Annotated in this window: 38 protein-coding genes and 1 tRNA gene (1 of these 39 only partly in view); 18 read left to right on the top strand and 21 right to left on the bottom strand. The window is 66.3% G+C overall.

The window, feature by feature from the left end; translation table 11 throughout:
- Window positions 1-727, top strand: the 3' end of a protein-coding gene (locus MFF22_RS14965; protein ID WP_238249754.1) for a sodium:solute symporter family protein. The gene continues 731 nt to the left of window position 1, outside the view; the window shows 727 of its 1,458 coding nt (coding positions 732-1,458); its start codon lies off the left edge, out of view; it ends in the stop codon at window positions 725-727.
- A gap of 46 nt (window positions 728-773) precedes the next feature.
- On the opposite strand, the gene MFF22_RS14970 is transcribed toward MFF22_RS14965, so the two are convergent.
- From MFF22_RS14970 to MFF22_RS14985, 4 genes are read right to left on the bottom strand one after another with little or no spacing between them, the layout of a single operon-like run.
- Window positions 774-1,544: an ABC transporter permease gene (locus tag MFF22_RS14970; protein ID WP_238249755.1), complete on the bottom strand. Its 771-nt coding sequence runs from the start codon at window positions 1,542-1,544 to the stop codon at window positions 774-776.
- The gene (locus MFF22_RS14975; protein ID WP_238249756.1) at window positions 1,541-2,452 is read right to left on the bottom strand and encodes an ABC transporter permease; all 912 of its coding nucleotides are present in this window, start codon (window positions 2,450-2,452) and stop codon (window positions 1,541-1,543) included. The genes MFF22_RS14970 and MFF22_RS14975 overlap by 4 nt, the downstream gene beginning before the upstream one ends.
- A gap of 7 nt (window positions 2,453-2,459) precedes the next feature.
- Complete coding sequence (locus MFF22_RS14980) at window positions 2,460-3,515, bottom strand: ABC transporter ATP-binding protein (protein ID WP_238249757.1); 1,056 nt, start codon at window positions 3,513-3,515, stop codon at window positions 2,460-2,462.
- A gap of 4 nt (window positions 3,516-3,519) precedes the next feature.
- Window positions 3,520-4,206 carry a Crp/Fnr family transcriptional regulator gene (locus MFF22_RS14985; protein ID WP_238249758.1) on the bottom strand — a complete coding sequence of 229 codons (687 nt, stop codon included), beginning with the start codon at window positions 4,204-4,206 and terminating at the stop codon, window positions 3,520-3,522.
- 246 nt (window positions 4,207-4,452) lie between these two features.
- Here MFF22_RS14985 and MFF22_RS14990 point away from each other — a divergent pair, with 246 nt between their 5' ends.
- Window positions 4,453-5,358 carry a UDP-3-O-acyl-N-acetylglucosamine deacetylase gene (locus MFF22_RS14990; RefSeq protein ID WP_238249759.1) on the top strand — a complete coding sequence of 302 codons (906 nt, stop codon included), beginning with the start codon at window positions 4,453-4,455 and terminating at the stop codon, window positions 5,356-5,358.
- Window positions 5,359-5,370: 12 nt separating this feature from the next.
- Here the strand turns inward: MFF22_RS14990 and MFF22_RS14995 are convergent, their stop codons facing one another.
- The gene (locus tag MFF22_RS14995; RefSeq protein WP_238249760.1) at window positions 5,371-6,426 is read right to left on the bottom strand and encodes an HD-GYP domain-containing protein; all 1,056 of its coding nucleotides are present in this window, start codon (window positions 6,424-6,426) and stop codon (window positions 5,371-5,373) included.
- 168 nt (window positions 6,427-6,594) lie between these two features.
- On the opposite strand from MFF22_RS14995, the gene MFF22_RS15000 reads away from it, so the two are divergent.
- From MFF22_RS15000 to MFF22_RS15010, 3 genes are all read left to right on the top strand, one after another.
- Window positions 6,595-8,466 carry an ABC-F family ATP-binding cassette domain-containing protein gene (locus tag MFF22_RS15000; RefSeq protein WP_238249761.1) on the top strand — a complete coding sequence of 624 codons (1,872 nt, stop codon included), beginning with the start codon at window positions 6,595-6,597 and terminating at the stop codon, window positions 8,464-8,466.
- 380 nt (window positions 8,467-8,846) lie between these two features.
- Window positions 8,847-9,914, top strand: coding sequence for a WcbI family polysaccharide biosynthesis putative acetyltransferase (locus MFF22_RS15005; RefSeq protein ID WP_238249762.1), 1,068 nt, complete (start codon window positions 8,847-8,849; stop codon window positions 9,912-9,914).
- Between the two features lie 193 nt (window positions 9,915-10,107).
- Window positions 10,108-11,115 (top strand): alpha/beta fold hydrolase, encoded by a 1,008-nt coding sequence (locus MFF22_RS15010; protein WP_370877519.1) that lies wholly within the window; start codon window positions 10,108-10,110, stop codon window positions 11,113-11,115.
- Here MFF22_RS15010 and MFF22_RS15015 read toward each other — a convergent pair.
- Window positions 11,090-11,827 carry a dihydrofolate reductase family protein gene (locus tag MFF22_RS15015; RefSeq protein WP_238249763.1) on the bottom strand — a complete coding sequence of 246 codons (738 nt, stop codon included), beginning with the start codon at window positions 11,825-11,827 and terminating at the stop codon, window positions 11,090-11,092. The two genes, MFF22_RS15010 and MFF22_RS15015, sit on opposite strands and share 26 nt — an antisense overlap.
- Before the next feature lie 180 nt (window positions 11,828-12,007).
- On the opposite strand from MFF22_RS15015, the gene kce reads away from it, so the two are divergent.
- A complete protein-coding gene (gene kce, locus MFF22_RS15020; protein ID WP_238249764.1) occupies window positions 12,008-12,937 on the top strand; it encodes a 3,5-dioxohexanoate:acetyl-CoA acetone transferase in 930 nt (309 codons plus the stop codon).
- A gap of 184 nt (window positions 12,938-13,121) precedes the next feature.
- Here the strand turns inward: kce and MFF22_RS15025 are convergent, their stop codons facing one another.
- From MFF22_RS15025 to MFF22_RS15035, 3 genes are all read right to left on the bottom strand, one after another.
- Window positions 13,122-13,427, bottom strand: a complete 306-nt coding sequence (locus MFF22_RS15025) for a DUF167 domain-containing protein (protein ID WP_238249765.1) — start codon at window positions 13,425-13,427, stop codon at window positions 13,122-13,124.
- Between the two features lie 11 nt (window positions 13,428-13,438).
- On the bottom strand, window positions 13,439-14,815 hold the full coding sequence (locus MFF22_RS15030) for an FAD-binding oxidoreductase (RefSeq protein ID WP_238249766.1): 1,377 nt from the start codon (window positions 14,813-14,815) through the stop codon (window positions 13,439-13,441).
- A 63-nt stretch (window positions 14,816-14,878) separates the two neighbouring features.
- Window positions 14,879-15,895 carry a TRAP transporter substrate-binding protein gene (locus MFF22_RS15035; RefSeq protein WP_238249767.1) on the bottom strand — a complete coding sequence of 339 codons (1,017 nt, stop codon included), beginning with the start codon at window positions 15,893-15,895 and terminating at the stop codon, window positions 14,879-14,881.
- Window positions 15,896-16,117: 222 nt separating this feature from the next.
- Here MFF22_RS15035 and MFF22_RS15040 point away from each other — a divergent pair, with 222 nt between their 5' ends.
- On the top strand, window positions 16,118-17,074 hold the full coding sequence (locus tag MFF22_RS15040) for a D-2-hydroxyacid dehydrogenase family protein (protein ID WP_238249768.1): 957 nt from the start codon (window positions 16,118-16,120) through the stop codon (window positions 17,072-17,074).
- A 6-nt stretch (window positions 17,075-17,080) separates the two neighbouring features.
- Here the strand turns inward: MFF22_RS15040 and MFF22_RS15045 are convergent, their stop codons facing one another.
- The 6 genes from MFF22_RS15045 to MFF22_RS15070 form a co-directional block, all read right to left on the bottom strand.
- Window positions 17,081-18,175 (bottom strand): ABC transporter permease, encoded by a 1,095-nt coding sequence (locus MFF22_RS15045; protein ID WP_238249769.1) that lies wholly within the window; start codon window positions 18,173-18,175, stop codon window positions 17,081-17,083.
- Window positions 18,172-19,095 (bottom strand): ABC transporter permease, encoded by a 924-nt coding sequence (locus MFF22_RS15050; protein ID WP_238249770.1) that lies wholly within the window; start codon window positions 19,093-19,095, stop codon window positions 18,172-18,174. Before MFF22_RS15050 ends, MFF22_RS15045 begins: the two co-directional genes overlap by 4 nt.
- Window positions 19,092-20,684, bottom strand: a complete 1,593-nt coding sequence (locus MFF22_RS15055) for a peptide ABC transporter substrate-binding protein (RefSeq protein WP_238249771.1) — start codon at window positions 20,682-20,684, stop codon at window positions 19,092-19,094. Before MFF22_RS15055 ends, MFF22_RS15050 begins: the two co-directional genes overlap by 4 nt.
- A complete protein-coding gene (locus tag MFF22_RS15060) occupies window positions 20,684-21,121 on the bottom strand; it encodes a GlcG/HbpS family heme-binding protein (RefSeq protein WP_238249772.1) in 438 nt (145 codons plus the stop codon). Before MFF22_RS15060 ends, MFF22_RS15055 begins: the two co-directional genes overlap by 1 nt.
- A gap of 18 nt (window positions 21,122-21,139) precedes the next feature.
- The gene (locus MFF22_RS15065) at window positions 21,140-21,601 is read right to left on the bottom strand and encodes a GAF domain-containing protein (RefSeq protein WP_238249773.1); all 462 of its coding nucleotides are present in this window, start codon (window positions 21,599-21,601) and stop codon (window positions 21,140-21,142) included.
- Between the two features lie 235 nt (window positions 21,602-21,836).
- On the bottom strand, window positions 21,837-21,998 hold the full coding sequence (locus MFF22_RS15070; RefSeq protein WP_238249774.1) for a hypothetical protein: 162 nt from the start codon (window positions 21,996-21,998) through the stop codon (window positions 21,837-21,839).
- Between the two features lie 47 nt (window positions 21,999-22,045).
- On the opposite strand from MFF22_RS15070, the gene MFF22_RS15075 reads away from it, so the two are divergent.
- The 4 genes from MFF22_RS15075 (at window position 22,046) to MFF22_RS15090 (ending at window position 25,475) form a co-directional block, all read left to right on the top strand.
- Complete coding sequence (locus tag MFF22_RS15075) at window positions 22,046-22,765, top strand: cytochrome c biogenesis CcdA family protein (protein WP_238249775.1); 720 nt, start codon at window positions 22,046-22,048, stop codon at window positions 22,763-22,765.
- 187 nt (window positions 22,766-22,952) lie between these two features.
- On the top strand, window positions 22,953-24,356 hold the full coding sequence (locus MFF22_RS15080) for a cytochrome ubiquinol oxidase subunit I (protein ID WP_238249776.1): 1,404 nt from the start codon (window positions 22,953-22,955) through the stop codon (window positions 24,354-24,356).
- Between the two features lie 10 nt (window positions 24,357-24,366).
- A complete protein-coding gene (cydB, locus tag MFF22_RS15085) occupies window positions 24,367-25,377 on the top strand; it encodes a cytochrome d ubiquinol oxidase subunit II (RefSeq protein WP_238249777.1) in 1,011 nt (336 codons plus the stop codon).
- On the top strand, window positions 25,377-25,475 hold the full coding sequence (locus MFF22_RS15090) for a DUF2474 family protein (RefSeq protein ID WP_238249778.1): 99 nt from the start codon (window positions 25,377-25,379) through the stop codon (window positions 25,473-25,475). Before cydB ends, MFF22_RS15090 begins: the two co-directional genes overlap by 1 nt.
- Window positions 25,476-25,564: 89 nt before the next feature.
- Here MFF22_RS15090 and MFF22_RS15095 read toward each other — a convergent pair whose 3' ends face one another.
- A complete protein-coding gene (locus MFF22_RS15095) occupies window positions 25,565-27,199 on the bottom strand; it encodes an aminotransferase class I/II-fold pyridoxal phosphate-dependent enzyme (protein WP_238249779.1) in 1,635 nt (544 codons plus the stop codon).
- A 492-nt stretch (window positions 27,200-27,691) separates the two neighbouring features.
- Between MFF22_RS15095 and MFF22_RS15100 the strand changes: the two genes are divergently transcribed.
- The 3 genes from MFF22_RS15100 to MFF22_RS15110 all read left to right on the top strand — a co-directional run bounded on the left by MFF22_RS15100 (window position 27,692) and on the right by MFF22_RS15110 (window position 33,646).
- Window positions 27,692-29,779, top strand: a complete 2,088-nt coding sequence (locus tag MFF22_RS15100; protein ID WP_238249810.1) for a catalase — start codon at window positions 27,692-27,694, stop codon at window positions 29,777-29,779.
- Between the two features lie 307 nt (window positions 29,780-30,086).
- Window positions 30,087-31,604: a DUF7125 family protein gene (locus tag MFF22_RS15105; RefSeq protein ID WP_238249780.1), complete on the top strand. Its 1,518-nt coding sequence runs from the start codon at window positions 30,087-30,089 to the stop codon at window positions 31,602-31,604.
- Window positions 31,601-33,646: a hybrid sensor histidine kinase/response regulator gene (locus MFF22_RS15110; RefSeq protein WP_238249781.1), complete on the top strand. Its 2,046-nt coding sequence runs from the start codon at window positions 31,601-31,603 to the stop codon at window positions 33,644-33,646. Before MFF22_RS15105 ends, MFF22_RS15110 begins: the two co-directional genes overlap by 4 nt.
- Before the next feature lie 305 nt (window positions 33,647-33,951).
- Here MFF22_RS15110 and MFF22_RS15115 read toward each other — a convergent pair whose 3' ends face one another.
- The gene (locus MFF22_RS15115; RefSeq protein ID WP_238249782.1) at window positions 33,952-34,635 is read right to left on the bottom strand and encodes a sigma-70 family RNA polymerase sigma factor; all 684 of its coding nucleotides are present in this window, start codon (window positions 34,633-34,635) and stop codon (window positions 33,952-33,954) included.
- A 76-nt stretch (window positions 34,636-34,711) separates the two neighbouring features.
- Between MFF22_RS15115 and MFF22_RS15120 the strand changes: the two genes are divergently transcribed.
- Window positions 34,712-35,092: an ArsR/SmtB family transcription factor gene (locus MFF22_RS15120; RefSeq protein ID WP_370877518.1), complete on the top strand. Its 381-nt coding sequence runs from the start codon at window positions 34,712-34,714 to the stop codon at window positions 35,090-35,092.
- Window positions 35,093-35,242: 150 nt separating this feature from the next.
- Window positions 35,243-35,380 (top strand): hypothetical protein, encoded by a 138-nt coding sequence (locus tag MFF22_RS15125; protein ID WP_238249783.1) that lies wholly within the window; start codon window positions 35,243-35,245, stop codon window positions 35,378-35,380.
- 375 nt (window positions 35,381-35,755) lie between these two features.
- On the opposite strand, the gene MFF22_RS15130 is transcribed toward MFF22_RS15125, so the two are convergent.
- From MFF22_RS15130 to MFF22_RS15145, 4 genes are all read right to left on the bottom strand, one after another.
- The gene (locus tag MFF22_RS15130; RefSeq protein ID WP_238249784.1) at window positions 35,756-36,013 is read right to left on the bottom strand and encodes a hypothetical protein; all 258 of its coding nucleotides are present in this window, start codon (window positions 36,011-36,013) and stop codon (window positions 35,756-35,758) included.
- Window positions 36,014-36,484: 471 nt separating this feature from the next.
- On the bottom strand, window positions 36,485-37,138 hold the full coding sequence (locus MFF22_RS15135; protein ID WP_238249785.1) for a peptidase inhibitor family I36 protein: 654 nt from the start codon (window positions 37,136-37,138) through the stop codon (window positions 36,485-36,487).
- A gap of 428 nt (window positions 37,139-37,566) precedes the next feature.
- Window positions 37,567-37,642, bottom strand: a tRNA-Lys gene (locus MFF22_RS15140).
- 103 nt (window positions 37,643-37,745) lie between these two features.
- Window positions 37,746-39,314 (bottom strand): 2-isopropylmalate synthase, encoded by a 1,569-nt coding sequence (locus MFF22_RS15145; RefSeq protein ID WP_238249786.1) that lies wholly within the window; start codon window positions 39,312-39,314, stop codon window positions 37,746-37,748.
- A 569-nt stretch (window positions 39,315-39,883) separates the two neighbouring features.
- Here MFF22_RS15145 and leuB point away from each other — a divergent pair.
- A complete protein-coding gene (leuB, locus tag MFF22_RS15150; RefSeq protein ID WP_238249787.1) occupies window positions 39,884-40,993 on the top strand; it encodes a 3-isopropylmalate dehydrogenase in 1,110 nt (369 codons plus the stop codon).
- A 218-nt stretch (window positions 40,994-41,211) separates the two neighbouring features.
- A complete protein-coding gene (gene ubiE, locus MFF22_RS15155; RefSeq protein WP_238249788.1) occupies window positions 41,212-41,985 on the top strand; it encodes a bifunctional demethylmenaquinone methyltransferase/2-methoxy-6-polyprenyl-1,4-benzoquinol methylase UbiE in 774 nt (257 codons plus the stop codon).
- Window positions 41,986-42,026 lie beyond the last annotated feature (41 nt).

Raw genomic sequence — 42,026 nt, forward strand, 5'->3', positions numbered from 1 at the left:
GCTCGGCGCTTACATGTGGCCGCATACGTTCGGATCGCTCTACACCGCGAAGGAGCCGCGATCCTTCCGGCGCAACGCTGCCATCCTGCCCCTGTACCAACTCATCAACCTGTTCGTATTCGTCGTCGGGTTCGCCGCCGTGCTGCAAGTGCCGGGGCTCACGGGGCCGAACGTCGACCTGGCCCTGTTCAAGATATCGCTGCAGACATTTCCGCCGTGGTTCATCGGTGTCATCGGCGCCACCGGCGTGCTCACCGCTTTGGTCCCGGGATCGATGATCCTGATCGCCGCATCGACGCTCCTGGCCAACAACATCGTGCGGCCCCTTCGGCCGGGCATGGGTGATGCGGCCACCGCAGCGCTGTCGAAGGCGTTCGTCCCGGTGATGGCCCTGGTGTGCGTCGGCTTCACCTTGTCGGGCGGCGACACCATCGTGCAGCTGCTTCTCATGGGCTACAACTTTGTCACGCAGCTCTTCCCATGCTTCATTACCAGCCTCATGGCGCGCAATCCCCTCGACCGGCGGGCGGCGGCGGCCGGGATCCTTGCGGGCGTCGCCACGGTGGCGTTGACCAGCCTCGGCGGGTTCAGCCTCGCCCGCTATCCGCAACTCGGACCGCTTCGCGATGTGAATATCGGCGTGCTGGCACTGGTCGTGAATCTGGCTGTTACAGCCGCCGTCGCGCTGGTAACCCGGCCATCGCTTCGCGCGCAGGCGGCGGAGTAAGCACGGCACCCTCCCGCCGCGTCCGTTACAAGCAGGGCTGGGGTGTTCATTCGCCCCGCTGGGCGGTGAGCCATGACGCACCAAGGACCGCCACGCTGACCAGTGCGACGAGGAGCGTCGAGGCAGCGTTGATCTCCGGGTTCACCCCGAGACGGACCTGACTGTAGAGCCGCATCGGCAGGGTGGTGGCGCCCGGACCCGACACGAAGCTCGCGATCACAAGGTCATCGAGGGACAGGGTAAAGGCCAGGAGGGCGCCGGCGGCAATGGCTGGCGCAAGGAGTGGCAGGGTGATCGTCGCGAGAACCCGCAGCGGGCCTGCGCCGAGATCGGCTGCCGCCTCTTCCAGCGAGCGGTCGAGCCCGCGCAACCGGGCGGAGACGACGACGGCGACGAAGCCCGTGCAGAAGGTCGCGTGGGCGATGGCGATGGTGAGAAGACCGCGGTCCAAGCCGATGCCGATGAACAGCAGGAGCAGGGACAAACCGATCATCACCTCGGGCATGACCATCGGCCCGTAGACCAAGCCGGTGAACAGCGAGCGGCCCCGGAAACGCCCGTGCCGTTCGAGGGCGAGGGCAGCAAGCGTGCCGAGCGCTGTGGCGATCACGCTCGCAAGAAGGGCGACCCGCAGGGAAACCCAGGCGGCGGCGATCAGCGGCGCATCGGCGAACAGTGCGGCATACCACTTCGTCGAGAAGCCTCCCCAGACGGTCACGAGGCTCGAGGCGTTGAACGAGTAGGCCACCAGGACGAGGATCGGCGCGTAAAGGAACCCGAGCCCGAGCACGAGGGCCGCACGCGTGACGCCGCTCATGCCCCCTCCCCGTCCGCGCGCAGGCTGTCGCGGAACAGCACGACGGGGCCGATGACGATGGCGAGAAGGACCACCGCCACGGCGGCCGCGAGGGGCCAATCGCGGTTCGAGAAGAACTCGCTCCACAGGACCCGCCCGAGCATGAGCGTCTCGGATCCGCCAAGAAGGTCGGGGATGACGAATTCCCCCACCATCGGAATGAAGCACAGCCCCGCCCCCGCCGCGATCCCGGGCAGGCTGAGCGGCAGCGTGACGCTCCAGAATACCCGCACCGGGCCTGCGCCGAGATCCGCCGCAGCCTCCCGCAGTGTCGGATCAAGCCGGTTCATCACCGCGTAGAGGGGCAACACCATGAAGGGCAGGTAGGCGTAGACGAGGCCGATCATCACCGCGGCATCGGTGTTCAGGATCACCAGCGGATGGGTGATGATGCCGAGCTTGAACAGGATGAGGTTGAGCAGGCCCTCCTGTTTCAAGATGGCGATCCAGGCGTAGATGCGGATGAGGAAGCTCGTCCAGAACGGGACCACGACCAGGGCGACCATCACCGGCTGCCAGCGGCGTGGGGCGCGGGCCAGGGCATAGGCGATGGGCATGCCGATGGTAACGAGGACGACCGTGGCCGCGCCGGCATAGGCGAGGGAGCCGAGGATCGCCGCCTGATAGAGGTCATCCCGGGCCAGGGTGAGGTAGTTGTCGAAGTCCAGGGCCTCGAAGAAGCTCGACCACCCGTCGAGGCCACCCTGCCAATCAAGCAGCGGGAGGTAGGGCGGGATCGCCGTCGCCGGCTCCGACAGGCTGATCTTCAGCGTGACGAGGAACGGCAAAAGGAAGAAGAGGCCAAGCCATACGAACGGAGGCAGCCGAAGAAAGCGGGCGACGATCCGGTCCTGTTTCGGTGCGCCCATGATGGCTTCAATCCGGGAGGATCACGGCGTCTGCCGGGTCGAAACCGACCGTGGTCCCGGTTCCACGCTCCGGCCCGGAACCCGGCGGCCCGCTGGCGCGCAGGGGCGTGCCGTCCGCCAGATGCAGCAGCCGACGGACCCGGTCGCCGAGGAAGGTCGTCTCCTCGACCGTCGCCGGCAATCCGTCCCCGCCGAGGATCAGGCTTTCCGGGCGGATCGCCACGACGACGGCCGTTCCCTCGGCCGCTGTGTCGACCCCATTGGCGGCAGCGCGGACGGCACCGTGCGCGGTGACCACTTCGCGCGTATCTTCGGCACCGGGCGGGCCGAGATGACCGGAGATGAGATTCACGTCCCCGAGCAGGCCGGCGACATAGCGGCTCACCGGGCGCCGGTAGAGTTCGGCCGGCGGCCCGACCTGAACGAGGCGCCCCCGTTCCATCACCCCGATCCGGTCTGCCAGCATCATGGCCTCTTCGGGATCGTGGGTGACCACGACGAAGCTCGTGCCCAGGCGCCGCTGCAGCCCTCGCAATTCCCCCTGGGTCTCCTCGCGCAGGCCCCGGTCGAGGGCGCCGAGTGGCTCGTCCAGCAGAAGCAGGGCGGGTTCCCGGGCGATGGCCCTGGCCAGGGCCACCCGCTGACGTTGGCCACCCGACAGTGTGTCGGGACGCCGATCCTGAAATCCCTCAAGCCTCACGAGTCGCAGCAACTCGGCGACCCGGGCTTCGGTCTTTGCCTTCGGCAGTCCCTTCAGGCCGTATCCAATATTGGCCACCACGCTCATATGCGGAAATAGGGCGTAGGACTGGAACATCATGTTGACCGGGCGCCTGTGCGGCGGAAGTCCGGTGACGTCGGCCCCGGCAACCTCGATGGTGCCTTCGGTCGGCGTCTCGAACCCGGCAACCATGCGCAGCAGAGTGCTCTTCCCGCAGCCGGACGGGCCGAGCAGACAAAAGAACTCTCCCGGCGTCAGCGCGAGGTCGAGGCCATCGACCGCGACGAAACTGCCGAACCGTTTGACGAGGCCTCGGACCCTCAGGGACGGCGCGGGCGCCAAGGGATCAGGAATCCTCGCGCAGGGCCTCGGCGACCCGCGCTTCCAGCAGGTCCGGGCGTCGCAGGACCAGTGCACCCCGGGTCCGGTCCACGAGCCCTTCGGCCGCCATCGCCGTGAATTCCCGTGTCACCTGCTCCCGGCGGCAACCGATCCGCGCCGCGAGGACATGGTGATACGGCGGCGGCGTCACGACCCGTTCGCCCCCCGCCCCGGCCCGCGGCACAGAAAGGCGCAGCAACTCCGCGTAGAGCCGATGCCGCAGGTCGAGGAGCGCGTGCTCCATGAGCCGTGTGTTCAACTCCCGCACCCGCTTGGCGAGGAGACGCATCAGCCGGTCCGCAATGGCTTCGGACGCGAACACGATCTGGCGGAACACACTCGCCGGCACGACGCAGACTTCGCCCCGGGTCAAGGCGGTCACGTTAGCCGATCGTCCGATCCCGTCGATGGCAGCGAGTTCGCCGAAGAATGCCCCGCCGCGCATCTCACCAAGGATCACCTCCTTGCCCGACTGCGTGCGGTTGAGGATGCGCACTTCGCCGGTGGCGATGAAATAGACGTCCGTGGAGATGTCGTCGAAGTCGACCAGGGTTTCGTTCTCATCGAACCGCCGCCAATGGCAGCGGTTTTCGAAGGTTGCGAGTTCGATCCCCGCATCCTTGAAAAACGGTATGGTCCCCAGGCGCGCCATCACCGATACACCTCGCCGTACCCCGCCGCTTCGGCTGCCGGCCGGCGTCCCCGGGAAAGACACTCACCGCCCGATCCCCCTTAAAATTGCGGGACCACGATGCGCGGGCGGCCGTCCGGCCAGTCAGCCGGGCTCCATTCGATGGTGGCCGCGGCTGTGCGCAGGGTCAAGCCATGACGACAGTGTGATTACGCCTTTGGGGTGGATCACGGCATACGGGTTGACACGACTCCACGACTCCGACCGATGCCGCACGTCTGCCACCTTTCTCCTCCCTCGCTCGCCGTGGCGACGGGGCGGCATCAGGCAACCCTCGGTGGCGCTTTCGAGCGATCGGGCCGGGGGCTGCACACGGGAAAACGCGCGACGGTGCGGGTCTCACCGGCACCGCCCGACCACGGGATCGTCTTCCGCAGGCGCTTCCGGAATGGAAGCAGCGTGGATATCCCGGCCCAGTGGCATCACCAGCACAGGCAGCCGGCCTGCACGGCCCTGCGGGCGGAGGGCGTGTTGGTCCGCACCGTCGAGCATTTGCTGGCTTCCCTTTACGCCCTCGGGATCGACAACGCCGTCGCCGAGATCGACGCCGAGGAACTGCCGATCTTCGACGGCAGTGCCGTCCCGTGGTGTGAGGGCATCGTAGGGGTCGGACGCAACGTTCAAGAAAGGCCGGTGCGGACCCTTCGCGTGATGCGGCCGGTGAGCGTGGTCGACCGGCATCGCCGCCTGTCGATCGGGCCCGGTCGCGGACTGACCGTGTCGGCGCATATCGCCCTCGCCCATCTCGGGCCGTTCGACTGGCACGGGCGGATCGATGCCGACGATTTCGCCGAGTCGATCGCGCCGGCGCGCAGCTTCGGGCGCTTCATCCGGGTGATGGCAGGTCGATCCTACGGTTTCATCACCCGCCGGCCCCTGCTGCAGGGCTGCGGAACCGGCTCAGCTGCTCTGTTGCTGGGGAAGCGTGTGATCGGTGGCCTGCGCATGTCTGACGAACTCGTCCGTCACCGGGTTCTCGACATCGTCGGCGATCTCGCCCTGGCGGGATACCCCGTCGAGGGGCACGTCATCGCCGAGCATACGTGCCACGACCTCAACCACGCCCTCGTCGCCGTGCTCATGCGCGACCGGGAGGCTTGGGAACTCGTGTGATGGCAGGACGCCTCAGGCCGACAGCGGGGCCGGTTCGAGATCGCTCGCGTACGCCACGGGCGCGAAGGCTCGCACCAGAGGCTGATCGAGCTTACCCCCCATCTCGTACATGATCTTGTAGGCCTCCCTTGCGGATAGGGGTGCCTTATAGGGACGCCGCTCGATCAGGGCTGCGAAGATATCGCAGATCGTCACCAGACGGACGAGGTCGGGGATCGCGTCACCGCGCAGACCGTCGGGGTAGCCGGTCCCGTCCAGCAGTTCGTGGTGAGACCGGACGACCTGTAACGTTTCCCGCGTGAAACCGCGGCCCTGAAGCATGTCGAAGCCGAGTGCCGCGTGCTCGGCCATGATATCGCGCTCGGGCGCGGTGAGAGGCCCAGGCTTATTGAGGATCGCGAGGGGGATCTTGGCCTTGCCGATGTCGTGAAGCAGCGCTCCCTTAGTGAGGGTATGCGCATCCTTGGCCTTGAAGCGCAGCGTCGAAGCGAAGGCCGCCGCCAATCCTGCAACAGTTAGGCAATGCCGATGCGTCACGTCGTCGAAAGCCGCGACGACGCTGAGCCAATCATGGACCTTCATGTCCTGGATGGCACGGTTCACGATCTCCGTTCCGTGATCCACGATATCCGGTGTGGGTCCCTCCTGGGTGAATAGCTCGGTGAAGGCCTGGCGGGCGGCTTTGACGTGTTCGACGGGGGTCGTCGGCCGGGCCGGGGCCGGATCGCCCGATAGTGTCTCGACCGTGCTCGCCAGCAGGGCGGCCGCCATCATCGCCGGCAGCGTCTTTGTTGCCCCCAGCATCGCGGCGTGGATCTCCCCCCGCTGCTGGTTGCCGTGGATCAGGTACAGCAACGGCGTCGCCGGACCCCGGACTTGGTAAAGGGCGCGTTTGATCCGGTCGATCGAATCGGAGTGCGGCGTGCGCACATCGGCGATGACCAGCCGGGCATCCATGGGAAGATCATCTTGATCATACAGGTCGTGGGCAACGGCTCCCCCGCCCACATTGCGTGCGAGTCGCTTTCCTCCTTCCGGATCGTCCGTCAGGATCAGAATGGTCCCCACCGCCTCAATCCTCTAGAGAAGAGTCTATTTTCTGACATTGATTGCACAGGCGCGCAATTCGCCGACTCGAGCCGTTCGTCGACTGTCTACCGAGGCGGATGCCAAATCGTTAATTGCCATGCGGAACGCGCCCTTGCCTCGTCGCCCGCACCCCGTCAGAACGCCGCAATGCTGCGCGTCAACGACCTGACTTACCGCATCGGCGAGCGCCTGATCCTCGACGCTGCGAGCTTCACCATCCCTGAGGGGGCCCATGTGGGGCTCGTCGGCCGCAACGGCGCGGGGAAGACGACCCTGTTCAAGGCGATCCTTGGGGACCTGCCGGTCGATGCCAAGGCGATCTCCCTGCCGAAGGGCATGCGCGTGGGTGCCGTGGCGCAGGAAGCGCCGGCCGGTCCCGAAACGCTTCACGCCGTCGTCCTCGCGGCGGACACGGAGCGCGCTCGGCTCCTGGCCGAGGCGGAGCACGCGGACGGTTTGCGCCGGGCGGAGATCGAGACGCGCCTCGTCGATATCGGCGCGCATTCCGCGCCGGCCCGGGCGGCGGCGATCCTGCACGGGCTCGGTTTCGACGCGTCGGCGCAGGCCCGGCCCTGCTCGGACTTTTCGGGCGGCTGGCGGATGCGCGTCGCCCTGGCGGCTGTCCTGTTCTCGGAGCCCGATCTCCTGCTGCTCGACGAGCCGACCAACTACCTCGACATCGAAGGCACGCTCTGGCTCTACGACTACCTGGAACGATACCCCCGGACGGCGATCGTGATCAGCCACGACCGGGATCTGCTCGACACCAGCGTCGATCACATCCTCCACCTCGACCGGGGGAAGCTGTCGATCTATCGCGGCGGCTACACCAGCTTCGCCCGGCAATTGTCCGAGAAGCGTACGCTGCAGGCCAAGGCGAAGGCCAAGCAGGACGTCGAACGGGCCCACCTCCAAAGCTTCATCGACCGCTTCAAGGCCAAGGCGACCAAGGCGCGGCAGGCGCAGTCGCGCATGAAGCGCCTCGCCAAGATGGAGCCCATCGCCGCCCTGCTCGATGACGACGTTCCGGTGATCCACCTGCCGAGCCCCGAAAAACCGCTTTCCCCGCCGATCGTGGCGATGGACCGGGTAAAGGCGGGCTACGGCGAGCGGGTGGTGCTATCCGGCCTCAATCTTAGCCTCGCGCCCGACGACCGGGTGGCGCTGCTCGGGGCCAACGGTAATGGCAAGTCGACGTTCTGCAAGCTGATCGGCGGGCGGCTCCCTCCCCTGGCGGGGGAGATGCGCCGCTCGTCCAAAATGGATGTCGCCTACTTCGCCCAGCACCAGCTCGACGAGCTGCGCCCGGCCGAAAGCGCCTACGCCCATGTCCGCACCCTGATGCCGGACGTGCCCGAGGCCAAGGTCCGATCGGCCACGGCCCGCCTGGGCTTCGGCGCCGCCAAGGCCGACACACCGGTCGAGAAGCTCTCGGGGGGCGAGAAGGCCCGCCTGCTGATGGGGCTCGCCGCCTTCCACGGCCCCCATCTCCTGATCCTCGACGAACCGACGAACCACCTCGACATCGAGAGCCGCCAAGCGCTCGTCGAAGCGATCAACGACTACGAGGGGGCGGTCATCCTCGTGAGCCACGACCGGTTCCTCATCGAGGCCTGCGCCGACCGCCTGTGGCTGGTTTCCGACGGTTCGGTGAAGACCTTCGACGGGGACATGGACGATTACCGCCGTCTCGTCCTGTCCGGGCCTGAGAGAGATGCCGAAAGGGCCACCGAACCATCCGGCGGCCAGAAGGCCGAGGCTCGCCGCGCCGGTGTGGAACGCCGGGCCGCCCTGGCACCGCTGCGCAAGAAGCTCGACGCGATCGAGGCGCGGATGGCCAAGCTCACGGCCGCCATCGAGAAGATCGACGTGGCGCTGGAGGACGGGAAGGCTTTTCGCGAGAATGCTGCCAAGGCCGGTGAGATCGCCAAGATGCGCGCCGATGCGGCAAGCGCCCTGGCCGCCGCCGAGGAGGAATGGCTCGAACTCTCGGGTGAGATCGAGGCGGCGATGGCCTAGGGCGCAGTCCGACGAGGTGGCTGCGAGCCTCACCGTCTTTGCGAGCGAAGCGAAGCAATTCAGGGCAGCGGGACATCTCAGACCTGAGCGGATCCCTGGGTTGCTTCGCTTCGCTCGCAATGACCGTCGGAATGACGTGATTCAACGCTGTCTGATAATGCTCATGTGCTCGTGCGCATGAACGAAGCGAGCGCATCGGAGCACGAGAGCTGGCACCGACCGGGCAGCGCCGTAAGGGCGGGAGACCGCCGCCGCCTGAGGTGCCGACGCGATCGAGGGTTACGCCTTTTCAATAATCCCCATGCGCATCTCAGCGTCATGCCGGGCTTTCGCTTCCTGTCTGGTTTGCCCCGTCAGTCGCAACATGCGAGAGAAACCGCATGCCCAGCCTCGACCCTTTGCGGCGCGCTCAATACTGGCTCTCTCTGATTGGAAAGCCCCGCAAGACGCGCTCGCCGCGGCTGCTCGTGATGGGCATCTGTCAGGCGGGCACGGTCGCCAGGGCGATGCGCTACCTTCTGCCGGACGCGCAGGTCGACTTCCTTTCGGTCTTCTCGGTCGGGCGCCGGTATCGCCGGCTGTCTGACCTGATCGCCCGGGCCGACCGTTACGATGCGGTCTTCACCAACATCTACCTTCCGCCGTTCCGCGATGGGGGCAGCATCCTCGATCTGCGTGCGCGCCCAAACGTACACGTGATCCCGACGATCGCCTTCGCGGCGTATCACCCGGACGTTGTCTCCATCGGGCGACAGGACCACGCGACCCTGCGCGGCCTTCTCTCCGGACCGATGGGCCATTCCCACTCTGCGGTGACGCTCTACGCCTTCCTAGCTGGATTGTCCGAAGCGCAGGCCCTGCGCCTCTTCAGCGAACCGGTATTCGAGCGTCTGGGCTATTTCGAATTCTGGAACGAGGCTGTGGCGAGCCTGCGCCGGCTCGGGGTGGAGGCGGGCTTCGATCTCGATCCGCATCTGGCGCGATGGGCCCGGCGCGGGTGCTTCATGCATTCGATCAACCATCCCAAGCTCTTCGTGATGACGGACATCGCCCGGGGCCTTCTCGGGAAGGCCGGCATTCCGTTCGAATCCTGCGACCTCGATGCGTTCCTTCCCGACGACCTGGGCGGGATGGGAAGCTGGCCGGTTTATCCGGAGATCGCACAGCATTATGGGGTGCCGGGAAGCGCCCTTTTCTTCAAGGCCGAGACACCTCGCTCGGGCCCGGCGCGGACCATGACCCGGGCCGCCTACGTGGCCGCCGCCTACGCCTATTACGGCAGGCGGCCCCGGGAGATGCTCGTGAGTCCGCGGGTGCAGGCGTGGCGCGCGGATCCTGCCACGGTCGAATTCCTCCGTGCCGCCGCCGGGCCCGGTTTGGATGCGGGTCAGCCCCTGACGCGGCGGCAGCCTCTTGGCGCTCAACAACTCGCGGGCCACGCCTCCTGAGCGGCGGCCCGGCCCTTGCGCCTCATGTGTGCGACCTCCGTCGCTCGATGTCCGACGATGGATCGTCGCAGGATTGGCCGCTTTCTTGGACAGGGCACCGGCGAGCGTTAGGAAGCGCGGGCCCGGCACCTTCGGTTGCGGCCTGCGTTAACGGGCCACCCCCGGGTTGCCTCACATCCGACGCCTCTGACCGATGTCTTCCCCCGATCGCCCGTCCGTGCGCAAAGCCCTCGCCCTCGCGGCCACATTGGGCACTCTCGCCATGACCCGCGCGCTGATGCGGGACAGGCACGTCCCCCTGCCGACGGCCCTGCCCGGCCGCCGGGAAACCCTGTCGGCGCCCCAGGTCGGGACCGTGGCTTATTACGCCTCGCCGGAAGGGAGCGGGCGTCCTATCCTGCTAATCCATTCCATCAACGCCGCCGCCAGCGCCTACGAGACCCGACCTCTCTACCTGCACTACCGCGAGAACCGGCCGGTCTACGCCCTGGACCTCCCTGGGTTCGGTTTCTCCGACCGCAGCCGGCGGCGCTACACCCCGCGCCTCATGGCCGACGCGATCCATGCCGTGGCCGCGGAAATCCGCGCCCGCCACGGCGGTGAGACCATCGACGCCATCGCCCTCTCCCTGTCCTGCTCCTACCTCGCGAAGGCGTGCCTCGCCCGGCCGGCGGACTACGCGACGATCGGCCTGATCAGCCCCACCGGCTTCGACGGGCGCCTGTCGGGCGAGGGCCCCCCGGACGGGCACCGGGGCCGGGAGATTCTTCGCGATGTCCTCGATCGGCCATTGATCGGGCCGCTGTTATTTTCTGGACTGGCGAGCAAGGTGAGCATCCGGTTCTTCCTCGAGAAAACCTTCGGCGCGACGAAGATCGATGAGGGTCTGCTCGATTATGCCTATGCCACGGCGCACCAGCCGGGCGCCGAGCATGCGCCTTACTGCTTCATCGCCGGGCACCTGTTCCCGACGGATTCGACCCTGCTCTACGACCGGTTAAAACTGCCCGTCTGGATGGTGCACGGGCAGCGCGGCGACTTCGTCGATTATCGCCTCGCCCCGCGGTTCGCCGAGCGGCCCAATTGGCGGATCGACTCCCTGCCGACCGGTGCGCTGCCGCAATTCGAACGGCTGCGCGCGGTGACAGATTGCTACGATGGCTTCTTGGCTTCGATCAGGCCGTCGTCTCCGCGGGGGTGATGCGGTAGCGCAGCCAGACCGTGCCGTCGTCGAGACGTTCACAGGTCTCGAGGTCGAGCCGGCGACGCTTGCCCATTGAATCGGCTTCATCGCCCCGGAAGTCGAACACCGCGGGGGTGCCGGATACGCCATCGACGGCCGGTGCGAGCAGAAGGCTCAATTCGTCGATCACACCGGCCTTCAGCATCGAGCCGTTGATGTGACCCCCGCCCTCCACTAGCAGGCGCTCGATGCCGAACAGGGCCTTCAGCTTCCTTACGGCGAGGGCGAAATCGACCTCCCGCTCTCCGGCGAAAAGGTAGGATTGCCCCCCTGCCCGGAGGGCACGCAGGTGTTCGTCCGGCACCGATTCCGTCAGAACGACGACGATGTGATCGCCCGTGATGTCGTTACGGGCACCCCAATCGAGCCGCCCCCTGGCATCGAGGGCGACGGCGTAGCCGACAGCATCCCGCTTCGCGACGTGATCCTGCCGTGGAACGGGGGCGCCGTCATCGGCGGGCGTCTCCGGGAGCGGGTCTGCACTGTCGGCGTAGCCCTGCATCGTGATGCGTCCACACATCCAGGCATCGCCGTTCAGCTCGCCGTGGATGCGCTCGTAATGCCTGTCCGCATCGGCCAGCCAGCGGCGCACCTTGATCCGCCCGTCCACGGACGTGGTCATGTGGCAGATCACATGGGGCCGAACGCTGTGCGGAGTGGCGTCGTTCATGGAGGACTCGTGGCAATGGCTGCGGGAAGGCTCCGGTATCGCGCAGGGGGCGGCAATGGTTCCCGCGCAGGAGAGCATCCGGCATCTCCGTCTCGGAAAACGGCCTCAGCAGGGGTGGTCCGGCGCAGGTGCGCGGCCGATAGTATGACCGGGAAGGTGGACCCAGCAGTAGGATCGAACATGGCGACGCAACGCAAAGTCATCATCACCTGTGCAGTGACGGGGGCGATCCACACGCCCAGCATGTCGCCATATCTGCCCGTGTCGCCCGAAGAAATCGCCGATGCGGCCATTGGTGCGGCGGAAGCTGGGGCAGCCATCGTCCATCTTCACGCCCGCGACCCGCAGGATGGACGCCCGGACCAGACACCGGAGGCGTTCGCCAAGTTCCTGCCGGTGATCAAGCAGCGGTCCAACTGCGTCGTGAACCTCACGACCGGCGGCGCGCCGACCATGTCCATCGAGGAGCGGGTCCGCCCAGCCGCCACCTTCAAGCCGGAGGTGGCCTCGCTCAATCTCGGATCGATGAACTTCGGCCTCTTCGGCATGCTGGACCGGTTCAAGGATCTGAAGCACCAATGGGAGCGCGATTACCTCGGCAACAAGGACATCATCTTCCGCAACACGTTCGGGCAGATCGAGCACATCCTCACGACCTGCGGCCCCAACGGGACGCGGTTCGAGTTCGAATGCTATGACACAGCCCACCTCTACAATCTGAAGTACTTTTTCGACCGCGGCCTCGTGCAGGCGCCCCTGTTCATCCAGACCGTCTTCGGGCTCCAGGGCGGCATCGGCGCCCATCCGGACGACGTGATGCACATGAAACGCACCGCCGACCGGCTTTTCGGCGATCACTATCGCTGGTCGGTGCTCGGCGCAGGCCGCAACCAGATGACGATAGCCGCGATGGCGGCGGCAATGGGCGGCAACGTCCGGGTCGGGCTGGAAGACAGCCTGTGGGACGGGCCCGGCAAGCTCGCCGAGACCAACGCCGCTCAGGTGCGGCGGGTGCGCAGCATCATCGAAGGATTGGGCCTTGCGATCGCGAGCCCTGACGAGGCCCGGGAGATGCTGTCCCTGAAGGGCGGGGACAAGGTGGGTTTCTAATCCGAGCCAACCGTTGGTAGGGCGTTTTTAGGGACATTCGGATCATGCCGGGTCTCCCGGCTTTGCGAGCAAAGCGAAGCAATCCAGGGATCCGCCACACGCGGGCAAGCGCCGCCGCCCTGGGTTGCTTTGCAGCGCTCGCAAAGCCGGCGGAGGGTGTTTCCTGGGGAGGCCCAATCAGCCGTTAGGGCGTTCCGAACGCCCGGGTGAAGTCCTCCTCGTCCGCGCCGACGATCTCCAAGCGTTTCACCCGCGCCTGATGGCCGGCGACGATCCGCACTGCGCTGGCCGGAACCCTGAGCGTTGCGGCGATCAACCGTTCGAGGGCCTCGTTCGCCGCACCTTCGACCGGGGGCGAAGATACGCGGACCTTGAGGCATGGAGCGCCGTCCGCATCGCGGATCCAGCCTTCCACGGCATCCCGCCCGCCCTTCGGCGTCAGGCGCACGGTGAGGCGGGCGGCAGGCGCCGCCGCAGGAGCTTTCGCCACCGCCAGTCCCTTCAGAAGATCTTGCCCGGATTCAGCCGGTTATCCGGGTCCAGGGCGCGCTTGACCAGCCGCATGGTCGCAAGTTCCGCAGGCGAACGCGAAAGGGGAAGCTTGCCCCGCTTCTCCAGCCCGATGCCGTGCTCAGCCGAGACGGAGCCCTTCAACTCGGCCAGAGGCTCGTAGATCGCCGCGTCGATGGCAGCGTTGCCGGCGGCGTCGAGGCGTGTCGTGTTCCAGTGGAGGTTGTTGTCGCCGATATGTCCATAGACCACCGCCCGGCAGTCCGGGATGGCGTTGAGGCGCGCTAGAGCGCCTCTCACATAGCCGTCCATCCGGTCGAGCGGGACACTCACGTCGAAGGCACGGACGAGGCCATCGGCGTTCATGTTCTCCACCCGGTCGCGGATGCGCCACATCGCCTGCCGCTGATCTTCCGATGAGGCTAGCGCCGCGTCGAGAACGGTACCCTCGCCCATCAGCCTATCGAGCACATCGACGAACCTGTCGGTTTCCTCCGGAAGGCACTCCATTTCGATGATGGCATAGAACGCGTAGTCGGGCTTAAGCGGCGGCGTCGCCCGGCCGGGCTTGGTCATGAGCCGGTAGAAGTCGGGCCACAGCCCCTCGAAGGACGACACCCGCCCCTGGAAGGCCGCTTGCGCCGCCCGGAGCAGCCGGGCGCCTTCGTCTACGCCGGGGCAACCGACGAGGGCTGTGGCGTAACCGACCGGCTCCGGCCGGAGGCGCAGGACGGCCCTGGTCACGATCCCCAGCGTCCCTTCGGTCCCCAGAAAGAGCTGCTTCAGATCGAGACCGGTGTTGTTCTTGATGAGCGGGCGCATGGACGACACCACCGTCCCGTCTGCCAACACGGCTTCGAGGCCGAGGACTATGTCGCGCATCATCCCGTAGCGGAGGACGCGCAGGCCGCCCGCATTGGTCGATATGGTGCCGCCCACCGTCGCAGAGCCGCGGGCCCCCAGATCGAGGGGAAAGAACAGGCCGGCATTCCGGGCCGCATCCTGCACCGCTTCGATGGTGGCGCCGCTGCCCGCCACCATCGTCATGGCCAGGGGATCGGCCGGCTCGATGGTCGTCATCCGCTCAGTCGAGAGGGTGATCTGATCGGGGGCGCAGAGAATCCCGTCCACGAGGCCGGTGGCGCCACCCCGGGGCACGATGGTGACGCTCGCCTCGGCGCAGGCGGTCATTACCCGGCTGGTCTCTTCCGTGTCCCGCGGGCGCACGAGGGCGAGGGCCGCACAGGGCTCGGCCGGCCGCGTCCAGGCCGCCGGCCGGGAACGCAGCTCCTCCCCGGTCACGAGGCCGGAGGGCCCGACGATGGCGGAGAGACGGTCAAGGATCGCGGTTGAGGGTCTATCGCTCATGATGCTTCGGATATCACTGCCGCGTCGCTCCGTCCCCCGGGTCCAGCCGTCCCGCGCCGGAGGTCAGGCGAGTTTGCCGGTATATTTCTCCAGGATCGACCAACCTTCTTCGCCGTAGCGGCCCTTCCAATCGTTGTAGAAGCCGGCCTTCCGCAGCTTGTCACGGAAGGGGGCGGGGTCCGGCTTGTTGAAGACCATGCCGTTCTTGGTCAGGTCGTCCTGCAGGCTCGCGTTCAACTTGGCGACGTCTTCGCGCTCTTTCATCCCGGCGGCATTGATGTGCTTCGTCACCATGTCCCGAAGGTCCGGGGGCAGACGCTCGAAGGCCCGGCGATTCGCAAGGAACCAGTATCCGTCCCACATGTGGTTCGTGAGCGAACAGTATTTCTGCACTTCGTAGAACTTGGTCGTGGAGATGACCGCGAGGGGGTTTTCCTGGCCCTCGACGATCTTGGTCTGCAGTGCCGAATAGGTCTCGTTCAAGTTGATCGAAGTCGGCGCCGCGTCGAACGCCTTGAACATCGATGTCCAGAGCGGCGACACCGGCACCCGGATCTTAAAGCCCTTGAAGTCGTCCGGCATCGCGATGGGCCGCGTCGACGAGGTCGTCTGGCGGTAGCCGTTGTCCCAGATCTTCTCCATAGCGACGAGGTTCGCCTTGGCGATCTGGCCCCGGACCCAGGCCCCGAGTTCACCGTCCATCGCCGCCCAGACCTTGTCGTAGTCGGGAAAGGCGTAGCCGATGCCGTTGATCGAGGCGTTCGGCACCAGGGTGGACAGGATCAGCGGCGACATCGTGAAGAATTCGACGCCGCCGTTGCGCAGCTGGCTCAACGTATCCGTGTCGGACCCGAGCTGGCTGGAGGGGAAGACCTTCAGATCGAAGCGGCCGCCGCTCTCCGTGCGGAGGGCATCGGCCATTTCCCGGGCGCGCACATTCATCGGGTGCGTGTCGGGCAGGTTATTCGCGTATTTATAGGTAAACTCGGCCCGTTGTGCCCTGGCGACATGGGGCGACGCGACACCAGCGACCACCAGGGTGGAACCGGCCGACAGCAGGCGGCGGCGGGTAAAGAGCATGGCGAACGCCTTCCCGGTCGGGGCCCCTCGGGCCCGGCATTTCCTCGTCACCCACGGGTTGGCCCCGCGGATTTTGTATGCACCGCCATCGATAGTCGCGGCCAAGGTCGTGTCAATGCATCTTGAGCGTCGGTGGACCAGTGGCGGCGCGGTTGTCAGCGGCCCTGGATCGGGCCACGCTCAACCTGCGGATCTCGCCGCCGGGCCGAAGCCACGCTGAAGATGCAGAACTGTCTGATCCTGGACGACTACCAGAATGCCGCGCTCGGGCTGGCGGAGTGGACGCGCCTCGCCGGGCGCGTCGCCGTCGGTACGGTGACGGAGCATATTCCCGACCGCGACGCCCTGGTGGCGCGCCTCACGGATGCTGAGATCCTGGTCATCATGCGGGAGCGCACGCCCTTCCCCGCCGCTTTGCTGGAACGGTTGCCGCGGTTGAAGCTGCTCGTCACCAGCGGCATGCGCAACGCGTCCATCGACCTTGCGGCCGCGCGTGCCCGGGGCATCACCGTCTGCGGCACCGATTCGAGCCCGACGCCGCCCACGGAGCTGACCTGGGCGCTGATCCTCGGCCTTGCCCGTCACCTGCCCTTGGAGGTCGCGAACCTGCGTGGCGGCGGGCCGTGGCAGAGCACCATCGGCGCCGACTTGTCGGGGGCAACCCTCGGCATCCTCGGCCTCGGCAAAATCGGAGCGCGCGTCGCGCAGGCCGGGCGCGCGTTCGGGATGAATGTCGTCGCTTGGAGTCAGAACCTCACCGCCGGACAAGCTGAGGAGGCCGGGGTGGCGTTGGCGCCGTCGAAGGACGCTTTGTTCGAGGCGGCGGATTTCCTGACGCTTCACCTCGTCCTGAGCGACCGCAGCCGAAGTATCGTCGGCGAGGATGAGCTGCGGCGGATGCGGCCGAGCGCGTACCTCGTCAACACGTCCCGCGCCGGGCTCGTGGATCAGTCCGCGCTTCTGCGGGCGTTGGAGGAGGGCTGGATCGCCGGCGCCGGCCTCGACGTGTTTGAAACCGAGCCGCTGCCCGCAGACAGCCCGTTCCGCCGCCTGCCGAACGTCCTTGCCCTGCCCCACCTCGGCTACGTCTCGCGGGCGAACTACACGCGCTTCTTCACGCAGGCGGTGGAAGATATCGAGGCCTGGCTTGCCGGGGCGCCTGTCCGCTTGTTGGGCTGAGCGCCTTCAACCGGCCCGCGGGTCGAGGGCGTCGGTGAGGCCGTCGCCCAGCAGGTTCAGGCAGACCAACGTGGCGATCAGGAACGTGGCCGGCGCTGCGAGCATGTGGGGCGCCGCCTCGATGGCCCGCGCCCCCTCGGCGATCAACACGCCCCAGCTCGTCTCGGGCTCCTGCACGCCGAGCCCGAGGAACGACAGAAAGCTCTCGAGCAGGATGACCCGCGGCACGAGGAGCGTCGCCGCCACCGCCACTGGCCCAAGGGTGTTCGGCACCACGTGCCGCCGGATGATTCCCGCGGCGGGGAGGCCGAGGGCGCGCGCGGCGCGAACGAAGTCGCGTTCACGCAGGGATAGGGTCTGCGCCCGGACGATCCGCGCCATGTCGAGCCATTCGACGGCGGCGATGGCAAGCAGCATCAGGACGAGGCTCGCCCGGAAGAACACCAGCAGCTTGATGACGAAGAAGACGAAGGGCAGCGCGTAGAGCGCGTCCACCACCCGCATCATCGCCGCATCGACGGCCCCGCCCGCGAAGCCGGCCACCGCTCCGTAGGTGACGCCGATCAGGAGGGCCACCGCCGTCGCCGTCAGTCCGACCGCCAGGGAGATGCGCCCGGCCACGAGGCTACGCGTCAGCAGATCGCGCCCGTGGATATCGGTGCCGAGGAGGAAGCGGAGCCGCTTCACCGCAACTTCGAGGGTCAGGCGCCGCCCGTCGTCCTCATTTGCCGCGACGACGGCCGGGCCGAACAGGTCGGATCGCGGCAGGTAGACGAGGCTGCGCCGGTCGATGGGCTGGTCCGCGGCAAGGACGAGCCGCAGATTATCGCCGACGCGATCCGCCGCGACCACCCGGGCACGCATGCGGAACGCGATGCGGTTCAGGGCGGGTGTGAGATGCGCCGCATCCGGCTGCGGTGTCAGCCCGGCCGGCAACTGGCGGAGGTCGGGATAGAAGCGGTCCGGCGCATGACCCGTCAGGGCAGGGCCGACGAGGCAGGCCGCCGCAAGGAGCGTCAGGACGACGAGGGCCGTTATCGCTCCACGCTCGCGCACCAATCGCCCGAGGAACTGCCGCCCGGGCCCGCCCTGCCCGCTCATGCGTCCGTCCGCAGGCGTGGATCGAGCCATGCGCAGGCGAGGTCGGCGGCGAGGTTCAGGACGATGACGAGGGCCGCCACCAGCAGCACCACGCCCATGACCAAAGTGTAGTCCCGATTGAGCGCGCCCTCGACGAAATAGCGCCCGATCCCGGGCAGTCCGAAGATCGTTTCGACGACGACCGACCCGGTGAGAAGGGCGGCGGCGAGCGGTCCGAGATAGGCCACCACGGGCAAGAGGGCGCCCCGGAGCGCGTGTCTAACAACCCGGCCTGGCGGGAGTCCGAACGCGCGCATGGTCCGGATCGGCTGGGTGCGAAGCACTTCCCCGAGGGAGGCGCGGGTCAGCCGCGCCAGGGCGCCGACCTGCGGCAGGGCGAGGGTGGCGACGGGCAGCACGAGGTGGCGCGGGTCGCCGTCCTCCCAGCCGCTCAGGGGAAGCCATCGAAGGGTCAGCCCAAAGGCGATCTGAAGCAGCGGGGCGACAACGAAGCTCGGCAAGGACAGTGTGAGCGCGGCGGACAGACCGATGGCGCGGTCGATCCATCCGCCCCGACGCAGGGCGGCGGCGCAGCCCAAGCCGATGCCGAGACAGCAGGAGACGGCGAGCGCCAGCACTCCAAGGGTCGCTGAGACGGGTAAACCACGGCCGATCAGCCCCGCCACAGTCATGTCCCGGAACGAGAAGGAGGGTCCGAGATCCCCCCTTATCAGGGAGGCGAGGTAGCTGCCGAACTGCACGATGAGCGGCCTGTCGAGACCATAGACCTTCCGCAGATTCTCCATCGCCGCCGGAGAGAGGGGCCGCTCGAGATCGAACGGCCCACCGGGCGCGAGGCGCATGAGGAAGAAGCTCACGGCGACGACGGCCAACAAAGTCGGCACACCTTGCCCCAACCGCCGCAGGACAAGCCCGATCACGCGACGAGGCTCAGGTAGCGGGTGGGTGCCGCGTTCCGAAGGTTGGGATGGTAGCCACGAAGCCGCGGGGCGATGAGCGCCTTCGTTCGGTAGTGCATCAGCGGAATCCAGGGCAGCTCGCGCAAGGCGATCGCTTCAGCGGCGTAGAGAAGGTTGGCGCGCCGTGTCAGATCCATTTCCCGGGCAGCCTCGGCCAGGAGCCGGTCGTATTCCGCATCCGACCAGTGCCCGGCATTGAACCCGTCATTGCCGGTCTGGAGCAGGAAAAGAAAATTCTGCGGGTCCGAATAGTCGGCCACCCACGACATCCGAGCGATATCGAAATCACCCCCGTCGCGGAGATAGGCGAAATGCGTCTTTGCATCCGTGTAGACGAAACGGGTGACGACGCCGAGATCGCGCCACATCTCCGCAAGCGCCACCGCCGTATTGCGGTTATTGTCGCTCATGTTGAAGCGATACTCGACGTGAAGCGGATTGGTCTTCGGATCGTAGCCCGCTGCCGCGAGCAACCCCCTCGCCTCCTCCTCATGGTCGATGGGAAGACCCTTGCGCCCCTCGATTTCGGGGGGCGTGCGGTAATGGTCGAGGCCGTCCGGGCAGAGGGAGTAGGCCGGGCTCATCGTGCCGCCGAAGATCGCTTCAGCGAGGTATTCCCGGTCGATCACCAGGGATAACGCGCGCCGCACGCGGACATCCGTGAACGGCCGCTTGCGCGTGTTGAGGGCAAGCGCCGCAAGGCCGAGCGCCGGCCCGAGCACCACCTGCGTACCGAACCGCGCGCGCAGGGTATCCATCTGGTCGCCCGGCAGGTCGGACAGGGAATCGATCTCGCCGGCGGCATAGCGGCGGACGGCCCCCGAGAGATCTGGAGTGGGCACATAGGCGATCCGGCTAATCGCCACCGAACCCGCATCCGGGTGATGGGGATTGACCTCCAGCAGAATCCGGTCGCCCGGAACGCGATCCACGAGCCGGTAGGGACCGTTCGTGACGAGGTTGCCCGGCCTCGTGAAGGCCTCGCCGTAACGGGCGATGGAGGCAGCGTGGACGGGCGCCGCCGTCTGGTGGGTCAGGAGTTCGAGGAAATAGGGTGTCGGCTGTTCAAGACGGATCTCCACGGTGGCGGGATCGAGGGCGGCGACACCCAGGTTCACGACCGGCCTCTCACCGCGGTTCACGGCTGCAGCCCCGGCAATTGGATAGAGAACTTCGGCGTACTTGGCCCCCGTCGCCGGATCCATGATCCGTCGAAGGGAGAAGACGAAGTCGTCCGCTGTGACGGCGTCACCGTTTGACCAGCGGCCGTCCGGCCGCAGGGTGAAGCGGTAGGTCATGCCATCGGCCGAGGCGGACCAGTCCTTCGCTGCGCCAGACACGATGGCGCCGCGGTTGTCGTAGGTGAGAAGCCCGTCGCAGAGGTCGCGCAGCAGATGCGCCTCCGCGACCGTCGAGGACTTATGCGGATCGAGCGTTTCAGGATCGGCATCGTTGCCCCGGCGGTACAGGGTATCCGCCGCGGCGGCGGCCGGGCCGTACAGGGCGAGTGCGGTGGAGCCGGCGAGCCAGTCCCGCCGCCGCAGGCGCATCAGGCGCCGGTCTCGGCCTTGAGCCCCGCGGCTTCGATGCCGGCCACGGCGCAGATCTCGTCGTTGTCGGAGGTATCGCCCGAGATGCCGACGGCGCCAAGCAGCCGCCCCTCGGCCGATCGGACGAGCACGCCGCCGGGCACCGGCACCAGGGCCGCGGGTCCTGCGACATGGCTGACGGCCGCGATGAAGTAGGGTTGGGCCTCTGCGCGGGCATGGAGCGCCCGCGTGCCCAGGCCGAGGGCTAACGCGCCATTCGCCTTGCCGCAGGCGATCTCCGCGCGGCGGAGGGAGGTCCCGTCCTCGACCTCCACGCATTTCAGCGCGCCGCGCGCATCGTACACGACCACCGCCATAGGCTTCAGCCCATGTTCCCGCGCCGTGGCTAGGGCTTTGGCCACGATGGTGCGGGCGGCATCGAGGGAGAGGTCGATCATCGGCTCGGGATTCCGGAACTAGGTCTGCGACAGGCGGGAGAAGGCAGCCCCGGCGACCTGCGCCAGAACTTCCAATCGCCTGACCGTAGCATGGTCCGGTTCGACATAGGCACACCAATAGGCGCCCAGGGCGGCCACCGGTTCCGGTGCGCCCATCGGCACCATGGCAAGGCTGCGCATGGACGTCCGGTGATAGGCGATCTGGGGAACGCGGGGGTCGCCCTCGAGATCGGGAATGACCACCGACTCCCGGTTCAGCATTGCCCAGCCGGAGACGCACTCGGTCATTGGGAAACGGGCGCCCCGCCAAAGGGGCTCGATCGCATCCTCGGCGACATAATGGCAGACGCCATCCACGCGGAGGACCACGGCGATTCCATCCGACCCCACGATGTCGCGGGCGGTATCACACAGGACGGCGGCCACTTCGTCGATGGAGCGCGCAGCCGCTAGCCGCTTCGCGGCTACAGCCAACCTCATCCCCTGGTCATCTTCGCAATCGATTGTCAGCAACATTGAGAAACTCGCGATGAACCATCGCTGCAAGGGATCTCACGACCCTCGCACATCTACAGTCCATAAAGCCGGAATGCGTCAAACCCGTTCCACGGCTAAGCTATCGCCACGGTGCGTCGCTCGTCGTCGCGCCCGCGACACACCCGTTAAAAACCGCACGAAGGATGCGCCTGATATTCAATTATATGGGTATCATTACCTAAAGCAGCGTTCCCCTGATCCCATCGGCGATGGTCGCAAAAGTTTGCGGGACGGCGTACGCATCGGGCTCAATCGCGATCCGATGATCAACACCGATCACCTCGCCGCGCATGCCGCGGCGTGATTGACGCTTCAACGGTTTGCCAGCCTCGTGCAACATGCCGGGGCAAGGAAGCTCCGCTGAACCAAATTCCGTAACGGCAGGATATGATCGCAACCTTCGGCCTCGCTTTCGTCGCGGGCATCCTTTCGGTGCTTTCGCCTTGCGTATTGCCGCTTCTGCCGCTGGTGCTCGGCGCGGCGGCGTCCGAGCATCGGCTCGGCCCGGCTGCCCTGGCCGCGGGGCTCGCCCTGTCCTTCGTGGCCATCGGCCTGTTCGTGGCAACGATCGGTTTCGCCATTGGTCTGGATGCCGGCCTCTTCCGGACGGGCGCGGCCATCATGCTGATCCTCGTCGGACTCGTGCTGATGCTCCCGGTCGCCCAGACCCGGTTGGCCGCCGCCGCGGGACCGGTGAGCGACTGGACCGAACGTCGCTTCGGCGGCTTCTCGACCGCAGGTCTGCCCGGTCAGTTCGGCGTGGGGCTGCTCCTCGGCGCGGTGTGGAGCCCCTGCGTCGGGCCGACATTGGGCGCCGCCTCGCTCCTCGCCTCGCAGGGGCGGGACCTCGGGGTGGTGGGGCTGACGATGCTGCTCTTCGGCCTTGGAGCGGCTCTGCCGCTCCTTCTGCTCGGGACCTTATCCCGCGAATTGCTGATGCGTTGGCGCGACCGCATGATGGGCGCCGGCAAGGGGATGAAGGCCGCCCTCGGCCTGATTCTCATTTGTACGGGTTTCATGATCGCGACCGGCCTCGATAAGACCGCCGAGGCCGCTTTGGTCGAGGCATCTCCGGACTGGCTTACGACTCTCACGACACGCCTGTGACAGCCGTCCCCGTATCAAAGTCGGGTCAATACAACTTTTGCTAATATTCTCGCGCCGATTTCGGCGAATTTCGCAATCTTCGTGAGACATTGACGCGCCTGATACGCGGCTTAAGGATCGCGGGAGATGCGTCGCTGAGTCGGCCGGTCCGGCCTTCCCCCGGCCATCCGCCACGGGGAGCGTTCCGATGCTGGCCGATCATCTCCCGAGCGCCATCGATCTCGCCCGCAGTCAGTTTGCCTTCACCGTCGTCTGGCACTTCCTGTTCCCGGCCTTCACCATCGGTCTTGCCAGCTATCTTGCCGTGCTGGAGGCGTTCTGGCTCGCCACGGACCGGGACGTCTTCCTCGATACCTACCGCTACTGGCTGAAGATCTTCGCTGTCGCCTTCGCCATGGGTGTCGTGTCGGGGCTGGTGATGAGCTATCAATTCGGCACCAACTGGTCGGTCTTTTCGGACAAGACCGCCCCGGTGCTGGGGCCGCTCCTCGGATATGAGGTCCTCACCGCCTTCTTCCTGGAAGCAGGCTTCCTCGGCGTGATGCTGTTCGGGCTCGAGCGGGTGGGGCCGCGGCTTCACTTCCTGGCGACCTCCCTCGTGGCAGGGGGCACGCTGTTGTCGGCGTTCTGGATACTGTCGGCCAATTCCTGGATGCAGACCCCGGCCAGTTACGTCGTTGACCCGGACGGACGCTTCGTGCCGGAGAGCTGGTGGGGGGTGATCTTCAACCCCTCCTTCCCCTATCGCTTCGCCCACACCGTCACTGCCGCCTACCTGACGACGGCGATGATCGTGGGCGCCGTCGGAGCGTGGCACCTGCTCCGCGACCGCACCAACCCCCGTGCCCGCCTGATGTTCTCGATGGCGATGTGGATGGCGGCCCTCGTCGCCCCCGTGCAGCTCGTGCTCGGCGATCTTCACGGCGGCAATACCTACCATCACCAGCCCGCCAAAGTCGCGGCGATGGAAGGCCACTTCGATAGCGTCACCCGCGCCCCATCGATCCTGTTCGGCTGGCCGGATGCGCAGGCGGCTGAGACCCGCTACGAGATCGGCATTCCCGGCCTCGCCAGCCTCTACCTCGCCCATGATCTCGATGCGAAGATCACCGGGCTGAAGGATCTTCCGCGGGATACGTGGCCCACAAACCTTCCGCTGGTGTTCTGGGCTTTCCGGGCGATGGTGGGGCTCGGCCTCCTAATGATCGGCCTCGGCCTGTGGTCGCTGTATCTCCGCTTCCGGGGGCAGCTTTTCGAAGCGCCGTGGCTGCATCGCTTCGCCGTCGCGATGGGGCCGTCCGGGCTGATGGCGGTGACGGCCGGTTGGGTGGTGACCGAAGCCGGTCGCCAGCCTTTCACGGTCTATGGGCTGTTGCGCACGGCGGAGAGTCACTCGCCCATCGCAGCCCCCGCCGTCGCCGCTTCGCTCGCGGCCTTCGCCCTGGTCTACTTCGTCGTCTTCGGGGCGGGCATCTGGTACCTGCTGCGCCTGTTCAATCAGACGCCAAGGCCGCACGAGGCCGGGCCGCCCATCGGACAGCCGGTCCGGACTGCGGGCATCACCCCCGCGCCCGCACTCGCGGCCGAATGAGGAGGCGTCGATGGAGCTCGACCTCACCCTGATCTGGGCCTTGCTGATCGCCACGGCCGTGTTCCTCTACGTGGCCATGGACGGGTTCGATCTTGGCCTCGGGATCCTGTTTCCCGCGGTGCGCGGCAAAGCCGAGCGGGATGTCATGGTGAATTCGGTCGCCCCCGTCTGGGACGGCAACGAGACCTGGCTCGTGCTCGGGGGCGGCGGGCTCTTCGCCGTCTTCCCGTTGGCCTACGCCACGATCCTGCCCGCCTTGTACATGCCGCTCATCCTGATGCTGCTCGCGCTGGTGTTCCGGGGCGTGGCGTTCGAGATGCGCTTCCGGATGGTCACGCCCCGGGGCCAGCTCTGGTGGGACCGGGCCTTCTCCTGGGGGAGCTACGTCGCGGCCTTCTGCCAGGGCATCGCGCTGGGCGCCTTCGTTCAAGGCATCAGAATCGAGGGCCGCGCCTATGCCGGCGGCTGGTGGGACTGGCTGACGCCCTTCTCCCTGATCACCGGGCTGTCCCTGGTGGTGGGCTATGGCCTGCTGGGCGCGTGCTGGCTGATCTGGAAGACGAGCGGCGAGTTGCAGATCCGGGCCTACCGCCTCGCCAAGCCTCTCGCGATCGCAACGCTTCTTCTCATCGCCCTCATCTCGGCGACGATGCTCGCCGTCAGCGTGCCTTTCCGCGATCGCTGGCTCGGCTTGCCCGGGATGCTCATCGGGGCACCGGTGCCGATCCTCGTCGGCCTCCTGGCGTGGCGGTTCGCCCATGCCCTGGAGCGCAGGGAAGAGATTTCTCCCTTCCTCTGTGCCCTGGGTATCTTCCTTCTGTCGTATATTGGCCTCGGAATCAGCATGTGGCCGCACATCGTGCCGCCGAGCGTCACCATCTGGCAGGCGGCGACGCATCCGAAATCCCAGGCGTTCCTGCTCTATGGCGCGGCGGTGCTGATCCCGCTGGTGCTGGCCTACACCGCCTATGTCTACTGGCTGTTCCGCGGAAAGGTCACAGCCGATGCCGGGTACCACTGATGCGCAAGCTCGGCTGGTTCGTCCTGCTCTGGGCGATGAGCGTCGCGAGCCTGACGGCGCTCGCCCTCCCCTTGCGATGGCTGCTGAAGGCCGTCTGACCCAGCGCGAGCTCTGGCAACGTCGAACTCCGTCGTCGAATCGGCATCGACAAACATCACTTTTCAGCGGGCCATCCGAAGAAGGGATCTCAGGCCTCGCGCACGACGCGGATCAGTCCGTCGCCATGCTCGTCCGGGTCGAGGATGAAGGCACCGGCTTCAAGGTTTGCCTGGAGGAATGCCACATGGGCGGGGGTGATGGCTTGGCCCGGCAGCAACCGTGGGATGGCGGGGGGCACGATCGCCACTGACTGTCCCGCGATCCGTCCCGCGGCGTGCGCGTAGGGCACGCGGTCGAACTTCGCTGCGGCAGCCCGCGGGGGTGGGAGCGCCGGTGCCGACGCCATCGCAGGCTGGAGGGATGCGTAACCCGGCGCATCGTCGGGCACGCGATGGAATCGGTCGTCACCGTCCTTGGCTGCGACCAAGAGGTCGCGGATGCCCTGGACGAGGCGGTTGGCATCCTGCTCGGTCGTACCGAGCGAGAAACTGAAGCCGATATGGCGCAGGTCACCAAGCACAGCGCTCACGCGGCGTTCGGCCTGGAGCCACTCGTCCGCCTCGTAGCCCGATAGGCCGAGCTTGCGCACATCCAGGATCAGGAAGGTGGGGTCGAGGTCGTGTGCACCCGGGCCGCCGATCATCTCCCGGCCGTAGACCGCGACGTCAGTGAGATCGGACAAGCGGTCGCGAACCGACGCGGCGAGGTCGATCACGCGCCCCCAGAGGTGCTGGCCGTCCGCGACGTGCGCACGGCGTGTGGCGTCGAGCGACGCAAGGATCGGCACGGACGGGCTCGTGCACTGAAGCATCTCGAACGCCCACACGAACCGCTCACGGTCGATCAAATCGCCGGTCACCAGCATGAACGAGCCCTGCGCCAACGCGCCCATGGTCTTGTGCACGCTGACGACCATGGCATCCGCGCCCTGGCGCAACGGGTTTTCCGGCAAGCGGTCGCAGAACGGATAGGCAGCTCCCCAGGCGGCATCGACGATCAGAGGAACGCCGCGCGCGTGGCAGATCTCCGCGAGGGCCGGGATATCGCTGGTCACGCCGAAGAAGGTGGGACTGATGACGAGTGCCGCCTTCGCGGCGGGATGAGCGTCGAGGAGGCGAGCGAGCGTTTCGGGGTCGGTGCCGTGCTCGACGTCACGCTCGCGATCGATCACCGGAGGGATCGTCACGAGATTGACGCCGGCAAAGACCGCTGTGCTGAACGCGGCCTTGTGGGCATTGCCCGCGATCAGCACCGTGTCGCCGGGGCCTGCGACGGCCGCGATCGCGGTCTGGATGCTCTGTGTCGAACCGCCGGTCGAGAATCGGCAGAGATCCGCACCCCAGGCTTCGGCCGCGAGGCGATAGGCCTGCTGCATCACACCGAAGGATTCCGTGCGGTCGTCGAGACCCTTCGGCGTCAGTACGTCGGCTTGAAAGGCCTGCTTCACGAGAAGGGCAACCACATCGGCCGAAGCGGCACGCCCCTCGTCATGACCCGGGCCGCCGAAGCCCGCGATATTGCCCCGCTCGACAGCCGCCAAGGCATCAAGGATCGGCGCGTTCGACTGGTCCATGCTCTGTTTCGCTCCCCCGTTTGTATCGATCGCCGTGTCCCGCCGGCGGGGCTCTGCCGGTCGACTGGCATGACGTGTCATGTGCAAACCGCCGGGTTCCGGCGATGATCGAAAGGATGCCGTCGCAAACGGTGCCCCCGATCGCCCCAAATGCCGACTGCATCGACGCGCGATGCCGTGTGAGCGTCTTCGGAAAACTGCATGAGGCCAGATGTATGAAAGTAGCAGCGATTGGCTGTGCCTTGAGCAACCGCACGTCCGCCGTCGCGTTCCTGGCGTCTTAGCCGCGCCACCTGCGACATTTTGCAGTGATGCGGGCTACAGTACGAGACACCCGATAGTGAAAAATCCCGACGTCCCATTCAATATTCGATCGTTCGGCGGCTGAGCAGGAACGTTATTGTGAAGTCCGCTTCAGCGCCGTTCCCCCGCGCGGGCAGTGAACCCGAATTTAGACAGGCGACCACGGGCGCAGTGTGCGCCTGCCTTTCTTCAGCGGTTCCCAACAGTTGACCAAGGGTGACCCGCGACGCGCAGGCTCGTGTCCCTTCCCGCTCATGCCAGTCGCTTATTTGCACGCACCGGGGGCGGGAAACTTTGGTGGCCTGCGGTCGGTTGGCCCCACGGACAAGGTGGGATGCTATGACCGAACTGACTTCACTCAATGCCGGCAACGGCGGTGAGACGCACCAGACTGCCGACGACGATCACCCCGTGCTGACGACGAACCACGGCACGCCGGTCTCCGACAACCAGAACCAGCTCAAGGCGGGACCGCGTGGTCCTGTTCTCCTCGAGGACGAGGTCTACCGCGAGAAGATCAACCACTTCGATCACGAGCGCATCCCGGAGCGGATCGTCCATGCGCGCGGATCCGCAGCGCACGGCTACTTCGAGTGCACGGAGAGCCTCGCGGACATCACGGTCGCGGACCTCTTCCAGCGCAAGGGGCAGCGCACGGAGGTGTTCACCCGGTTCTCGACGGTGGCGGGCGGCGCGGGCTCGATCGATACGCCGCGGGATGTGCGCGGCTTTGCCGTGAAGTTCTACACCCGCGAAGGCAACTGGGATCTCGTCGGCAACAACATCCCGGTATTCTTCATTCAGGACGCGATCAAATTCCCGGACCTGATTCACGCCGCGAAAATGGAAGCCGATCGGGGCTATCCCCAGGCCGCCACGGCGCACGATACCTTCTGGGATTTCATCAGCCTGATGCCCGAATCGACCCACATGATCATGTGGGCCATGTCGGACCGGACGCTCCCGCGTACTTTCGCCAATATGGAAGGCTTCGGCGTCCACACCTTCCGGTTCATCAATAAGGAAGGGAAGAGCACCTTCGTCAAGTTTCACTGGAAGCCGAAGGCCGGCCTTGCGTCGACCATCTGGGACGAGACCGTCAAGATCGCCGGTGCAGACCCGGACTTCCAGCGCCGGGACCTCTTCGACCGCATCGGCCGCGGCGACTATCCGACTTGGGAACTAGGTGTGCAGCTGTTCGACGAGGCCTTCGCCAACAGCCAGCCCTATGACGTCCTCGATGCGACCAAGATCATCCCCGAGGAAGTACTGCCGGTGAAGATCGTCGGGCGCATGGTGCTCGACCGCTACCCGGACAACTACTTCGCCGAAACAGAGCAGGCGGCTTTCGTGCCGAGCCATGTCGTGCCGGGCATCGGCTTCTCCAACGATCCGCTGCTGCAGGGCCGCCTGTTCAGCTACACGGATACGCAGCTCTCGCGCCTGGGATCAGTGAATTTCCACCAGCTCCCGATCAACTCGGCGAAGGGACGTGCCGCGGCCGCCGGTTGCCCGTTCATGAACCAGCAGCGGGATGGCCACATGCAGATGGCCGTGCCGAAGGGCCGCGCCAACTACGAGCCCAATAGCCTTGCCAAGGCTGGTGAGCCCGGCGGCGCCCGCGAGGATGCCACGAAGGGCTATGTGACCTTCCCCTCGGAAGAGGAAGGCCAGAAGCTCCGCATCAGGCCGGAAAGCTTCGCCGATCACTATAGCCAAGCGAGGCTGTTCTTCCGGTCAATGGACCCGGCCGAACAGGCGCACATCGCCTCGGCGCTGGTGTTCGAGCTGTCCAAGGTCAGCCTCGAGCACATCCGGGTGGCGATGCTCGCCAACCTTCGTAATGTCGACGAGGATCTGGCGACGCGCGTTGCCGACGGGCTCGCCCTGGATCTGCCCCCCGCTTCGCCGACAGCCGCGCCGGTGCAGGAGATGGCCCCCTCGCCGGCCCTGCGCATCATTCGCGGTCCGTTGGAGCGGCATACGCTGGAAGGGCGGACTGTCGGCATCCTGATCGCCGACGGGACGGATGCGGCCGAGCTCAAATCGCTGAAGAAGGCGATCAAGGCGGCAGGCGGCCATGCGATGACGATTGCTCCGAAGGTGGGCAAGGTGCCCCTGTCGGACGGATCGGCCATCGCCGCCGACGCGCAGCTGTTCGGGCAGCCGTCGGTCACCGTCGATGCCTGCGCGGTGGTTCTCTCCGAGAAAGCCGCGGGCAAACTCGTCAAGGAGGCCGCCGCGGTCCAGTGGGTGATGGATGCCTTCGGCCACCTCAAGGCCATCGGCTTCAATGCCGCCGCCAAGCCGTTGCTCGATAAGGCCGGCGTCGAGGCGGATGAAGGTGTGACCGATCTCGGCGACTTCGTGGAAGCTGCGAAGAAGCGGTATTGGGATCGCGAGCCCAACGTCCGCACCTTGGCCTGATCAAGTGTGGCAGGTTGGACGGCTGCATGGGCCGCCCAACCTGCCGCTGGCCATCCCATCCTAGTTCATCACCGTGGAAAGGTCTGCGGACCTCCACCGCGTGGCCTGGGGCGCCCATTGGTGATACCGACTATCCAGGGGAACGCGCTGCGGGTGATTGATTGAACCTTCTGCCTGCCCCCGTACCGACCATTTGAGCTTACTATTTTAGTGAAGCAGCGAACCGGGCGCTGACAGTAGCACGCGCGAACGCTACCGTTCCGCCCGCCGGGCCTTCACCCGGGGCCACGAAGCTTCGACCGACCCGATGAGTGACACAGGTAGCAGCCAGCACGGTGACGCGGAGGCACGGATCTCGACGGGCGTTCCCGGCCTCGACGATATTCTCGGCGGCGGGCTCACCCCAAGCCGACTCTACCTCTTGGAAGGCACACCGGGCACCGGTAAGACGACTTTGGCGCTTCAGTTCCTCCGGGAAGGCAGCGCGCGCAACGAGCATACGCTCTACATCACCCTGTCCGAAACGGCCGACGAACTCCGGGCGGCTGCCGCGACCCACGGTTGGACACTGGACGACATCGACGTCTACGAACTCGTCGATGAGATGGGTCTCGACCCCGACAGCGAGCAGTCGATCCTGCACCCCTCCGAGATCGAACTCGGTGAGACCGTCAAGGAGGTCATCGCCAGGGTCGAGGAGACGAAACCCTCCCGCGTCGTGTTCGATAGCCTCTCGGAGCTACGGCTGCTGGCCCAGAACCCCTTGCGTTACCGTCGCCAGATCCTGGCCCTGAAGCGTTTCTTCGCCAAGCGTGACTGTACCGTGCTGATGCTCGACGACAAGACATCGGAGACCGGCGATGTCCAGCTTCACAGCATCGCGCACGGCGTGGTGTCGCTGGAACAAGCGGCCCGGGAATTCGGCGCCGAACGTCGCCGGCTGCGTATCGTCAAGATGCGGGGAATCAAGTTTCGCGGCGGTTACCATGACTTCGCGCTGGAGACCGGCGGTATTGAGGTCTACCCGCGGCTGATCGCGGCCGAGCATCATGCGACGTTCGATTCCGCGGGCAAGTCGACGGGATCAGCAGAACTCGATCTGCTGCTTGGCGGCGGACTCATTCCCGGTACCAACACGCTGCTGCTCGGGCCGTCCGGCGTCGGCAAGACGACCACCGCCATACGCTGCATGCTGACCGCCCTTGAGCGCGGGGAAGCCGCAACGTACTTCCTCTTCGACGAAGGGCTGCCGACCCTGCTCACGCGCTCCGCGCTCCTCGGCATGGACTTGAGTCCGCATATCGATGCCGGGCGCTTGACCATCACGCAGATCGATCCCGCCGAATTGTCGCCCGGCGAGTTCGCCTCTGTCGTCCGCGCCGCTGTGGAAAGCCACGGCTCGTCGTTCATCGCCCTGGACAGCCTCAACGCCTACTTGCACGCGATGCCTGGCGAGGAATTTTTGATCTTACAGATGCACGAACTCCTGACCTATCTGAACCAGAAGGGCGCCACCACGCTCCTGGTGCTGGGTCAGCACGGCATCGTCGGCGAGGTCCGCAGCGACGTCGATTTGAGCTACCTCAGCGACTGTATCCTGCTGTTCCGCTTCTTTGAAGCGAAGGGCGAGGTCCGCACGGCCATCTCGGTAGTCAAGAGCCGCGTTAATGCCCATGAGCGGTCCATCCGCGAGCTGCGTCTGGGACATGGCGGGCTCCGGGTCGGCGAGGCGCTCGGTGATTTCGAGGGTGTGCTCACCGGCTTGCCCGCCTATCGCGGCAATGTCGCCCTGCTGTCCGGGGCGTCGGACGGCGCGACACGGTGACGGGCCCGGCCGCATTGGAGGATCGGATCCTCGTCTTCGCGCCACGGGGCCGCGACGGGGTCGTCATCGAACAGGTGCTGTCCCGCTCGGGCAACGCGGTTGCGGTTTGTGCGAACTCGGCGGAATGGGTGGCGGCCATCAAGTCCGGCGCCGGCGTGGCCCTCGTCACCGAAGAGGCGCTGGCCGATGGCGAGCCGGCCGGATTGTTCACGTGGCTGGACGCCCAGCCGCCGTGGTCCGATTTCCCCTTCATCGTTCTCGCGACACGGCAGGCCGGCCGTCGCCCGGCGCGGGCCGCGGAGGCGCTCAGCCGCCTCGGCAACGTGGTTCTGCTCGAACGCCCGATCAATGCGGAGACCCTAGCGAGCGCGGTGGCGTCCGCCCTGCGGGGGCGGCGGCGTCAGTATCAGGCCCGCGGACATTTGCTCGCCCTTGAGGGCGCCCAGGATCAGCTTCGTCGCGCGAACGAAGAACTGGAGTGCCGGGTCGCCGAGCGCACGCAGGAAGTCGAGACCGCGCGCGAAACCCTCGCGTTCGCCCTGGATGCAGCCGGAATGGCGTCCTGGGATCTCGATTATGTGGTCGGGACGTCCCGCCGGTCTCCGCGGTTCGATGCGATCTTCGGCTATGGCGCAGCGAGACCGGCATGGGATCGCGACAGCTTCCTCGCCCACGTCGTGGCGGAGGACCGGGGCGCGGTCGAGGCGGCGTTCGCCGCGGTCGTCGACTCGGGGAAGCTCGACTTGGAATGCCGCATCCGCCGTGCCGACGGCACGGTCCGCTGGGTTGCGATGCAGGGGCATTTGAAACGTGACGAGTTCGGCAAGCCGCTGCGGATTGCCGGCATTCTGATGGACCGTACCGACCAGCGCCTGACGGAGGAGGCCCTGCGCCAAGCCCAGAAGATGGAAGCGATCGGGCAGCTGACCGGCGGTGTCGCGCACGACTTCAACAACCTGCTCACCGTCATCGTCGGCGGTCTCGACATGATGTTGCGGAGGCCTGAGCAGGTCGACCGCGTCAAACGCCTGGCCGAGGCCGCGATGGGCGCGGCCCGGCGCGGCGAGCAACTCACCCAGCAACTTCTAGCCTTCTCGCGGCGGCAGATGCTGCGGCCGCAAACGCTCAACCCGAACCGCTTGCTGATCGACTTCAAACCGCTCGCCGAAAGGGCGGCGGGCGCAGCCGTCGAGTTAGCCTTCGATCTCGATCCCGCCCTCGATCCCATTCGCATCGATCCGGCGCAGTTCGAGGCGGCCGTGTTGAACCTTATCGTGAATGCCCGCGACGCCATGGAAGGCTCCAACGGCCATACCCGTGTCGCCGTGACGAGCCGCAACGTGCATCTAGGAACGGCCGCCGTCGCCGATCATGGCGTGCCGCCCGGGCCTTACATCGTGATCTCGGTCAGCGACACCGGTTCCGGAATCCCCCCGGACAAGCTCCAGCGCGTGTTCGAACCGTTCTTCACCACCAAGGAGGTGGGCAAGGGGACGGGCCTGGGCTTGAGCCAGGTCTATGGGTTCACGCGCAGCGCCAAAGGCTTCACGCGGATCGAGTCGCAGGTTGGAACGGGCACCACGGTGAGCCTCTACTTCCCGCGCTCGACGGATCCCGCCGGCGACGAAGCGGGGACGGGCTCGACGAGCGCCATACCCCTGCGCCGGGCCGGCGACGGCGAGGTCATCCTACTGGTCGAGGACGATCAGCAGGTGCTCGCGATGGCCGTCGAGAGCCTGGAGGAGCTGCATTACAGGGTGATCGTCGCCCACAATGCGGCCGAGGCGTTGACGCATCTGCACGGTGTCGAGCGCATCGATATCCTGTTCTCGGACGTCGTCATGCCCGGCGGCATGAATGGATCGCAGCTCGCCCTGGAGGCGCAACGGGTGCGACCGGGCATCAAGGTTCTGCTGACCTCCGGCTACGTCGCCAATCTCGATGAAGGACAGATGATCGGACGAGGCGAGCTGCCGGTGCTGAACAAACCCTACCGCCGCGATGAGCTAGCCCGATCGCTAAGGCTCGTACTCGGGAGTTAGCCCAGGACCCCAGCGGAGGAAGGGCCCCGCCGTCTGTACAAGCGACCAAGGCCAGTAAGACGCCTAAGAGCACAGCGCAGCATTGAATCGCTTCGCCCTGCCGGAATTGACTAGGCTGGCTTGGGGTGAGCCCTGACTCAAGCGTTCTCGGGTTGATCTGGTTCGCCCGCTTCACCGTCTTTGCGAGCGACAGCGAAGCAATCCAGGGCAGCGGAACATGACCGGACGTGGAGGATCGCTGGATTGCTTCGCTTCGCTCGCAAAGACGGTAGAAGCGGCATGCTCTGAGTGTTCCAGCAAACGCTTCAGCCTGCCATCCCGATCTGGTCGACAAGGGCCGCCCGTGCCCTGCTGACACGGCTCTTGACGGTCCCGACCTGACACCCGAGCAGGGAGGCTACTTCCTCGTAGGTCCTCCCTTCGGCACCGACCATCAGGAGTGCCTGCCGCTGAGCCGCGGGCAGGTTACCGATCTTGTCCCAGACCACTTTCAGGGTGCTGGCATCCTCCTGGTCCGCGGGGGACATGAGCTTTGCAGCAAGCACGCCCTCGGCGTCTTCGACCTCACGCTTGTGTTTTCGCATTTCCGAGTAGCGCTGGTTGCGCAGGATCGTGAAGAGCCATGCCGTGAAGTTCGTCCCCGGCGTGAAGTGGTGCCACTTTGTCCAGGCCCGCGCGAAGGTTTCCTGCACGAGGTCGTCGGCGCAGCTGACATCTCCCGTCAGCGACAGCGCGAAGGTGCGCAGCGCCGGCAGCGCTCGAATCAGATCGTCTCGGAACTCGTTCGCGACCGTCCGACCCTGCCGACCCTGAGCCGCTTCGAAGCGAGCCACGAGGCCCGCGAGCGCTGACGGCAACGGTTCATCCTGAATCGCGCTGAGATATGAACGCAGCGGCTCTGCGAGATAAGTGGTCAGCTCGTGCGTAAGTAATTCACGTCCCGCTGCCAGATCGTCAGGGCTGATAAGTCCTTGCAATTCGCACAGCATGCTGAAACGTGCCCTGTACCGACAAGCTGGGCTTTTATACCTCTTCCAATTTCGATATCAATCGAAACGTGAATGCATGCTGAACGATCACGAGGCCTTAACCGTACTGTCCGCACTGGCGCAGGCCACACGTTTGCGGGTCATGCGAGCCTTGCTACGCAATCATCCCACAGGTTTGCCTGCGGGTCGTATCGCCGCCGTGGTCGAAGGCACTCCCTCGACGCTGTCGTTTCATCTATCTCAGTTGGAACAGGCCGGCTTGGTGAAGTCGCGGCGTCAGGCGAACTCAGTGATCTATACGGCAGTGCCTTACGCACTGGGCGGCCTGGTGACGTACTTGATGGACGAGTGCTGCGGCGGCAGGCCGGAACTGTGCGCAGACATTGGCTGGGTGCCGTCCGGCGCTTCTTCGACCAAGGCCACCCCCTGCTGCGGTCCATCTTCGACGAAAGATTAGTCCTCTCCAAAGCGGCCCAGCGTCTGGCGATTGGGCGATCTGGATAAGGCGCACGCCTGTCCTCTTATCGCCGTGTTCGTCGTGTAGGGAACGAATAAGCCGGGCCCGTTCGCCGGCAGTTACCGCTCACGGCCGCGGAGAAGCAGCCCCATGCTCAATACCGCACTCGCCGTCCTCGCCGTGCTGGCGGTCCTGCTCGCCCGTGCAATTCTGAAGCTCGTCTTCCTGCCGCTCCGTATCCTGCGGGGACTTTTTCGCCGTCGTCCGGCCTCAGCGAGTTCCCCGTAAGCGTTGCGTTAGGGGGTCTGGAACGGGCGAGTTAAAGGGTCACCGTGTCGGGAAATAGAGGTGAGGCTGTTGGTCCGCACGAGTGGGGAGTACCGCACTTCGCTTGCCCGAAACCGCGATACACCGGGAGCCGGTCCGGCCCAGAGCGGAACCCCTTGAGGCGGCCGGCCCCGTGGGGGCCGAGCCGCCGCCGTTCGGCGCAAACGCTGCACCGGAGCGACTGCATTGGCTAGACCATAGCCAGTGTCCCATGGCCATGCGTAGACTTTGCCGAGGGATGAAAAACGCAGGTCGAAAGTCCCACCCAGCGAGACAGCATGCCCTCGGCCTCCATTGCGAAGAACCCGCTGCGATGAGCGTCGAGGGGCGGCGCGCTCACGGTTTCCGGATACCCGCTGGCGCGACTCGTTCGTTCTGAGATCGAGCCTCGACGCGGTGTGACATCCGCCCGACCTCCATCATCGCCCGCAGCTTGGCGGTCACCCCGGCCGTGACGAGCAGACTGAGCGTCAGGGCAAAGATCGACAGGGTGTGCCGGATGGCGTCAGTGTACTCCCTGTCGGCATGCAGGATCAGCCAGCCGATCCCGACGACGGCGAAGGTGACGATCAGCGGCAGCGTCAAGTCGGGCATGGCTTCCTCAGCGTCTGAAGCCGGGCCGGTCTCCGTTCAATTCCTCGGCAACGGCCCTTCGAACACATCGGTCGGCACGGCCTTGATATCAATACGAACGCCCTTTCGTGCGTTGGTCAGTCGGGGCGTGGGAGTCGAGCATTCATGAACACAGCTGTCTGCCCGCGCTGCGGCCTTACGGACTTCGGGCCCGGCGCCGACCCTTTGACCGATACCGGGGTATGGACGGAAGAGTTTTTGCGTCGGTGCGAGCATGTCCATGAGCGCCGGCATCTTAAAGATCTCCGGACCCACACGTGTCCGCACTGGGCCAGAGCGATGCAAGCGGCCGCTGAGGCCCACGATCAGAGCCAGTGAGGATTTAGCGAGACGACGAGAGTCAACCGCGCGATCCATGGCTGCACGATGCCTTGGAACGAAGCGCCCCCCTAGCAACCGTCCTGGTGGCATCCCTCGAGCAGTGGAGTGCTCTCAGCCCGCGCGGCGATTACAGCGAACGTAGTTTGAGGATCCCCACGCGCTCGTCCAGGTCAGGTGATCCCCATCGACCACAAGGCGGACCTTGGACGACCAGCGGCGATCATGGTCCCCGCAATCGGCGTCCATCGTCCAGGTATTCCCGGCTCGGCGGGCGCCATGAAAGGTGCAGACGGTTTCCCCGGCTTTCGCCCGCTCAGGCGTGATCGTCGCTGGCAGGTAGCCCTTGCGGCGCGCGAGGACGCCGCAGCCGTCGGTGGTCGGCCCCCACGTCCCGACATACTCTGCAACGACTGCGACCGGTTTGGGGGCTGCAATCGGCGCGGCGGGGTGAACCTCAGGCACCGACGGGGCTGTTTCAATCTCCACTGTTGGCGCTTCCGCCTTGGCCGACGCCGTGTCGGGCATTCGAGCTTCGGGGGCGACCATCCCGACGATCTGCCGAGGGAGGTCTTCCACCTGATCGATCAGCGGCTCAACAATGCTCTGGTTCGATTCGCTCTGAAAGGGCAGGTCGTCGGTGAGGTAGGCAGCGCAATACGCGAACAGTCCGGCCCAACCCACGGCGAGGAGCAGTTGCAGAGCATGACGACGTTTGCCCTCCACCTGATGCTCGACAGGTGTTCCCGCCAGGACGATCGCCGACACATCAGCCTCCAGCGCTATCTATCCAATGATTGCCAGACGACACTCACTTCCACTGCGCAAAAAAGCAGGTGGTGTGTCTGCAGCATATGTTTAGTCAATCGTCGCTTGCGGACACGCATTATTAACGATCAGCGATTGGTTAACAAAAAGTAAACACCCGGGGCAGGGCCATTCGCGAGAATGTCGAACGCCGGGTATGTGACCGGCGTGCCACTTTGAATGGGCGATGATGAGTGGGTTCTGCCATCAAGCGAGGTGCGCTACGAAAACGCCGGTCAGGACGGCGTCGAACGTCACTGCGACCCGCGCGCGCTCAGAACTCACCGCACAGCGATGCCGGGCAGATGCGTTGTTTCAAAGTGAGCCCGATCAGAGCAAGGCAGAACCGAACGCTCGTTGCCTCGGAGACTACCGTAGTCTTTCATGATTGGTGGGCGCACTAGGGTTCGAACCTAGGACCCGCTGATTAAGAGTCAGCTGCTCTACCAACTGAGCTATGCGCCCGATCGCGTCTGCGACCGTCCCCGTCGGCCACCAAGTCCGTCCGGGGTGGCGGGCTGATACCAATGCTGCCGGGGGCTGTCCACCCCCAGCCGACGTTTTTTTGTCATTCCGCTGCGGCGTGCTGAGCGTGCAGGCGCACGGCCTGGGCGGAAAGCTTGTTGAGAGCCGACAGATACGCCTTTGCCGAGGCCACCAGCGTATCCGGGTCCGCCCCACGGGCGGTGATGCTGCGGTCGCCGTCGCGAAGCCGCACCGTCACCTCCGCCTGCGCATCGGTGCCGCCGGTGACGGCATGCACGTCGTAAAGGTCGAGCTGCGCCTCATGCGGGACGAGGGCGCGGATCGCATTGAAGACGGCATCCACAGGTCCATTGCCGTCCGCTTCCTCGATCCGCGATCCCGCCTCGTCCACGATGCGCAAGGTCGCCCGCTGGGGACCACGGGTGCCGGCGATCACCGACAGGGAGACCAGTCGGATACGATCTTGCGCGGTGGCGAGGTTCTCATCCACCAGCGCCTCGATATCCTCGTCGTAGACGTGCTTCTTCCGGTCGGCCAACGCCTTGAAGCGCTCGAACGCATCCTGGAACTGGTTGTCGGACAGGTGCAGGCCGAGATCATCCAGCTTTGACCGGAACGCCGCCCGGCCGGAATGCTTGCCCATCACCAGGGACGTCTTGGTCAGGCCCACGGAGGCCGGCGTCATGATCTCGTAGGTTTCGGAGTTCTTGAGCATTCCGTCCTGGTGAATGCCGCTCTCGTGGGCGAATGCGTTGCGCCCCACGATGGCTTTGTTGAACTGCACTGGGAAGTTCGTGGCGTGGCTGACGAGTTTCGACGCGCGGGTCAGCATCTGGCTCTCGATGCCGGTCTCGTAGGGCATCACGTCGGCGCGTGTGCGGATCGCCATGACGATCTCTTCAAGCGCGGCATTGCCAGCCCGCTCGCCGATGCCGTTGATCGTGCACTCCACCTGCCGGGCGCCACCCTCGATACCCGCCAGGGAGTTGGCGATGGCGAGGCCGAGATCATTGTGGCAATGGACCGAGAAGATCGCCTTGTCGGCGTTCGGCACCCGTTCGCGCACGGCGCGGAACATCTCCCGGTATTCGGCCGGCGTCGCGTAGCCGACCGTATCGGGCAGGTTTATCGTGGTGGCGCCCGCCTTGATCGCCCCTTCGACACACCGGCAGAGGTAGTCGATCGGTGTACGGGTCGCGTCCATGGCCGACCATTCCACGTCCTCCACGAGGTCGCGGGCCTGAGCCACAGTCTTGAGGATGATCTCCAGCACTTCGTCCTGGGTCTTGCGCATCTGGTGCGCCAGATGGATCGGCGAGGTCGACACGAAGGTATGGATGCGCCCGCGCTTGGCATGGCGCACCGCCTCGCCGGCCCGGGCGATGTCCGCGGTGATGGCCCGGGCCAGCCCCGCAATCGTCGCGCGCTTTGTGCGGCGGGCGATCTCGGCCACAGCCTCGAAGTCGCCGTTGGAGGCGATGGGGAACCCCGCCTCGATGATGTCCACACCCATCGCATCGAGCAGCTCCGCCACCGCGAGCTTCTCGTCGAAGGTCATGGTGGCGCCGGGGCATTGCTCGCCGTCGCGCAGCGTGGTGTCGAAGATCAGGACCCGGTCGCGGGTGCCGGATGTGTCGGTTGTCGTGCTCATGGCGTTGCCTTCTTGAACCCTGCTCGCGCTCCGCCCGGCGCGCGGCCGGAGGCGGGTGGTGCCCGGGATGGGCTTGTGTCGCGAAATCTCCCCTAAGGGCCCAGGCGCACGCCCGGACGGCCCTCAGGGGCGGGTAAGCAGAAGGTCGAGGAGGAGGCCGGGAGCAGGCGCGCGGAGCCGCCGCGCCGCGATTGCGGCGTCTGCGAACCCGGACGCTGAGCCGGCTCTGGCCAAGGCTCGTCTCTCCTCACACTCGCGTAGACCCTGCCGAAGCAGCCACGCGTCATTGCAAAAACAGGTACATCCGGCCCCCGCGAAACTCAAGGGGATCCACAGGGCCCTCCCCTCGGCAACCCGGCTTCCCCTCCGGCGGAGACCGCACTAAAGCGCGCAGGAACATGTGCGCTCGGCCGGGCTGGCCCCACCGCCTCCGCGAGCGAAGCGAAGCGATCCCTCGACGTGCTGCCTCTCACGGTTCCGCGCTCGCAGAGGGTCGCTCCGCTTCGTTCGCGATGACGGTGCGGCCGGTCCCGACCGCGCCGCCCCCCTCCCACCGCGCGAGACACACCATGGCCAGCTACAAGCTCCTCCTCCTCCCCGGCGACGGCATCGGCCCGGAAGTGGCAGGCGGCCTGAAGGTGGTCCTGGACACCCTGGCGGAGACCGGACTCGCGACCTTCGAGACCGAGACCGACCTCGTCGGCGGATGCGCCATCGACGCCCACGGCGTCCCTCTGGCCGACACCACGCTGCAACGGGCAAAGGACGCCGACGCGATCCTGCTCGGCGCGGTCGGCGGCCCGAAATGGGCCGGCGTCGCCTACGAGAACCGCCCGGAGGCCGGGCTGCTGCGCCTGCGCAAGGACCTGGACCTGTTCGCCAACCTGCGTCCGGCGATCTGCTACCCGGCGCTGGCCGAAGCGTCGGCCCTGAAGCGCGAGTTGGTCGAGGGCCTGGACATCATGATCGTCCGCGAGTTGACCGGCGGTGTCTATTTCGGCGAGCCGAAGGAGATCACCGAGCTTCCGGGCGGCGGCAAGCGCGCCGTGGATACGCAGGTCTACACCTCGGCCGAGATCGAGCGGATCGCCCACGTGGCCTTCGATCTGGCGGGCAAGCGCTCCGGTCGGGTCGCCTCTGCCGAAAAGCACAACGTGATGAAGACCGGCGTCCTCTGGAAGGAGGTCGTCACGCGCGTCCATTCCGAGCATTACGCTGGCATCGAATTGGAGCACGTCCTCGCCGACAATTGCGCCATGCAGTTGGTGCGGCGGCCCAAGCAGTTCGACGTCCTGGTCACCGACAACCTGTTCGGCGATGTGCTCTCCGATATCGCGGCGATGCTGACGGGTTCCCTGGGGATGCTGCCGTCCGCCTCCCTCGGGGCCGTGGACGACAGGGGTCTCCGCCGGGCGCTGTATGAGCCCGTGCACGGGTCGGCCCCGGATATCGCGGGGCAGGACAAGGCGAACCCCATCGCGATGATCGGCTCCCTGGCCATGTGCCTGCGCTACTCGTTCGGCCTCGGCGAGGCCGCCGACGCCCTCGACGGCGCCATCACCGACGCCTTGGCCGGCGGCGCGCGCACCGCCGATATCGCCAGCAACGGCGCCGACGCCATCGGCACGAAGGCCATGGCTCAGGCCATCGCCGCCGCCCTCAAGCACCGCGCCGGCTGACCGCCAAGGACGCATCGTCCCCGCGACGCAAAGCTCTGTGAAAAGGCCCCGGGGGCGGTGCATCGGCCAATGGCTCGTCACTGCCCCGGGGCTCTCGCGAGGACGGCGCACAGGGGACCGCGGACCGGGGCGCACCCTCGGACGCATGGCGGCTTGGCCGGACTCCGGCTAAGACGCCCGCAACGCTCGACGCTTCGGGCACGAATGGCGGGATCAGCATGACGGCGGCGAACGAGGGCGCGAAACGCGAGACGACGGATTTCGGCTTCGAGCGTGTGGCCCTCAACGAGAAGCAGGGACGCGTCGACAGCGTGTTCCATTCCGTCGCGCGCCGCTACGATCTGATGAACGACCTGATGTCAGGCGGCCTGCACCGGGCTTGGAAGGCGCAGCTGATCGCCATGCTGCGTCCGCCGAAGAACCGCCCCTTTGCCCATCTCGACGTTGCCGGTGGCACGGGCGACGTCGCGTTCCGGGTGCTGGAGGCCGGAGGGCCGGCAACGCAGGTCACAGTGCTCGATATCAACGAATCGATGCTGCGGGTTGGCGCCGAGCGGGCGAGCGGCCGCTACGGCGAGCGGGTCGCCTTTGTCACCGGCAATGCCGAGAGCCTGCCCCTGCCGGATGCGGCCTTCGACGCCTACACTATCGCCTTCGGCATCCGGAACGTGCCGCGGATCGACCTCGCCCTGGCCGAGGCCCGGCGGGTGTTGAAGCCGGGCGGCCGTTTCCTCTGCCTGGAATTCTCTTCGGTGGACGTGCCGTTGCTGGACAAGGTCTACGAGGCCTACTCCTTCCACGTGATTCCGCGGATCGGCGCCCGGGTGGCGGGGGACGCCGATTCGTATCGCTACCTCGTCGAGTCGATCCGCAAGTTCCCCACCCGCGGGGCCTTCGCCGGGATGATCGAATCCGCCGGCTTCCGCCACGTCACCGACCGGCCCCTCTCCGGCGGCATCGTCGCGATCCATTCCGGCTGGAAGGTCTCTTGAGCGTGACCCACCCGTGATCGGCGCCGCCATCAATCTCGTCC

It is taken from the genome of Methylobacterium persicinum (genome assembly GCF_022179525.1).
GTDB lineage: Bacteria > Pseudomonadota > Alphaproteobacteria > Rhizobiales > Beijerinckiaceae > Methylobacterium > Methylobacterium persicinum.

Bases quoted from the DNA above. Each gene is read 5' to 3' on its own strand.
- MFF22_RS14970 (WP_238249755.1), bottom strand. From the start codon at position 1,544: ATGAGCGGCGTCACGCGTGCGGCCCTCGTGCTCGGGCTCGGGTTCCTT.
- MFF22_RS14975 (WP_238249756.1), bottom strand. From the start codon at position 2,452: ATGGGCGCACCGAAACAGGACCGGATCGTCGCCCGCTTTCTTCGGCTG.
- MFF22_RS14985 (WP_238249758.1), bottom strand. From the start codon at position 4,206: ATGGCGCGCCTGGGGACCATACCGTTTTTCAAGGATGCGGGGATCGAA.
- MFF22_RS14990 (WP_238249759.1), top strand. From the start codon at position 4,453: ATGCCGCACGTCTGCCACCTTTCTCCTCCCTCGCTCGCCGTGGCGACG.
- MFF22_RS15000 (WP_238249761.1), top strand. From the start codon at position 6,595: ATGCTGCGCGTCAACGACCTGACTTACCGCATCGGCGAGCGCCTGATC.
- MFF22_RS15005 (WP_238249762.1), top strand. From the start codon at position 8,847: ATGCCCAGCCTCGACCCTTTGCGGCGCGCTCAATACTGGCTCTCTCTG.
- MFF22_RS15010 (WP_370877519.1), top strand. From the start codon at position 10,108: ATGTCTTCCCCCGATCGCCCGTCCGTGCGCAAAGCCCTCGCCCTCGCG.
- MFF22_RS15015 (WP_238249763.1), bottom strand. From the start codon at position 11,827: ATGAACGACGCCACTCCGCACAGCGTTCGGCCCCATGTGATCTGCCAC.
- kce (WP_238249764.1), top strand. From the start codon at position 12,008: ATGGCGACGCAACGCAAAGTCATCATCACCTGTGCAGTGACGGGGGCG.
- MFF22_RS15030 (WP_238249766.1), bottom strand. From the start codon at position 14,815: ATGAGCGATAGACCCTCAACCGCGATCCTTGACCGTCTCTCCGCCATC.
- MFF22_RS15035 (WP_238249767.1), bottom strand. From the start codon at position 15,895: ATGCTCTTTACCCGCCGCCGCCTGCTGTCGGCCGGTTCCACCCTGGTG.
- MFF22_RS15040 (WP_238249768.1), top strand. From the start codon at position 16,118: ATGCAGAACTGTCTGATCCTGGACGACTACCAGAATGCCGCGCTCGGG.
- MFF22_RS15045 (WP_238249769.1), bottom strand. From the start codon at position 18,175: ATGAGCGGGCAGGGCGGGCCCGGGCGGCAGTTCCTCGGGCGATTGGTG.
- MFF22_RS15055 (WP_238249771.1), bottom strand. From the start codon at position 20,684: ATGCGCCTGCGGCGGCGGGACTGGCTCGCCGGCTCCACCGCACTCGCC.
- MFF22_RS15060 (WP_238249772.1), bottom strand. From the start codon at position 21,121: ATGATCGACCTCTCCCTCGATGCCGCCCGCACCATCGTGGCCAAAGCC.
- MFF22_RS15065 (WP_238249773.1), bottom strand. From the start codon at position 21,601: ATGAGGTTGGCTGTAGCCGCGAAGCGGCTAGCGGCTGCGCGCTCCATC.
- MFF22_RS15070 (WP_238249774.1), bottom strand. From the start codon at position 21,998: ATGTTGCACGAGGCTGGCAAACCGTTGAAGCGTCAATCACGCCGCGGC.
- MFF22_RS15075 (WP_238249775.1), top strand. From the start codon at position 22,046: ATGATCGCAACCTTCGGCCTCGCTTTCGTCGCGGGCATCCTTTCGGTG.
- MFF22_RS15080 (WP_238249776.1), top strand. From the start codon at position 22,953: ATGCTGGCCGATCATCTCCCGAGCGCCATCGATCTCGCCCGCAGTCAG.
- cydB (WP_238249777.1), top strand. From the start codon at position 24,367: ATGGAGCTCGACCTCACCCTGATCTGGGCCTTGCTGATCGCCACGGCC.
- MFF22_RS15090 (WP_238249778.1), top strand. From the start codon at position 25,377: ATGCGCAAGCTCGGCTGGTTCGTCCTGCTCTGGGCGATGAGCGTCGCG.
- MFF22_RS15100 (WP_238249810.1), top strand. From the start codon at position 27,692: ATGACCGAACTGACTTCACTCAATGCCGGCAACGGCGGTGAGACGCAC.
- MFF22_RS15105 (WP_238249780.1), top strand. From the start codon at position 30,087: ATGAGTGACACAGGTAGCAGCCAGCACGGTGACGCGGAGGCACGGATC.
- MFF22_RS15115 (WP_238249782.1), bottom strand. From the start codon at position 34,635: ATGCTGTGCGAATTGCAAGGACTTATCAGCCCTGACGATCTGGCAGCG.
- MFF22_RS15120 (WP_370877518.1), top strand. From the start codon at position 34,712: ATGCTGAACGATCACGAGGCCTTAACCGTACTGTCCGCACTGGCGCAG.
- MFF22_RS15125 (WP_238249783.1), top strand. From the start codon at position 35,243: ATGCTCAATACCGCACTCGCCGTCCTCGCCGTGCTGGCGGTCCTGCTC.
- MFF22_RS15130 (WP_238249784.1), bottom strand. From the start codon at position 36,013: ATGCCCGACTTGACGCTGCCGCTGATCGTCACCTTCGCCGTCGTCGGG.
- MFF22_RS15145 (WP_238249786.1), bottom strand. From the start codon at position 39,314: ATGAGCACGACAACCGACACATCCGGCACCCGCGACCGGGTCCTGATC.
- leuB (WP_238249787.1), top strand. From the start codon at position 39,884: ATGGCCAGCTACAAGCTCCTCCTCCTCCCCGGCGACGGCATCGGCCCG.
- ubiE (WP_238249788.1), top strand. From the start codon at position 41,212: ATGACGGCGGCGAACGAGGGCGCGAAACGCGAGACGACGGATTTCGGC.